Genomic DNA, 55,656 nt, shown 5'->3' with positions numbered 1-55,656 from the left:
GAGTTCGGTGGACGGGGCCTCTACGTGTCTGCGGGCGACCTGGAGGTGCCGTATCCGCATCCGTGTCAGATTGCAGACCGTGGAGCGCAGATAGGCCTCCGCGGCCTCGGCGTCCCTCAGGCGCCGCCACTTCCGGTAGATCTGGTAGTAGGCCTCGGCGACCACGTTCTCCGGGTCGTCGGCGCCGAGCAGCACGGCGAGGCGGAGCATGGAGGCGTAGTGCAGCTCGAAAAGGCGGGCCACACCGGCCTCACGCTCGAGCTCGGCCGGGTCGGCCGCCGCGGGGGCGAGCGGGACGGGTCCGGGGGTGCCGTGTCTCAGATGCTGTCTCACGGGTTGTTCGCTCCCGTCTCTGGGCGCCGCCTGACGGTCAGGCGCGACGGTAGGTCGGTCAGGTCGGCGCCGCGCGGGACGCCGAGCCGTTCGAGGGCCGCGGTGCCGGCCAGGGCGACGGTCAGGTTGAGCAGGAGGGCGACGAGACCGGCGTAGATCTGGAAGGGCCCGCTGCCGAGCGAGGAGAACCCCTCGCGGACGACGAGGAAGGTGCCGGCCAGCATGCCCGCGCCCCACCCGGCGAGCAGCGCCCGCGGATGCAGCCGTCCGGTGAACAGGCCCACGGCGACGGCCGGGAAGATCTGCAGGATCCAGACCCCGCCGAGCAGCTGGAGGTTGACGGCGTCCTGGTCGCGCAGCCCGAACACGAACGCCACCGCGCCCACCTTCGCCGTCAGCGACACCGCCTTGGCGATCCGCACCTGCCGCTTGGGCGTGGCCGTGGGGTGCACGTACTCGACGTACACATTGCGCACGAAGCTGGTGGCTGCCGCGATCGACATGACGGCGGCCGGGACCAGCGCCCCCACGGTGATCGCGCCGAACACCAGTCCGGCCAGCGGCCCCGGCATCAACCGGTCCACCAGCATCGGTACGGCGGTCTCGGCGCCGCCCTCCGGTGCCCGCACCCCGGCCGCGAGCGCCGCGATGCCCAGGAACCCGAAGAGCGCGAGCAGCCCCGTCCAGGCGGGCAGGGCCACGACGACCTTGCGCAGGGTGCGCGGGCCGTCGGCGGCGAAACCCGCGGTCAGGACGTGCGGGTACATCAGCAGGGCGAGCGCGGAGCCGAGGGCGAGGGTGGCGTGGGCGGGCTGCTGCTCGGGGGCCAGGAGCAGGGCCGGTCCGCCCAGGCGCTCGGCGGCCCCGTCGAACACCGCGCCTGGTCCGCCGAGCCGTTCCAGGACCAGCCAGGTGACGGCGGTGAGCGAGACGAAGACGGCGACCGCCTTGAGCGCGGAGATCACGGTCGGCGCCCGCAGCCCGTGCCGGTAGGTGGCCACCGCGAGGCCCGCGAACAGCGCCACCATCACCAGGTCACCGGTCGCGCCCCGCGGATACACACCCCCCGCGGTCAGCACCGCCCGTATCCCGAGCAGTTGCAGCGCCAGGTAGGGCATCGTCGCGAGGATCCCGGTCAGCGCGACCACCAGGGCCAGCGGCGGCGAGCCGTAGCGGCCGCGCACGAAGTCGGCGGCGGTGATGTAGCCGTGCCGGCGGGCCACCTCGCCCAGGCGGCTGAGCAGCACGAAGGCGATCGGGCACACGATCACCGTGTACGGCACCGCGAAGAAGGCGGCCGCGCCGTTGCCGTACGCCAGTCCCGGTACGGCGGTGAAGGTGTACGCGGTGAAGATCGTGCCGCCGAGCAGCAGCCAGGTCCACACCGGCCCGAGACTGCGGTCGGCCAGCGCCCAGCCCTCCAGGGACGGCAGCCGGTCGCTGGGGCGCAGGCGGCGCGCGGTCACGGCGAGCAGCGACGCTCCGCCGATCACGGCGAGGAACGTCGCGGTCATGGCGCTGTCGGCCATGGTCACCGTCCTTGGTGTGTCTGTGCCCTCGCGCATAAGTTGCGCGGGCCGCCGGTTCGGATGACGGACATCGGCGGGAAATCTCCGCGGAATTCGCTGTCAACCGTCCGGGGGAGGTGGGCAACTCTTGCACAGACCCCCAGCGATGAGGAGAGGAGCGCAGGCCATGGCACGGACCGGTCATCACCGGCTACGGCGCGTCGCGATCGCCGTACTGCTTCTCGCACCCACCGCGGGACTGCTGTGGGTTCCGATGTACGCCGGTGCGGAGCCGCGCCTGGCGGGCACGCCGTTCTTCTACTGGTACCAGCTCGCCTGGGTGCCGGGGTGCGGTCTGTGCCTGCTCGCCGCGTACGCGCTGACGGAGCGACATCGCCGCTGAACCCTTCTGATCTTGCGCCGCTTTTGGTGAGGAGCCGCCATGCCCGAAACCGTCCTTCAGCCTGCCCAAGAGGCGCCTGAAAAATCACGTATGTCACCTCGGTCGATCCTGCTGTGGGCCGTCGTCGCGCTGCTCGGCGCGGTCGCCTGGGGCGTGCTCGCGCTGGCCCGGGGCGAGAAGATCTCCGCGGTCTGGCTGGTCGTCGCCGCGCTCGGCTCGTACGCGATCGCCTACCGCTTCTACTCCCGGTTCATCGCCCGCCGCGTCCTGAAACCGGACGACCGTCGCGCCACTCCGGCCGAACGCCTGGAGGACGGCGTCGACTTCCACCCCACCGACAAGCGGGTCCTCCTCGGCCACCACTTCGCGGCCATCGCGGGCGCCGGACCGCTGGTCGGCCCGGTCCTTGCGGCCCAGATGGGTTACCTGCCCGGCACCCTGTGGATCGTCGCCGGAGTGATCTTCGCGGGGGCGGTGCAGGACATGGTGGTCCTCTTCCTGTCCATGCGGCGGGACGGAAAGTCGCTCGGGCAGATGGCCCGGGACGAGATCGGCCGGGCGGGCGGCGCGGCCGCGCTGATCGCGGTCTTCGCCATCATGATCATCCTGCTGGGCGTGCTGGCCCTGGTCGTGGTCAACGCCCTCGCGCACTCCCCGTGGGGCACCTTCTCCGTCGCCATGACCATCCCGATCGCCCTCTTCATGGGCTTCTGGATGCACCGCATCCGCCCCGGCCGGGTCGTGGAGACCAGCTTCATCGGCGTCGCGCTGCTGCTGCTCGCGATCGCCGGCGGCAGCTGGGTCCAGAACTCCTCGCTGGCCTCCGCCTTCACCCTGAGCCCGACGACCCTGGTCTTCTGCCTGGTCGGCTACGGCTTCGTGGCATCCGTCCTCCCGGTCTGGATGCTCCTGGCCCCGCGCGACTACCTCTCCACCTTCATGAAGATCGGCACGATCGCGCTGCTGGCCGTCGGTGTCGTGGTCGCCGCCCCGGTGCTGCGCGCGGACGCGGTGAGCGACTTCGCCACCTCGGGCGCGGGGCCGGTGTTCGCGGGCTCGCTGTTCCCCTTCCTGTTCATCACCATCGCCTGTGGCGCGTTGTCCGGCTTCCACGCGCTGGTGTCCTCCGGTACGACGCCGAAGCTGATCCAGAAGGAGTCGCAGGTCCGTCTCATCGGTTACGGGGCCATGCTGATGGAGTCGTTCGTCGCGATCATGGCGCTGATCGCGGCGGCGACCCTGGAGCCCGGCCTGTACTACGCGATGAACGCCCCGGCGGGGCTGCTGGGCGCGACAGCCCAGTCGGCCTCGCACGCGGTGGCGGGCCTCGGTTTCACCATCACGCCCGACCAGCTGACCCAGGCCGCCAAGGCGGTCGAGGAGCAGTCGCTGATTGCCCGGTCCGGAGGCGCCCCGACCCTCGCGGTCGGCATGTCGGAGATCTTCTCCGGGGTGTTCGGCGGTACCGCCATGAAGGCCTTCTGGTACCACTTCGCGATCATGTTCGAGGCGCTGTTCATCCTGACCACGGTGGACGCGGGCACGCGGGTCGGCCGCTTCATGCTCCAGGACATGCTCGGCAACATGTGGAAGCCGGTCGGCCGGGTCAACTGGAAGCCGGGCATCTGGCTGTGCAGTGCTCTGGTGGTGGCGGCCTGGGGCTACTTCCTCTACACCGGCGCCACCGACCCCCTGGGCGGAATCAACCAGCTCTTCCCGCTCTTCGGCATCGCGAACCAGTTGCTGGCCGCGATCGCGCTGGCCGTGTGCACCACCGTCCTCGTCAAGTCCGGGAAGCTGCGGTGGGCGTGGGTCACCGGGGTCCCGCTGGCCTGGGTGGTCGCGATCACGTTCACCGCGGGCTGGCAGAAGATCTTCTCCGACGACCCGCGGGTCGGGTTCTTCGCCCAGCGGGCCAAGTACGCGGACGGCATCGACGCGGGCCAGGTGCTCGCGCCCGCCAAGACCCTCGACGACATGCACACGGTGGTCACCAACTCCACGGTCGACGGGGTGCTGATCGCCCTGTTCCTGCTGCTGGTCGCGGTCGTGCTCGTCAACGCGGCGGTGGTGTGCGCGCGGGCCGTCCGGGCGCCGGGGGCGTCGCCGACCACCGAGGCGCCGTATGTCGCGTCGCGGATCGATGTGCCCGAGCAGGCCGGTGAGGAGCTCGTGGGAGTGCGCTCGTGACGGTGACGGTGACAGTGACCGTGACGGCGCGGCGGTGGGCGCGGGCCGTCCGGTGGTACCTGCGGGAGCTGACCGGGGAGGCGGAGTACGACCGCTACCGCGAGCGGCATCTGCGCCACCATCCGCTCGCGCCGGTACCGACCCGACGGGAGTACGAGGTGCTGCGCACCCGGCACCGGGAGGCTCATCCGCAGGGGCGGTGCTGCTGACGCCGCCAGGGTCGTGGACCACGGGGCGGGCACATCGCCCGCCCCACTCACCTTTCGGGACTTACTTTTCGGGACCGAGATGTTCGGACGCCGCAGCGCCCTGCAAGTCCATCCCGGTGCCGGCTCACGCCCTGGTCGGCGGTCCCGTTTGCCGGCTGGTGACATCGTGGCGGTGTGGTGGGGACGACCGGGTGCATCGGCCGGGCCGGCGGCACCGTGGCCGGTGCTGTGGGGGTGGGCAGGTGCGTCACGCCGCGGCGGACGCAGGGGTCGGGTCGGAGCGTCACCTGCGGCCGGCGTGCGGACGGGCCGGTGGCGCCGTCATCCGCGGCCGACGTAGGGCCTGGCAGGTCGACCCCACTGCGGCCGGCGTGGGGCCGGGCCGGTGTCACACCGTGGCCGGTTCCGTCTTCGTCGTGCTGTCCTGCTCCGTCTTCTCCCGCCGGTCGCGGAGTTCCCGCCGCACCAGGACCACCCAGCCGATCGGAACGCCGACGGCGAACAGCCACCACTGGATGGCGTAGGCGTAGTTCAGCGCGGCGTCCTCCTTGCCGGGGTTGGCGCCCATCAGTTCCGGGCTGTCGCCCTTCGGCTCGGGCGCCGTCTGGGCGATGTAGCCGCCGAGCACCGTGGCGCCCAGCCGCTCGGCCTCCTGCTCGCTATTGATCAGCATGACCTGTCGGTCGGGCAGTCCTTTGAGGTTCTTGATGCCGCTCGCCGCGGTCGTCTCGTCGGGCATCAGCCGCCCCGTGACGGTGATCTCACCCTTCGGGGGAGCGGGGATCTTCGGGAACGCGGTCTGGGTCGGGCCATCCGAGGGGATCCACCCCCGGTTGACCAGCAGCACCTTGCCGTCGTCCAGGAGGAAGGGGGTCAGGACGTGGTACCCGACCTCGTCGTCGGAGTTGGTGCGGCGCCGGACCACGACCTCGTCGTCGGTGTCGAAGTGACCTTTCGCGGTCACGCTGCGATACCGGTCGTGGGTGGTGACGGTGTGTCCGGGCGAGGTCATCTGTTCCGCGGGCACCGGCTTCGCCGACATCGCGTCGGAGACCAGCTGGTTGCGTGCGGTGCGCTCCTCGTAGCGGTGCATCTGCCAGATGCCCAGCCTGATCATCGTGGGGATGAGGAGCAGGGCGACCAGCGTGAGGATCACCCACTGCCGGGACAACAGGAAGCGGTACACCCCACGACCGTACAACTCGGACCGCGGGGTGTTCGCACAGGGGTGTGGCAGGGTGTGGTCAGACCCGGTCGACGATGCCCACCCTTCCCTCCGCGCGGGCGCAGTGCGCCCCGCAGAACCAGTGGCCCTCGACCTCCACTCCCTGCCCGATGATCTGTACACGACAGTGCTCGCAGATCGGTGCCATCCGGTGGATCGCACAGGAGAAGCAGTCGAAGACATGCACCGCGCCCTGGGCGTGCACCTCGAAGGTCATGCCGTAGTTATTGCCGCAAACTTCGCAAGTCGCCATGCGCCACAGGGTGGGCCGTCGGCGCCGCGCGGGCGAGTCGGCGCGGGGCGAGTCGTACGGCAAATCACCCGTCCGTACGGTCCGCCCCTTCCGTACGGTCATTCCTTCGACGCCGGCTCCACATCCCTGAGCAGCTGCCCGAAGGCCGCCTCGTCGACGACCGGTGTGCCGAACTGTCTGGCCTTGACCACCTTGGACGTGCCCGAGTCCGGGTCGTTCGTGACGAGCAGACTGGTGAGCCGGGAGATGCTGGTGGCGACATGCAGCCCGGCCTCGACCGCCCGGTCCTCCAGGAGATCGCGCTCGATCGAGGTGTCCCCGGAGAACGCGATCCGCATGCCCTGCTTGAGCGGCTTGCCGTCCTCGTAGCGCCCCGGGTTGGGATAGGGGCACGCGGGCCGCTTGCGCGCGGGACGCCAACTCGTCGGCCGGTAACTGCCGTAGCCCGTCGACTGCCTGGGCACCGCCCGGTCCGTCCACTCGGTCAGCGGCCGGCACTCGTGCAGGGGCAGCCGCACGCTTCGTGCGGCCGCCGCCCGCAGACTCGGCCGGAACGCCTCCGCGAGCACGCGCGCGTCGTCGAGGGCATGGTGCGCCCGCTGCTGTACGACACCGAAGTGCGCCGCCAGTGACTCCAGCTTGTGGTTGGGCAGCGGCAGCCCCAGCTCCTTGGACAGGACGATGGTGCACAGCCGCTGACTCACCGGCGGCACCCGTCCCGCGCGCGCGTACTCGCGGGCGATCATCTGCCAGTCGAAGACGGCGTTGTGCGCGACGAGCACGCGACCGTCGAGACGGGCCGAGAACTCGTCGGCGATGTCCTGGAAGAGAGGCGCGCCTTCGAGTGCCTCGCTCGTCAGCCCGTGGATCCACACCGGGCCGGGATCTCGCTCCGGATTGACCAGCGTGTACCAGTGGTCCTCGACCTCGCCGCGCGCGTCCAGCCGGTAGACGGCGGCGGAGATTATCCGGTCGTCCCGGGCCAGGCCGGTGGTCTCCACGTCGACGACCGCGTATCCCTGCGGATACACGGCCGGCCACGTTGTGGGGGAGGACGCTGCGGTCGTCTGGTCTTCGAGCATGGTCCATGAGGATACGGGCCGCGACTGACAGTCCCTCACGGCGGCGTCGGTGCCCGGTTCGCGACGACCGGGGTGCCATCCTCCGGAGATGACCGAACCGACGCACGACGAGGCCCACGGCGGCGCGCTCGGCGCCCGTCTCAACTGGCTGCGCGCGGCCGTGCTCGGCGCCAACGACGGCATCGTCTCCACGGCGGGACTGGTGGTCGGCGTGGCCGGCGCGACGAGCGACCGCGCGGCGTTGCTGACGGCGGGTCTGGCGGGCCTGCTGGCCGGCTCGATGTCCATGGCGGCAGGGGAGTACGTGTCCGTGTCGACCCAGCGCGACTCCGAGATGGCCGCGCTGGCTGTCGAGAAACGGGAGTTGAGGGAACAGCCGGAGGCGGAGCTGGAGGAGTTGACGGACCTTCTTCAGGAACGGGGGCTGTCGCGCGACGTGGCCCGTGAGGCGGCGGAACAACTGACGGAACGTGACGCACTGCGGGCTCACGCGCGCGTGGAGCTCGGCATCGACCCGGACGACCTGACGAACCCCTGGCATGCGGCCTGGGCGAGCTTCCTGGCGTTCACGGCGGGGGCGTTGCTGCCCCTGCTCGCCATCGTGCTGCCACCGTCGGGATGGCGGGTACCGGTGACGGTGATGTCGGTGGTGGCGGCGCTGGTACTGACCGGTTGGAGCAGCGCACGGTTGGGGGCGGCGGCTCCTGGGCGGGCGGTGGTGCGAAACGTGGGGGGTGGGGCGTTGGCGATGGGGGTTACTTACACGGTGGGGGTCTTGTTGGGGGCGGCGGGGGTTTAGTCGATGATCAGCCGTTCCGGGGGGAAGAGGTCCGCGCCGACGGCCTCGTCGCAGTCGTAGAGGCGGAGCCTGATGTGAGCCAGGGAGGCCAGCGGAGTCAGGTCGACCGGACCGCAGCGCGAGAGCTCCAGGAGAGTCAGATCGGGCAGCTCGCCAAGAGCTCCGATGTTGTCCACATGCCGGGCGTTGGCGAGAAAGATCGTGGCCAGGTCCTGGTGGGGCAGCGCGTCGGCGAGGTCCACGCGTGGAACGTCCAAGATCTGGAGCCACAGCAACGGGGAGAACACCCCGGCTGCGAGAAAATCTCGCCACTGCTGCTCCGCGTTGACGGTGAGCCACTGGAGAGAGGTCAGGGCCTCCAGCCCGGTCAGCCTCGTGGTGCCCCCCTGCTGGAGGAAGGCGAGACCGGTGAGCCGAGGGGCGAAGGACAGCTCGTCCAGGCGCGTTTCCAGGGCTTCGCAACCGAGAGTCAGATGCTGGAGTGCGGGCAGGTCGGCCAAGGGCGCCAGCGAGAGCCGGGTGGCGGCCTGGTACAGGTAGACGTTGGTCAGCGGGAGTCCGGCGAGAGTGCCGAGGCCGGTGACGGACCGACAGCGGCTGAGCGTCAGGTCGCGCAGGTTCGGCAGCTCTCGCAGGGGCGAGAGGTCGCTGACCGCGTCGTTGTCGTAGAGCCCCAGGAACTCCAGATTGGTGTGCGCGAGGACGGCAGGAGGAATTCCGTGGTCGCCGTTGAGGCTCAGACGGGTCAGCTGGGGGACGCGCGGTAGGAGTGCCAGCTTCTCGGCATCGTCCATGGCGAGTACCTGCCCGGCCTCGACGGTGCCTTCAAGAACTGCCTCGAAGTACTCGAGGGTGTCGAACGACGGCCAGGCGCTGTTGAGTTCGGAGCGAACGGAGATTCGCTGATCGGCACGGAACCGTGTGATGTAGCCCAGAGCCGCATCGCCCCCGATCAACCGCGCTGTCCGTACCGCCGCCGCAGCCTCACGTTCCGTCACCTCATCCGGTCCCGGCAACAGCTCGAGCACCAACTCCCCGGCCTTCGCCAAGGGCTCCACCTCCTTGAACCCCCGCGGCGGCAACAACTCCGCAGTCCGCTCCTCGACCTCCCCCCGCACCCCCGGATCCAACTCGGGCGCATGCTCCAGACTCGCCGCCGCCAACAAAACCAACCGCTCCCGGTACCGCCGGACTTTGTCGGCCCGCCGCAGCAACTGCCGTAGCAACCGCGTACGTTCCTCCACCCTCGCGTGCCCCACAGCCATCCGCACCACGTCGTCCCACTGGTCGTCGTGGGCGTTGCGCACCAGCACCCCGAAGTCCCGCGCCTCGACGGCCGCCTTCGCGCCCAGGTAGTCCTGGAATGTGCGGTGGATGAAGTCCACATACCCCGGCACCGGTTCGCGCAGCAGCCCGCTGCGGATCAGCAGGTGGGAGAAGACCTGCTCGGCGTCCCCCTGCTCCCGCACCTGCGGCATCGCCGCCAGCCAGTCGTCGAGCATGGCGACGACCTCGTCCCGGGCCGCCTCCACCTGCCCGTTGCGGATCATCCAGTAGGCGAGCCGTTGCAGCAGAGCCGTCTGCTCGTCGCGCGAAAGAGACACCCCCTCGACCGAGGCGATCTCGCGCTCCGTGTCCCGCCGCACCAGCAGCATGTCCAGCGCGGCATCGTACAGCTCCTTCCTGGCACGCGGGAGATGCATACGCCGGTCCCGGTTCAGGGCGCACAGCAGGGCACACATCAGCGGGTTCGTCGCCAGCCGCCCCAGATCCCGGCGCGTGGTCAGCGCCTCGACCAGGCCCGCTTCGTAGCGGTCCAGCAAAGCCCGCTCAGCCGACGGCGTGCACTCCTGGCGGGCCGCGTCGTGCCAGTGCCGTACGAAAGCCCTGATGTCCTCGCGCTCCATCGGCAGCAGGGTGTGCGCCATGAACCCCTGGGCCGACAGCCAGTCCTCCGGGACCGCGGAGGGGCGGGTCGTGACGACGTACCGCGCGCGTGGGAACGCGGTGAGCAGCGACTTCAACCAGTTCTCGGTCCGCTCGCGCAGCCGCGCCGGTACCTCGTCGACGCCGTCGACCAGCACCAAAGCCCGCCCGCTCGTGAGGAGTTCCTCGACCCAGCCGTCCGGGGCGCGCAGCGGCACCCCTGACGCCGACAGGAAGTCCGCGGGCATCGGCAGCCCGTCCGGCGTATGGAAGGACCGCAGACGCAGTACGAACGGCACACACCGGTTCCAGTCCGCCAGCCGCGGCCCGAAGCTCTGCCGGGCCGCGTTGAGCGCCAGCCACTGCAACAGCGTCGACTTGCCCGACCCGGCCGGCCCCCGCAGCAGCAGCCGGTGACCCGCCGAGGCGAGCGCCTGCTCCACCTTCACCGGCGTCGGCGCCTCCTCAGGCATGCCCTCGCGCTGCCGCTCATACCGCCGCTCACCGCTGACCGCCAGACTCAGATACGCCGTGTCCAGCGCCCACTCGGCCCGCCGCCTCCCGCCCAGCGTCACCCCGAACAACTCCAGCCGGGAGTGCGTCCCGGCGACGAACCGCGCGTAACGCCCCTCGAAGTCGGAGGCGGTGGGCTTCTCCCCGCCCCGCCCCCTGAGCAGCTCACCCGTCCGCCGTGTGTGCTCCACCGCCGCCCGCGCCGCGAACGACGGATGCGCCGTGAGCTGCTCGACCAGGTGCTCGCAGCACAGCCCGAGCAGCTCCCGGTACAGGTCCTGGGCGGACGAGGCCAAGTCGTCGACCGGCCGCTGAAGTTCATCCGCCAGCCGCCCAGGGTCCAGGTCCATCGCGAACAACCGCCCGGCGTCCAGGACACCCGCAGCCGCGAACGCGTCCTGCACAGCCGCCACCGCGGCCAGCCGTTCGTTCTCCGGCAGCGACGCGTACGCTCCCGCGATCCGCCCGCTCAGCACCCGCGCCAGCCGCTCCGGCCCCGCCGGCTTCGGCAGTGGTCGTAACGGATCCGGCACCAGACCCGCGCCCGGCCGCGGCGCGAGAACGGACTTGGCGACCGTCTGGGCCACCGTCGACGCCAGCCGCACCAGTACGAGCTCGACCCCCTGCATCCCCCGACCTCCCCCTCCACTGCTTCCGCATCGTAGGACCCCGCACTGACACCCCTTGGTGGAGATCGCCAACAAGCAAGCGCGTACCACCGGTAATACTTGTGGGTAACAACGTCTAGCCGCGCCCGACCGGCGGTTCTACGGTGCACGCATGCCGAACCTCCCCGACGTCGTGGTCTGGTCCATACCCGCCTTCGTCCTGCTCACCGTCATCGAAATGATCAGCGTCCGCGTCCATCCCGACGAGGACGCGGCCGGCTACGACACGAAGGACGCCGCCACCAGCATCGGCATGGGACTGGGCAGCCTCTTCTTCGACTTCCTGTGGAAGATCCCGATCGTGGCCCTCTACACGGCCCTGTACGAGCTCACCCCGCTCCGCGTCCCCGTCCTGTGGTGGACGGTCCCCCTGATGCTGCTCGGGCAGGACTTCTTCTACTACTGGTCCCACCGCGGCCACCACGTCATCCGCATCCTGTGGGCCTGCCACGTCGTCCACCACTCCAGCCGGAAGTTCAACCTCACCACCGCGCTGCGCCAGCCCTGGACCACCCTGACCGTCTGGCCGTTCTACGTCCCCCTCGTCGCCGCCGGCGTCCACCCGGCCGCGCTCGCCTTCTGCTCCTCCGCGAACCTCGTCTACCAGTTCTGGATCCACACCGAACGCATCGACAAGATGCCCCGCTGGTTCGAGTTCGTCTTCAACACCCCGTCCCACCACCGCGTCCACCACGCCTCCCAGGGCGGTTACCTGGACCGCAACTTCGGCGGGATCCTCATCGTCTGGGACCGGCTCTTCGGCTCGTTCGTCGCCGAGACCGAACGGCCCGTCTACGGGTTGACCAAGAACATCAACACGTTCAACCCGATCAAGGTGGCCACCCATGAGTACGTAGCGATCATCAAGGACGTCAAGAAAGCACAGAGTTGGCGCGAGCGGGCGGGACGGGTCTTCAGGGGGCCGGGCTGGGCACCGGCACCGGTAGCGGAGACGGCCGAGGAGACCGTGCCCGCGTGAGAACCCCGAGCGGCCCCGGAACCCACCGCACCCGCCGCGCACTCCTCGCGGTCTTCGCCCTCGCCGCCACCGTCGACCTCACCTCCCTGGCCGCCGGCTTCGCTCCCGGGCACGCCGTCGCCAAGCCCCTTCTGATGCCCCTCCTGGCCGCGTACTCCGTCGCGTCCGCGGCGCCCCGGCTCCTGGTCGCCGCCCTTCTGTGCGGCTGGGGCGGCGACGTCCTGCTGCTGTCCGACGCCGACCCCGCCTTCCTCGCCGGCATGGCCTCCTTCGCGGCGGGCCACGTCTGCTACCTCGCGCTCTTCCAGGCGTACGGCAGCCCACGCGCGCGTGTCGGCCTGCTCGCGCCCGCCTACGCCACCGCGCTCGTCGTCACCCTCGTGGCCCTGTGGCCGGACCTGCCCGCCGGACTGCGCGTGCCCGTCGCCGGCTACAGCGTCCTGCTCACGACCATGGCGTGCGCGTCGGCCGTGCGGTTCGGGGCGCTCACCGGATGCGGCGGAGCGCTCTTCCTCCTCTCGGACACCCTCATCGCGACCGGCGTCGCCGACTGGCCCCAGCTCCCACGGCCCGAGTTCTGGATCATGCTCACCTACAGTGCCGCGCAGTTCCTGCTGGCCGGCGGCACGCTGCGAGCCCTCGAAGCGCGCCCAGGACCGATGGCGACGTACGGTGAGATGCGCTCGACCACCCCCTGAGCGCCGCCACGACCTCGCACGAGAAGGACCCTCGCCATGCGCGCCACCACCATCCACGGCCCCTACGACATGCGCGTGGAGGACGTGCCCGAGCCGGTGGTGCAGCTGCCCACCGACGCCGTGCTCCGGGTGCTGCGCGCGTGCATCTGCGGCAGCGACCTGTGGGCCTACCGCGGCGAGGCGGCCCGGAAGCCGGGGCAGCGGATCGGTCACGAGTTCCTCGGCATCGTGGAGGAGACCGGCTCCGAGGTCGGCACCCTCAAGCGGGGTGACCTCGTCGTCGCGCCCTTCATGTGGTCCGACGGCGTCTGCGACTACTGCCGCGAGGGCCTGACCACCTCCTGCGAGCACGGCGGATTCTGGGGTTCCGTCGGCTACGACGGCGGCCAGGGCGAGGCCGTGCGCGTCCCCTTCGCCGACGGCACCCTCGTACGGCTGCCCAAGGAGGCGGCTTCCGACGACCGCCTGCTGTCCGCCCTGCTGACCCTCTCCGACGTCCTGGGCACCGGTCACCACGCGGCCCTCGGCGCCGGAGCCCGCCCGGGCGCCACGGTCGCCGTCGTCGGCGACGGGGCCGTCGGACTGTGCGCGGTCCTCGCGGCCAAGCGGCTCGGCGCCGAACGGATCATCGCCCTGGGCCGTCACCAGGTCCGCACCGACATCGCGCGCCGCTTCGGTGCCACCGACGTCGTCGCCGAGCGCGGGGACGCGGCCCTCGAGGCCGTCCGCGCACTCACCCGCGGGCAGGGCGCGCACGCCGTAGTCGAAGCCGTCGGCACCGAACAGTCCATGCGTACGGCTGTCGGCATCACCCGCGACGGCGGCGCCATCGGTTTCGTCGGTGTGCCGCACGGCAGCGGTACCGGTGTCGACCTGGGTGTCCTGTTCGACCGGAACATCGCCCTGCGCGGCGGGGTCGCGCCGGTCCGTGCCTACATCCCCGAGCTGCTCCCCGACGTCCTGGACGGCACCGTCGACGCCTCACCCGTCTTCGACATGACCGTCGACGTGGAGGGCGTCCCCGCCGGCTACAAGGCGATGGACGAGCGCACCGCCCTCAAGGTCCTCGTCACCAACTAGCGCTCACCCAGCGGCTTTCACCGGCGGCTTTCATCGGCGGCTTTCACCAGCGGATCGGCAGCGGCAGCGCCGTCAGCAGCCCCGACACCACGACCACGAGCCCCAGGGCGACGACCTCCGCACGTGCGGGTGCGCAGGCGGTCAGCGAGGCGGGGGCGCGGTGCAGCCGGATCCCGGCCCACAGGGCGAGAGCGGCGACGACCGCCACGAGGAGCACCTTGGCGAGCAGCGTGCGCCCGTAGGCCGTGTCCGTCAGCTGCTCCAGAATCGTGCCGGGCGGCATCCGGCGCAGCGAACTCCACACGCCGGTCGCGGTGATGGCGGCGAGCAGAACGGCCGCCACGCGCGCGTAGAGCCCGAGCAGCGCCGCGCCCGGCTCCGCGGGGCCCCAGCGTCGCAGCGTCCGCAGCACCCGCAGCAGTCCGCCCGCCCACAGCGCCGCGCACGTCAGATGAACCAGCGTCAGCCCGGAGCCCGTCAGCGGACTCTGTTGGGTCGGGGGATGCGCGCGCAGGGCCTCCGCGACCACCACGGCCGCCAGGGGCCACACCTGGGTGGTCGGGCGGGCCGAACGGGCGCAGAGTCCGGCCACCAGGAAGGCGTTGACCTCCAAGAGCGCCAACTTGCCGTCCCGCGACGCGTACAGACCGCCGACATTGATCTCGGAAAGGCTGTGCGGCACCAGATTGCCGGTCGCCACGACCGACGCGAGACCCAGCGCGGCGAGGAAACCGGCGGCGGCCGCATGGGGAGCCCAGGAGCGTGGCACGTTCGGCGGGGCATCGGGTACGGAGCGGGCCAGCAGGCCCACGAACAGCTCACCCAGCGGCACACACAGCGCCGCGAAAAGTATCGCCCGCAGCAGGGCCACCCCGCCGGCCCCGGGCGCGGCGGCTTCCCCGGTGCCGTGCAGGGCGGCGGACGGCCCGAACAGGGGTATCGCTGCGGCCAGTACCGCCAGGACGAGGACGGCGACCGCCCGGCCGGTGCCGGGACGCCGGGTGGGGCCGCCCGCGTCGGTCGCCTCAGTGGGTCTTGTCAAGGTCACCCCACGATCTTGACCACAACGGACAGAACCGGGCAACTGCAGTGAAACAAGTGGTGGTGAGGCATTCCACCCATAGGTACGTTTCCGGTGCCGCGGTCGGTTCAGGCCCGCTCAGCGCAGGCGCGCGGCATCCGTGCCCCACGGCACCGGCGGTCGCGCCCAGTCCGCCGGACCGTCCTCGAAGGAGACCGGCGAGAGGGCGTACCGCAGCCGCCCGAGCGCGCTGTCCGTCTCCGCCAACCAGGGCTCAGGACCGTCGTACGGCTCGCTCACGGCGTCGCCCGCCGCGGTGCCGTCCAGACCGTCGGTCAGCCACTGGGCCGTCCGCGCCAGCGCCAGCCGCACGAAACGGCTCCCGCCCTCGTACGACTGCTCGGTCAGCGCCCGCAGCACCGCTGCCGCCAGCAGATAGCCCGTCCCGTGGTCGAGGGCCTGCGCGGGCAGCGCGCCCGGCCGATCCGGTGAACCCTCCAGCACCGCGATCCCGGTGGCCGCCTGCACGAGGCTGTCGAAGCCCCGCCGCTCACGCCATGGCCCGTACCCGCCCCACGCCGACAACTGCGCCACGACCACCCCGGGCCGCCGCTCCGCCAGCGCTTCGGGTGACAGCCCGAACCGGTCCAGCGCGCCCGGCCGGTACCCGGTGACGACCACGTCCGCCGCCGCGAGCAGTTCCTCGAACGTCTGCCGGTCGGCGGCCAGGTCGAGCGTCGCCGACCGCTTACCGAAACCCGTGTCGGCGTGCTGGTCCGGCAGTTCGGGCAACTGGGGCGCGTCCAGGCGCAGGACGTCCGCGCCGAGCAGGGCGAGGGTGCGGGTGGCGACCGGTCCCGCGAGAACCCGCGTCAGGTCCAGGACGCGCAGGTCGGCGGCGGGCAGCAGGGGGGAGGTGTCGACGAGCGCCAACGCACGCGCGGGTGCCGTGTCCAGCCGCCCCCGCTCGACCAGCGGCCGTTTCGCCACCTCGGCCGCCTGCGGGTGCACGGCCCACTCCTCGGGAGAGCGCAGGGCGACGGCGAGACCCCCGGCCGCGTACACGGCGTCCTCGACGTCCAGGGCGGACCGCTCGGCCAGCGCCGCCTCCACGGCCACCGGGTCCTCCGGTACCCCCAGTGCCTGGAGCAGCCGCGCGCGGTGGTGCGGATAGTTCGCGTGCGTGCGGACCCACCCGTCCGCCGTCCGCCAGAACCGGGACAGCGGCGCGAAGTTGACCGGCGCGCGACCATTGATCAACAGATGACGTTCGCTCAGGAAAGCGGTGGCGACCGCCCCGTCGTCCACCCGCACCGTCGGCACCTCGGCGAGCCCCGCCCGCCGCGCCCCCAGTTCGGCGGCGGCCAGCGCGCACTCGCCCACACAGGTCCGCGCCAGCTGCTGTACGGGAAGGCGCCCCTGAAGAGCGCCCTCCCGCACCACAAACTTGATTTCCGTCATGACTGCACTATGCAGTATTGACGGAATCAATATATGGAGGGACCTTGATCGTCCTTCACTGCTACTTCGTCACCGCGTCCAGTGCGTCCACCGTGCCCCAGCCGTAGAAGCCGTTGCGGTTCTTGGACCCCTCGCACACCGCGTCGACCTTGCCGTCGCCGTTGATGTCATAGGGATCCGTGCACGGCGTGGCGTCGGCCTCGGCGTACAGCAGCGCCTTCACCAGGGCCGGCGGGGCGTACGGGTGCGTCGACTTGATCAGGGCGGCCACGGCCGCGGCGTGCGGCGAGGCCATCGACGTACCGGCCATGTAACCCCACTTGCCGCCGGGCAGCGTGCCCAGGATCAGACCGCTGGTCGCGGGCGGCGCGGGCGTCTGGTAGGCCGTCGAGTCACCGCCGGGCGCGGCGACGTCGATGACACCCAGGCCGTGGTTGGAGAAGGACGACTTGATGCCCTTGGCGCCGGTCGCCGCGACCGTCACGACACCCGGCAGCTGGGTCGGTATGTCGAAGCACTTCGACGGGTCGATCACCCGGTCCGAGGGCGTGCCGTCGTTCGGCGAGACCGGGTCGGTGATCTCGTCGGCCGCGAGGTCGTAGTTCTCGTTGCCGGCCGCGGCGACGTTGACCACGCCCTTCTTCTCCGCGTACCGCGAGGCCCGGGTGATGGCGTCGACGAGGGCCTTCTGGTCCGGGTCGTCGGTGCAGTTGAAGTACCAAGGGTCGGTGTAATAGCTGTTGTTGGTGACGTCGACCCCATGTGTGGCCGCCCACACGAAGCCGCACACCACGGCCTCCGTGTAGAAGTAACCGGCCGTGGTCGACACCTTGATGCCCGCCACCTTCACGCCGGGCGCGACCCCCGTCATACCGACGCCGTTCTTGGCGGCCGCGATCTCACCTGCCACGTGCGTGCCGTGCGGGCTCTCCGCGGCGCTCGGCCGCCACGCCCCGTCGGTGGTGTCCGGCTTGCCCGTCACGCAGTTGACCGACGCGGCCCGGTCGAAGTTCGGCGCGAGGTCCGGGTGGGTGTCGTCCACGCCGGTGTCGATCACGGCGACGGTCACCTTGCTGCTGCCGAGCGACTTCTCGTGCGCCTTGTCCGCCTTGATGGCGGGCAGGTCCCACTGCAACGACTCCAGCGGGTCCTGGCCGGCGTCGGCGGCGGCCTGCGCGGCGGCCAGCTGCGCAGAGTTGAGCGCCTTCGGCGTCCCCTCGTCGGTCGTCGACTGCGCGGGCAGCGGCGCGTTGCGTGTGTTGCCGGCCGACTCGACCCCGCGGACCTTGCGGATCGTCTTGGCGAAGTCCGGGTTCGACGAGTGGACGACGATCACGCCGATCTGGTCGTACGACGTCACGATCGTGCCGCCGGCCGCGGCGATGGCCTGCTTCACCTGGGCGGAAGGGCCGTGCCCGGGACGGACGTTGACGACGTAGCTGAGCGCCGTCCCGTCCGTGTCGGCGGCGGCGAGGACACCGCTGACGGCACCGGTGACACCGTCCGTGGAGCCGGGCAGGCCGGACGCGGACGCAGTGGCGCCCGGCAGGAACGCCATGGCCGTCGCCATGGCCATACCGAGCGGGAGCGCGAGCGCGCGCCGATGGCGCGAGTGGGGCCCTGTCATGATGAGAGTCTCTCCAGTTCGTATGCGGGACAGGCGGTGCGGGGAGGTCACTTGACCGCGCGCAGCGCGTTGACGATGCCGAAGCCGTAGAACCCGTTGGCCCGGATGCCGCCCTCGCACACCGCGTCCTGCGTGCCGTCGCCGTCCTGGTCGTAGGAGGCCGGGCAGCCCGGGTTGTCCGCCTGCGCCTTGAGCAGCGCCTGCAGTTGGGCCGGGCTCGCCTTGGGATGCGTCGACTTCAGCAGCGCGGCGACGCCGGCGGCGTGCGGCGAGGCCATCGACGTGCCCTGCAGGAAGCCGTACTGGCCGTTCGGCAGGGTGGACAGGATGCGGCCGTTCTGTGACGGCGTGTCCGGGATCTGGTAGAGCCGGTCGCCACCGGGTGCCGCGACGTCGATGACGCCCTTGCCGTACGAGGAGTAGTACGACTTGAGGTTCTTGACGCCCGTCGCGCTGACCGTGACGACACCGGGCAGCTGCGTCGGCACGTCGAAGCACTCGTGCGGGTCGACGGTGCGCTCCACCGCGGTGGAGTCGTCGGGGCTGGAGTCGTCGACGATCGCGTCGGAGTCCAGGTCGTCGTTGGAGTTGCCCGCCGACGCCAGGCTGAGCGTGCCCTTGTGTTGCGCGTACAGCTGCGCCCTGTTGACCGAATCAACAATGGCCCGCTGATCGGGGTCGTCCATGCAGTTGTACAGCCAGGGATCAACGTAGTAGCTGTTGTTCGTGATCTCGACGCCATGGTCGGCGGCGAACACGAACGCGCACACGACGCTCTCCGGGTAGAAGAGGCCGTTGCTCCGGTCGGTCACATTGATGGCCGAGACCTTCACGCCGGGCGCGACCCCGGCCACGCCGACACCGTTGCGGGCCGCGGCGATCTCACCGGCCACGTGCGTGCCGTGGTAGTCGTCCGCGGTGTACGGCCGCCAGGCGCCCGCGGTGGTGTCCGGGACACCACCGTCGCAGTTGGCCGACTGCGCGGCGGAGAAGTTCGGCGCGATGTCGGGGTGGGTGTCGTCGACGCCGGTGTCGATCACGGCGACCGTCACCTTGCGGCTGCCCGGGTTGATCTTGGCGGCCTTGTCGGCGCCTATCGCGCGCAGGTCCCACTGATCGGCCTCGAGGGGCTCGCTGTCCGGCGTGGCGGCCGAGGTCTTCGCGACCTTCGCGGCCTGCGCGTCCGACAGCACCTGGACCGCGCCCTCGTCCGTGGTGCCCGCCGGGGTCAGCGGTGAAGTGCGGGTGGCGCCGGCCGACTGCACCCCGCGCGCCTTGCGGATCTTCTGGGCGAAGTCCGGCGCGGACGAGTGGACGACGATCACGCCGATCTTCTCGTACGCGATCACGACGGTGCCGCCGGCCGCCGATATCGCCTTCTTCACCGACGCGATCGTGCGGTGGTCCACCTTGGTGTTCACGACGTACGACAGGTTCGTCGCGTCCGCCGCCTGTGCCACGGACTCCGCGGCAGGGGCGGCCGAGGCCGCCGAGGGCAGGAAGCCGAACGAGGCCGTGAGGGACAGGACGACGGGCACGGCGAGCGCGAGACGGTCTCTCGAACGTATGGAACGTCTCGAACGTCTGGAACGCGGCTGGGACATGGGGTCTCCACATCATCCGGAAACGAAACCGGCCCGAGACACAGGTGTCGCTCGGGCAGGTACATGACGGGTGGTGCAGGCCGAAGCTATCTCCCGAAGTCGCTGGCCAGCAATGACTTCCCCAAGGTGAGTTCGGAAAGAAGCAAAGCGAGTTGAACCGGTCCGAGCGTGCCGCCGTGACCTTGGGCAGGGAACGCGAGGACACTCGCCCCCGATCCCCGTCACAACCGCATCCGCAACGCGAGGAGACTCCGTGGCCACCGACGCACCGCCACCCTCGAAAGAGACCCATAAACTCCCCACCACCGAGGAGTTCACCGAGGTGCAGGAGAGCGCGGAGTTCGGTGAACTGCGCCGCTCCTACCGCTCCTTCGCCTTTCCGCTGACCGTCGGCTTCATCGCCTGGTACCTGCTGTACGTCCTGCTGTCCAACTACGCGGGCGACTTCATGGGCACCAAGGTCGTCGGCAACATCAACATCGCCCTGGTCCTGGGCCTCGCCCAGTTCCTCACCACGTTCCTCATCGCCTGGTGGTACGCGCGCACCGCTGCCGCCCGCTTCGACCCCAAGGCCGAGGCGATCAAGTCCCGGATGGAGGGCGGCGCATGAGCCCCGCGATCACCCTGGCGGCCGGCGAGGCCAGCGAGCACCGAGGGCTGATCATCAGCCTGTTCGCGGTCTTCGTCGTCGCGACCCTCGTCATCACGGTCTGGGCCGGACGCCAGACCAAGGACGCCTCCGACTTCTACGCGGGCGGCCGCCAGTTCACCGGTTTCCAGAACGGGCTCGCCGTCTCCGGCGACTACATGTCCGCCGCGTCCTTCCTCGGCATCGCGGGCGCCATCGCCCTCTTCGGCTACGACGGCTTCCTGTACTCCGTCGGCTTCCTGGTCGCCTGGCTCGTCGCCCTGCTCCTGGTCGCCGAACCGCTGCGCAACTCCGGCCGGTACACGATGGGTGACGTCCTCGCGTACCGGATGCGCCAGCGCCCGGTCCGTACGGCGGCCGGCACCTCCACCATCGTCGTCTCGATCTTCTACCTGCTGGCCCAGATGGCGGGCGCGGGCGTCCTGGTCTCCCTGCTGCTCGGCATCACCAGCGACGCCGGCAAGATCGGAGTGGTCGCCCTCGTCGGCGTCCTGATGATCGTGTACGTCACCATCGGCGGCATGAAGGGCACCACCTGGGTCCAGATGGTCAAGGCCGTCCTGCTGATCGCGGGCGCCCTGCTGCTGACCTTCCTGGTGCTGCTGAAGTTCGACTTCAACGTCTCCGACCTGCTGGGCTCCGCCGCCGACAACAGCGGCAAGGGTGCGGCCTTCCTGGAGCCCGGCCTGAAGTACGGCGCCACCGGCACCACCAAGCTGGACTTCATCTCGCTCGGCATCGCCCTGGTCCTCGGCACCGCAGGACTGCCGCACATCCTGATCCGCTTCTACACGGTGCCCACCGCCAAGGCCGCCCGTAAGTCGGTCATCTGGGCCATCGGCCTCATCGGCGCCTTCTACCTGATGACCCTCGCCCTCGGCTTCGGCGCCGCGGCCCTCATCAAGCCGGACGAGATCATCGCCTCCAACAAGGCGGGCAACACGGCGGCGCCACTGCTGGCACTGCATCTGGGCGGCGTCGACTCCAACTGGGGCGCGATCCTGCTGGCCACCATCTCGGCGGTCGCCTTCGCCACCATCCTCGCGGTCGTCGCCGGCCTCACCCTGGCCTCGTCGTCGTCCTTCGCGCACGACATCTACGCGAACGTCATCAAGCGCGGCCAGGCCACCGAGAAGCAGGAGATGAGCGCGGCCCGCTGGGCCACCGTCGGCATCGGCGCGGTCTCCATCCTGCTGGGCGCCCTCGCCCGCGACCTCAACGTCGCGGGCCTCGTCGCGCTCGCCTTCGCGGTCGCCGCCTCGGCAAACCTGCCCACGATCATCTACAGCCTCTTCTGGAAGCGGTTCACCACCTCCGGGGCCCTGTGGTCGATCTACGGCGGCCTCGTCACGGCGGTCGGCCTGGTGCTGTTCTCGCCGGTCGTCTCAGGCAAGCCCACCTCGATGTTCCCGGACGTCGACTTCCACTGGTTCCCGCTGGAGAACCCGGGCCTCATCTCGATCCCGGTCGGCTTCCTGCTCGGCATCATCGGCACCTACCTCTCCAAGGAGGAGCCCGACAAGGGCAAGTACGCGGAGCTGGAGGTCCGGTCCCTGACCGGTACCGGCGCCCACTGACACGCCCCCTGGAGCGGCCGTGTCGTAGATCCCTACGACACGGCCGCTTCGTACGTCGTGGGATCGGGCACTGTCGTTGTCAGTGACGTCACGTAGGCTCGCAAGTGACGGAAACCGATGGAGTCCGTACTGATCCGCGACGAGGGAGGGGGCCCACGTGCTCATCGACACCTATGGCCGGCAGGCCACCGACCTGAGGGTCTCGCTGACCGATCGCTGCAATCTGCGGTGCACGTACTGCATGCCGGAAGAGGGCCTGCAGTGGCTGGCCAAGCCCGATCTGCTCACCGACGACGAGATCGTCCGCCTGATCGACATCGCCGTCACCTCCCTGGGTATCGAGGAGGTCCGCTTCACCGGCGGTGAGCCCCTGCTGCGCCCCGGCCTGGTCGGCATAGTGGAGCGTGTCGCAGCCCTGGAGCCCCGCCCCCAGATGTCGCTGACGACCAATGGCATCGGCCTCAAGCGCACGGCGAAAGCCCTGAAGGCCGCCGGCCTGGACCGGGTCAACGTCTCCCTCGACACCCTGCGCCCTGACGTCTTCAAGACCCTCACCCGCCGCAACCGCCACCAGGACGTCCTGGACGGCCTGGACGCGGCCCGCGAGGCGGGTCTGACCCCGGTCAAGGTGAACTCCGTGCTGATGCCCGGCCTCAACGACGACGAGGCCCCCGACCTGCTGGCCTGGGCGGTGGAGCACGACTACGAACTGCGCTTCATCGAGCAGATGCCCCTGGACGCCCAGCACGGCTGGAAGCGCGACGGGATGATCACAGCCGGGGACATCCTGACCTCCCTGCGCACCCGCTTCGACCTCACCGAGGAGGGTGCGGACAAGCGCGGATCGGCCCCCGCTGAGCGCTGGATCGTCGACGGCGGACCCCATGTGGTCGGCGTCATCGCCTCGGTCACCCGCCCGTTCTGCGCGGCCTGCGACCGCACCCGCCTCACGGCCGACGGCCAGATACGCAACTGCCTCTTCGCCCGCGAGGAGACAGACCTGCGAGCCGCACTGCGCTCCGACGCCGGAGACGAGGAGATCGCCCGCATCTGGCGCGAGGCGATGTGGGGCAAGAAGGCGGGAGCGGGCCTGGACGACCCGACCTTCGTCCAACCGGACCGGCCGATGTCCGCGATCGGCGGCTAGGGCCTGTCCGGCGGATCAGGCCGACTTCAAGCAACGGTGCCTGATCAGTGCAGGTGAGCGGAGTCTGGTGCGTGCAGCTGCAAGGCGGAGGAGGGAGTCGACGCGGAGCGTCGGCGAGTGACGACAACGCGGCAGATGTGCGTGCCAGACCCCGCGACGTCGGCATGATCCGCCGGCCAGGCCCTAGGCCCCTTCGGGCGCCTGCCAGTCCTCGAACTTCACGACATCCTTGAGGAAGCCCCGCACCCCGAGGAACTGCGACAGGTGCTCCCGGTGCTCCTCACAGGCCAGCCAGGTCTTGCGCCGCTCCGGCGTGTGAATCTTCGGGTTGTTCCACGCGAGTACCCACACGGCGTCGGCGCGGCAGCCCTTCGCGGAGCAGATCGGGGTCTCGTCACTCACGGATTTCGTCTCACAGGCGGGGAAAACGAGCGGGGCAGGAAGCGGGGGAAAAGGCGACGCCGAGCAGCCACGGGGGGAGCTGCCCGGCGTCGGTCTGTCGCTCCGACGGGGGATGCGGAGCGCGTACGAAGTATGTCACGGGTAACCCGTCGTACGGCACTGGAACAACATGATTGATCTGAGCTTTCCTTGAGCTTGGTGCTTCAGGTCCGCTCGCGCGGTTCGCCCCCCGCACCCGACGCCGCCCCGCCCGCACCGCCTTCCGGCACGGGTTCCGCGAAGTCGTCGTCGGCTCGCGGCGGCAAGATCATCGGCCGGGTGGGGACGGTCACGAAGGTCGACGGCAGTGAGGGCGCGTTCTCCCGCCCCGCGTTGGCGATGACGACGGCGATATAGGGCAGAACCGCCCCGAGCACCAGCGCGACGATCGCCACGTGCCGCTCGACGTTCCAGAGCGTGGCCGCGAGCACCACGGAAATCGTACGGACCGTCATCGAGATGACGTACCGGCGCTGACGTCCGCGCACGTCCTCCTGGAGGCTCGTCCTGGCTCCGGTGATCCGGAACACCTGGGCGCTGCCGCCGCCATGCTGCTTCCGCATCACATTCCACCATCCGCCCGCATCGGACTCTCCCCGTTCCCCGCATCCGCTCCGTACCCGGTGGAGGTACCGGGCCCGGACAGCTCCCACGTTACGCCGCGTCTGCGCCGCCTACGAGACCGGGGCACCTCCCGCCTGGGCGAACGGGCTCGCTCCCGGCACGTACGGCCTCACCCGGCATGCGGCGTAGCCCGAACGGACCGACACTGACCGTAATGCTCACGTCGAGCCGTACGAGGAGGCAGCCATGGGCTGGTTGTGGGCGATCATCGTGGGATTCGTACTGGGTCTCATCGCGAAGGCGATCATCCCCGGGAAACAGCACAGCCCCCTCTGGCTGACCACCATCTTCGGCATGCTCGGCGCCGTCGCCGGCAACGCCATGGCACGCGGGTTCGGCGTGGACGAGACCCCCGGCATCGACTGGAGCCGCCACGTCTTCCAGCTCATCGCCGCGATCATCATCGTCGGCTTCGGCGACATGCTCTACATGGCGACGCTGGGCAAGAGAAAACAGCGGCGGACCTGAGAGCCGTACGACGAAGGGGGCGCCCTCCACCGGGAGAGGCGCCCCCTTCTGCCGTGCCCGTGCTCGGCACCTAGGCGGAGGTGACCTCCACCGCGGCCAGGTTCTTCTTGCCCCGGCGCAGCACCAGCCAGCGACCGTGCAGCAGGTCCTCCTTGGCGGCCACCGCGTCCTCGGCCGAGACCTTGACGTTGTTCACGTAGGCCCCGCCCTCCTTCACCGTCCGCCGCGCGGCCGACTTGCTGGCCACGAGTCCCACCTCGGCGAACAGATCCACGACGGCACCGAGCTCGGCGACCCGGATGTGCGGGACCTCCGAGAGCGCCGCGGTCAGCGTCTTCTCGTCAAGCTCCGCCAGCTCGCCCTGCCCGAAGAGGGCACGGCTCGCGGCGATCACGGCGGCCGTCTGGTCGGCGCCGTGCACCAGCGTCGTCAGCTCCTCCGCCAGCGCCCGCTGCGCGGCCCGGGCCTGCGGCCGCTCCTCGGTCTGCTTCTCCAGTTCTTCGAGCTCCTCGCGGGACCTGAAGGACAGGATGCGCAGGTACGTCGAGATGTCCCGGTCGTCCACGTTCAGCCAGAACTGGTAGAACGCGTACGGCGTCGTCATCTCCGGGTCGAGCCAGACGGCGCCGCCCTCGGTCTTGCCGAACTTGGTGCCGTCCGCCTTGACCATCAGCGGCGTCGCCAGACAGTGCGCCTCGGCCTCGGGCTCCAGCTTGTGGATCAGGTCGAGCCCCGCCGTGAGGTTGCCCCACTGGTCGCTGCCGCCCTGCTGCAGGGTGCAGCCGTACCGCCGGTACAGCTCGAGGAAGTCCATGCCCTGGAGCAGCTGGTAGCTGAACTCCGTGTAGCTGATGCCCTCCTGGGACTCCAGCCGGCGCGCGACCGAGTCCTTGGTGAGCATCTTGTTGACACGGAAGTGCTTGCCGATGTCCCGCAGGAACTCGATGGCCGACAGCCCGGCCGTCCAGTCCAGGTTGTTCACCATCACCGCGGCGTTCTCGCCCTCGAAGGACAGGAACGGCTCGATCTGCGCGCGCAGCCGGGACACCCAGTTCGCGACCGTCTCCGGGTCGTTCAGCGTGCGCTCCGCCGTGGGACGCGGGTCGCCGATCTGGCCGGTCGCCCCGCCCACCAGCGCCAGCGGGCGCAGACCCGCCTGCTGGAGCCGGCGCATGGTGAGGACCTGCACCAGGTGACCGACGTGCAGGCTGGCCGCCGTGGGGTCGAAACCGCAATAGAACGTGACGGGACCGTCCGCGAGCGCCTTGCGCAAAGCGTCCTCGTCAGTGGACAGGGCCCACAGGCCCCGCCACTTCAGCTCGTCGACGATGTCCGTCACGGTTCTCGTATCTCCTCGAAAGGTCCTCGGGCAGTCGAGTGACTACCGGCTACGAGGTTATACGCCCTGACTGACAGAACTCATATTGAAATCCGGCACCCGCAGCGCCGGCATCGCGGCCCTGGTGAAGTAGTCGCTCCACTCCCTCGGCAACGTCCTCTCCGTCCGCCCCGCCTCCGTCGCCCGCCCCAGCAGGCCGACCGGCGACTCGTTGAACCGGAAGTTGTTGACCTCGCCGGTCACCTCGCCGTTCTCGACGAGGTACACGCCGTCCCGGGTCAGCCCGGTGAGCAGCAGGGTGGCCGGGTCGACCTCGCGGATGTACCAGAGGCAGGTCAGCAGCAGCCCGCGCGAGGTGTTCGCGACCATCTCCTCCAGCGAGACGTCCGAGCCTCCGTCGAGGACGAGGCTGCCGGCCGCCGGGGCGACGGGCAGCCCGGTCAGGCCCGCGCTGTGCCGGGTCGTCATCAGATGCGCCAGCTCGCCCTCCCGGATCCAGTCGGTGGCGGCGACCGGCAGACCGTTGTCGAACACCGACTGATCGCCCCCGGAGGAGTGCGCGATCACGAAGGGCGCGGATTCCAGGCCCGGCTCGTTCGGGTCGCTGCGCAGGGTCAGCGGCAGCTCGGTCAGCCGCTCGCCGACCCGGGTGCCGCCGCCCGGCTTGGAGAACACCGTCCGCCCCTCGGCCGCGTCCCGGCCCGACGCCGACCACAGCTGGTAGATCAGCAGGTCGGCGACCGCGGTCGGCGGCAGCAGCGTCTCGTACCGCCCGGCGGGCAGCTGGTGGCGCCGCTCGGCCCATCCCAGGCGTACGGCGAGCTCGGCGTCCAGCGCCGCCGGGTCGACGTCCTTGAAGTCCCGGGTGGAGCGTCCGGCCCAGGCCGAGCGGGTCCGGTCCGGCGACTTGGCATTGAGTTCCAGCGTGCCGTTGGGCTGGTCGTGGCGCAGCCGCAGCCCTGTGGACGTGCCCACGTAGGTCGACACGAGTTCGTGGTTGGCGAAGCCGTACAGCTCGCGGCCGCCCGCACGCGCGCGTGCGAAGGACTCGCCGAGCGCCGGCGCGAAGTCGGCGAAGACGGCCGAGGAGGTCTCGGCGGGCGCGTCGGTGAAGTCGGGCGACTCCGGTACGCCGGTCACCAGCGGCTGGGCGTCCTCGGCGGGCGCGGCACCGCGCGCGGCGGCCTCCGCGGCCCGCACCAGCGGCTCCAGTTCGTCCGCGGTCACCGCGGACCGGGAGACCACGCCGGAGGCGGTGCCCTCCTTGCCGTCGACGGTCGCGATGACCGTGAGCGTGCGCCCGCGCGTGACGCCGTTCGTGGTGAGCGCGTTGCCCGCCCAGCGCAGGTTGGCGGTCGACTGCTCGTCGGCGATCACGACACAGCCGTCGGCCCGGGACAGCGCGAGGGCCCGCTCGACGATTTCGTGCGGCTTGCTGGTGCGGGCGCTCATCGACCGGCCTCCTGCGTGGTGTTCAGAATGTTGACGCCCTTGAAGAGGGCCGACGGGCAGCCGTGCGAGACGGAGGCGACCTGGCCGGGCTGGGCCTTGCCGCAGTTGAAGGCGCCGCCGAGGACATAGGTCTGCGGGCCGCCCACCGCGGCCATCGAGCCCCAGAAGTCGGTGGTGGTCGCCTGGTAGGCGACGTCCCGCAGCTGCCCGGTGATCCGCCCGTTCTCGATCCTGAAGAACCGCTGGCCGGTGAACTGGAAGTTGTAGCGCTGCATGTCGATCGACCAGGACCGGTCGCCGACGACGTAGATCCCGCGGTCCACGCTCCCGATCAGGTCCTCTGTCGACATCCCGGCCGGGTCGGGCCGGAGCGACACGTTGGCCATGCGCTGCACGGGCACATGCCCGGGGGAGTCGGCGTAGGCGCACCCGTTGGAGCGCTCGAACCCGGTCAGCTTCGCGATCCGCCGGTCCAGCTGGTAGCCGACGAGGGTGCCGTCCTTCACCAGGTCCCAGGACTGGCCCTCGACGCCCTCGTCGTCGTAGCCGATGGTCGCGAGGCCGTGCTCGGCGGTGCGGTCACCGGTGACGTTCATCAGCTCGGAGCCGTACCTGAGCTTGCCGAGCTGGTCGAAGGTGGCGAAGGAGGTGCCTGCGTAGGCCGCCTCGTAGCCGAGCGCGCGGTCCAGCTCGGTGGCGTGGCCGATGGACTCGTGGATGGTCAGCCACAGGTTGGACGGGTCGACGACGAGGTCGTACAGGCCCGCCTCGACACTGGGCGCCCGCATCTTCTCGGCGAGCAGCTCCGGGATCTGCTCCAGCTCGCTCTCCCAGTCCCAGCCGGTGCCCGTGAGGTACTCCCAGCCGCGGCCGACCGGCGGAGCGATCGTCCGCATCGAGTCGAACTCGCCACTGGACTCGTCGACCGACACCGCGGTCAGCTGCGGGTGCAGCCGGACCCGCTGCTGCGTGGTCACCGTGCCGGCGGTGTCGGCGTAGAACTTGTTCTCGTGCACGGTGAGCAGCGAGGCGTCGACATGGTTGACCCCGTCCGCCGCCAGCAGCCGCGCGCTCCAGTCCGCGAGCAGCGCCGCCTTCTCCTCGTCGGGCACGGAGAACGGATCGATCTCGTACGACGAGATCCACGTACGGTCGGCGTGCACGGGCTCACCGGCGAGCTCCACCCGCTCGTCGGACCCGGCCGCGCGGATCACCTGGGCGGAGAGCTTCGCCATGGCCACGGCCTGCGAGGCGACCTTGGCGGCGGCGTCCAGCGTCAGGTCCACGCCGGACGCGAAGCCCCAGGTGCCGCCGTGGACGACCCGCACCGCGTACCCGAGGTCGGTGGTGTCCGAGGACCCGGAGGGCTTGGCGTCCCTGAGGCGCCAGGACGCGCTGCGCACCCGCTCGAACCGGAAGTCCGCGTGCTCGGCGCCGAGCGCACGCGCGCGTGCCAGCGCGGCGTCGGCGAGGGCACGTAGGGGAAGCGCTGTGAAGGCTTCGTCGATGGTATGAGGCACCTGGATCTCTTCCTGTCGGCATGAGGGTGGGCGACGGTTGCCACGATCATGTCGCGTGTGCGGGGTGCTGGACCACACGTTTCCGACTGCGTTCCACAGGCCGCCCGGTACCGGTAGGACGTACATCGCTCTCGCTCTCGCCAAGGAGCGGTCGGCCGGTCGGCGCAACCCCTCGCGCGGGTGATCGTGCAGAGTTCCGCGGCGGCGTCGATTCCGGCCGCCCTACGGTGAGTTCATGGCCAGCAAGCGCCGCACGTCCGGCAGGAACAAGCCCCGATACACCCGGCACCTCTCCACTCCCGCCCAGACCGCGGCGGAGTACGAGGGGTTGGCCGAGGAGTACCCCGAGGACCGGGAGGAGCTGCTCCGCGAGGCCGCCGACGCCTGGCGGAGCGCGGGGGAACCCGACCGTGCCCTCGCCATCTACGAGCGGCTGCTCGACCCGGAGTCGGGCGGTTGCCAGGAACCGGACGTGGTCGACGCATGGCGCATCGACACGCTGTGGGAGGCGGGGCGCCAGGAGGAGGCACGGACGGCGGCCGCCTCGTTCCGCTCGCGGCACCCCAGGGACGCCACCGCCTGGAGCCTCGTCGCCGGGACCTTCGAGCACGTGGGCGAGACGGCAACAGCCGCCGAGTGGTACACGACGGGCGTCATCCACGCCCTCGGTGCCGGTGCCGCGGTGACGGCGGACGTCGTCGAGGACTTCCCGGACTCGTTCGGCCTGCAGGAGCTTCTCATCGGCCGCCACCGCGTGCGGCGCGGGCTCGGCGAAGCCCATGACGACTGGGACGACGTGGCCGACGAACTGCACGCGCGGCGTGCGTCGCCCGTGCTCGGCCGGGTGCGTCCGCTGGACGAACTGCACGACCCGCTCCGCCTGAAGCGGATGGCCGAGGCAGGGCCAGACGCGCTGTGGGCCGAGAAGGAGGAACTCGCTGCCGCGGTGGACGAGGAGGAAAGGGCGCCCCGGGGAGCGCTGAGGACCTGTGTCCTGTTCTGGCCGCCGGAGGAGTTCGCGCAGCTCCTGGAACGTTGGCCGACGGTCGGGGACGCGTACGGCGATGACCACACCGGTCACCTGCGGCAGGTCGAGCACACCTTGCGCGAGCTGTCGGACCAGGGTGCCACCCACCTCGCGGTCGCGCGGGCCACGGTGGGCGGCCTGGTGGCGCACGTGGAGGAGAAGGGAGGCGCGCCCGACATGCCGTCCGCCCGGTCCGGGTATGCCGCTGAACTCGCTCGGAAGGGAGAGGCCCTCGACTGGCCCCCTGCCCGTAACGGACCCTGCTGGTGCGGTTCGGCACGCAAGTACAAGAAGTGCTGCGGAAATCCAGCGATCGGGTGAACCGGCCGGAAGCGTGAGCCGCCCGGGGGGCCCATGGAGCGGTACGCGCACCTGGTGGCGCAGGGGAGTGACTGATCCGACGGCTCGACTGTAGAAACCCGACAGCGAGTCCCGTAAGCCACTGTCGGTGCCCGAATGTCCCAGACAGCGACCGGCCCGATAGGTTTTCGGGGAAGCCGCCTGTCATCCAGGTGTTGGGCGGGTGTGTCAGACCCCTATGGAAAGGGTGATCCGTTGAGCCGCTCGGTTCTCGTCACCGGAGGCAACCGGGGCATCGGCCTCGCCATCGCCCGCGCATTCGCCGACGCCGGCGACAAGGTCGCGATCACATACCGCTCGGGTGAGCCGCCGGCCGGCTTCCTCGCGGTCAAGTGCGACATCACCGACACCGAGCAGGTGGAGCAGGCCTACAAGGAGATCGAGGCCGAGCACGGCCCGGTCGAGGTTCTGATCGCCAACGCCGGCATCACCAAGGACCAGCTCCTGATGCGCATGTCCGAGGAGGACTTCACCTCGGTCGTCGACACCAACCTCACCGGCACCTTCCGCGTGGTCAAGCGCGCCAACCGCGGCATGCTGCGCGCCAAGAAGGGCCGGGTCGTCCTGATCTCCTCGGTCGTGGGTCTCTACGGCGGTCCCGGCCAGGCCAACTACGCCGCCTCCAAGGCCGCCCTGGTCGGCTTCGCGCGCTCCCTCGCCCGTGAGCTGGGCTCGCGCAACATCACCTTCAACGTCGTCGCGCCCGGCTTCGTCGACACCGACATGACCAAGGTGCTCACCGACGAGCAGCGCGAGGGCATCGTGAAGCAGGTGCCGCTCGGTCGTTACGCGCAGCCCGAGGAGGTCGCCGCGACGGTGCGGTTCCTGGCCTCGGACGACGCCTCGTACATCACTGGAGCCGTCATCCCCGTTGACGGCGGACTGGGAATGGGTCACTGAACACCATGAGCGGAATTCTCGAGGGCAAGCGCGTCCTGATCACCGGTGTGCTGATGGAGTCCTCCATCGCCTTCCACGCCGCCAAGCTGGCCCAGGAGCAGGGCGCCGAGATCATCCTGACCGCATTCCCGCGGCCCACGCTGACCGAGCGCATCGCCAAGAAGCTCCCCAAGCCCACCAAGGTCATCGAGCTCGACGTGACCAACGACGAGCACCTCGGCCGGCTGGCCGACATCGTCGGCGAGGAGCTCGGCGGCCTCGACGGCGTCGTGCACTCCATCGGCTTCGCCCCGCAGGACGCGCTCGGCGGCAACTTCCTGAACACGCCGTTCGAGTCCGTGGCCACGGCCATGCACGTCTCGGCGTACTCCCTGAAGTCGCTCACCATGGCCTGCCTGCCGCTGATGCAGAACGGCGGCTCGGTCGTCGGCCTCACCTTCGACGCGCAGTACGCCTGGCCGCAGTACGACTGGATGGGCCCGGCCAAGGCCGCCCTGGAGGCCACCAGCCGCTACGTCGCGCGCGACCTGGGCAAGCAGAACATCCGCTGCAACCTCATCTCCGCGGGCCCGCTCGCCTCGATGGCCGCCAAGTCGATCCCGGGCTTCAGCGACCTGGCCGCCGTGTGGGACAACCGTTCCCCGCTGGAGTGGGACCTCAAGGACCCGGAGCCGGCCGGCAAGGGCATCGTCGCCCTGCTGAGCGACTGGTTCCCGAAGACCACCGGCGAGATCATCCACGTGGACGGCGGCCTGCACGCCATCGGAGCCTGATCTCTCCTACGTCGTCGACGCCCCGTTCCCCCAGGGAGCGGGGCGTCCCCCGTTCGGCCTACCAGGCCGGGCGCGCACGGCCTGCAACTGGGCACCCTGGATTACGCGTTCACCTCGCGATTCCCTCCCCAGCACGGCCGAGGAGGTCCCCTTGTGCGCCTGTCCCGCAGTCTGGCCTCAGTGACCGCAGCCGTCTGTCTCGTGATCTCCTTGTCGTACGAAGCGAGGCCGCACGCGCGCGTGGAAGCGCCCGGAGCCGCGGCTTCGGAGCTGTTCGGCGCCTCCTGCCGCAGCAGGGTCACCGGCTCCCGTGTGACCACCTACTGCCACAACCCCTATCCGCGCACCGACGGCGTCCGCCTGCACATCGAGTGCGACCGTTGGTGGGACCTCGACAGCGACGGCGCCGAGGTCGAGGTGGGGCCCGCGCAGACCGTGCGGCTGACCGGCCGGTGCTGGAAAGAGGTCCGTTCGGTGTGGGTCAGCCACCGGAAGCTGGCGCGCTGAACCGTCCCGGACGGCACAGGAAGGGGTAACCGGCCGCCTCCCCGGCGGCCGCCGCCGCGTCGCCCGCGCGGATCGCGTCGACGAGGCGGGCGTGGTCCATGTACGTCTCCGGCGTCAGCTCCGCGCCGACATCTTCACGGAGCCAGTCCCGCAGCACCTCGCCGAGGTCCGCGTACATCTCGGTCATCACGTCGTTGTGGGAGGCGGCCACCACAGCCAGGTGGAAGGTGGCGTCCGCGGTCACGAAGGCCTCCGTGTCGCCCGACTCCCAGGCCTGATCGCGCCGGACGAGAAGCGCGTCGAGCTGCTTGAGATCCTTCTCGGTGCGCCGCTCGGCGGCCAGCCGCGCCGCGGACGACTCCAGCGTGGAACGCAGCTCGGCGATGTGCCGGGGGTCCGCGTCGGCGAACCGGCGGTGCATCACGCCGGCCAGTTCACTGGTCGCCACGACGTACGTCCCCGAGCCCTGACGGATGTCCAGCAGGCCGTTGTGCGCGAGCGCGCGGACCGCCTCGCGGACGGTGTTGCGGGCGACCCCCAGCTGCTCGACCAGTTCGGGCTCGGTCGGGATCCGGGAGCCGACCGGCCACTCGCCCGAGGTGATCTGGTTGCGCAGCGCGGCGATGACCTGCTCGGACAGCGCCGAGCGGCGGGGATGGCTCAGGGGCATGGCACACCTTCGCACGGGTGGGACGAACGAGGACGCCCCGGGGATGGACAACCAATCATCCCATGATTCTATGATGGTGAGCATGGCAAGCGAGGAAACCCGGACACTGAAGTCCACGACCGCACGCAGTTCTGCGCCCCCGCCCGACGGGGAACCCCTGGTGCCCGCCACGCGCGCGTGGGCCGTGCGGCTGGTCGTCGTCGGCATCGTGCTGTCCGCCCTCAACCTCCGCCCCGCCATCACCAGTCTCGGCGCCCTCCTCGAAGAGGTGCGCGACGGACTCGGCATGAGTGGCAGCGTGGCCGGCCTGCTCACCTCGGTGCCCCCGCTGTGCTTCGCCGTCTTCGGGGTCATGGCCCCCCGGCTGGCCCGCCGTTTCGGCGCGGGCGCGGTGGTGTGCGCGGCCATGGTCGCCATCACGGCAGGCCTGCTCATACGGCCGTACACGGGCTCCACGGCGGGCTTCCTGGCCGCCAGCGCCCTCGCCCTCATGGGCATCGCCGTCAGCAACGTCCTGATGCCGGTCATCGTCAAGCGCTGGTTCCCCGACCGGGTCGGCTCCATGACCGGCCTGTACTCGATGGCCCTCGCCCTCGGCACGGCGGCCGCGGCGGCCGTGACCGTGCCGGTGACCGAGGCGCTGGGCGGGAGCTGGCAGTCCGGGCTCACGGTGTGGGCGGCCCTGGCCGCGGCGGCCGTACTGCCGTGGATCCCGCTCGTACGGGACCGGGGAGCCGCGCCGGCGGAGCGGGAGGCCGCGCAAGGTGTATCCGGACATGTCCACGCGCGCGTGGACGGGGCGGGGCCGGTCCGGCAGGTGCACGCGCGCGTGGAGTCGCCCACGCTGCGGATCACCCGGAGCCGGACCGCCTGGGCGCTCGCCGTGTTCTTCGGGCTCCAGGCCACCGCCGCCTACATCACCATGGGCTGGATGGCGCAGATCTTCCGGGACGCGGGCGTCTCCGCCGGCACGGCAGGGCTGCTGCTGGCGGTCACGATGGTGATGGGCGTCCCGCTGGCCTTCGTCATCCCGCGCGTGGCCACGCGGCTGCCGCACCAGGGCCCGATCGTGATCGCGCTCGGCGCCTGCGGTCTCGCCGGATACGCGGGCCTGTACCTCGCCCCGGCCGCCGGCGCCTGGGCCTGGGCCGTCCTGCTCGGCGTCTCCAACTGCGCCTTCCCGCTGGCCCTCACCATGGTCGGGATGCGGGCGAGGACCGGCGCGGGCGTGGCCCAGCTGTCCGCTTTCGCACAGAGCACCGGCTATCTGATCTCCATCCCCGGACCGCTCCTGGTGGGCGTGCTGTACCAGCACAGCGGCGGCTGGGGCCTGCCGATCGCGCTCATGGTCGGTCTGATGGTCCCGCAGATGGCGGTCGGCGTGCTCGCGGGCCGCGACCGCACGGTGGAGGACGAGGCGGCCCGCTGAGGTCACCCGGCAGCCCTGGTAGAGGCCACCCCGGCAGCCTTGGTAAGAGACCGGGGTGCGAGACTGGCCGTATGCCAGTGCTCGATCCGAATCCCCAAAACGGCCAGAAGAAGATGCTGCTGGTCTTCGGCTCGTTCTTCGCCATCTTCGTCGTCATCGCGATCATCGCGACAATCGCCTCGCCCTGATCCGGGCGCCCGCTCCCCGGTCCGACGGTGGGGTTAACCCCCCTGTCCCCTAGGGGGTGAGTGTCAGGGTCAACTGGGTGGATCTCCGGATGGGTTGAGGGCCCCCGGTTCCGTACCTTCGAGAGGTGACCGCGCCACACGGTCACCGCCCACCGGCCACTCGAAGACAGCGGAGGCACTCATGTCGGCCCCTACGCACACCCCGCCCCACCCGGCGTCCCGGGGCGGCGTCGACATCCGGCTGCCCTGGTGGGCCCTCGCCCTGCCGACGCTCGCCTTCGTGGTGCTCCTGGCCCTCATCCTCAATCCCGCCGACGCGCACGCGGCCTCCGGTGACCCGGCCGTCACCCAGTTCCTGGAGCGCGTACAGCAGCTGATAGCGCGCTGAGCACCCACAAAGCCGCCCGTCAACTACCCGCGCCCCATGGCCTGTTTCATGCGAAGCTGGATCCCATGAGCGTCGCAGAACCCCGCAGGATTGTCCTTTTCCGGCATGCGAAAGCCGACTGGCCGCAGGTGACCGATCATGAGCGGCCGCTCGCCGAGCGTGGCCGCAAAGAATCAGCGGAGGCCGGACGACGACTGGTCGACTCCGGCATCCCCTTCGACCTGGCCCTCTGCTCCACCGCGACCCGGACCCGTGAGACCTGGAAGCTCGCCGTGCAGGAGTTCCCGCACCGGCCGAAAACGGTCTACGAGGAGCGGATCTACGAGGCCTCTCCCGGCGAACTGATCGCCGTGCTGAACGAAACCCCGGACGACGTGCAGAACGTCGTCCTGATCGGCCACAACCCGGGTGTGCAGGGTCTCGCCGACGTCCTCGCCGGCGCCGCCGAGGGTGACGCCCGTCAGCGGATGAGCGCGCGCGGCTTCCCGGCCGCCGCCTTCGCCGTGCTGTCGTTCAGCGGCCCCTGGAAGACCCTGGAGCCGGGCGTGGCCACCCTCACCGAGTACTGGGAACCGTCCGACTGACGGCGACCCCCACCGGCGCGTGACACGGCAGGGGCCCGGCACCGTGATGGTGCCGGGCCCCTGCCGATGTGTCGGTCAGTCCTCCTCGTGCGCGTCCGCCGCCTCGACCTCTTCGCGGGTGACGCCCAGCAGGTACAGCACCGTGTCCAGGAAGGGCACGTTCACCGCGGTGTGCGCGGCCTCCCGCACCACCGGCTTGGCGTTGAAGGCGACCCCGAGTCCGGCGGCGTTGAGCATGTCCAGGTCGTTGGCGCCGTCGCCGATCGCCACCGTCTGGGACAGCGGGACTCCCGCCTCGGCGGCGAACCGGCGCAGCAGCCGCGCCTTGCCCGCGCGGTCCACGATCTCCCCGGTGACCTTGCCCGTCAGCTTCCCGTCGACGATCTCCAGCGTGTTGGCCTGGGCGAAGTCCAGCCCCAGCCGGTCCTTCAGATCATCGGTGACCTGGGTGAATCCGCCCGAGACGACACCGACTTGGAAGCCGAGCCGCTTCAGCGTACGGATGAGGGTGCGGGCGCCCGGCGTCAGCCGTACCTCGGAGCGCACCTTGTCGATGACCGAGGCGTCCAACCCCTCCAACAGCGCCACGCGCGCGTGCAGCGACTGCTCGAAGTCCAGCTCGCCGCGCATCGCGGCCGCGGTCACCTCGGCGACCTCGTCCTCGCAGCCGGCGTGCGCGGCGAAGAGCTCGATCACCTCGTCCTGGATGAGCGTGGAGTCCACGTCCATGACGACGAGCCGCTGGGCCCGGCGGTGCAGACCGGCGGCGACGACGGCCACGTCGACGCCCAGCTTGGCGGCGTCCGTGACGAGCGCGGTGCGCAGCGCCTCGGTCGCCACGCCGGACACCGCGAACTCGACGGCGGTGACCGGGTACTTGGCCAGCCGGAAGATACGGTCGATGTTGCCGCCCGCCTTGGCGATCTTGGCGGCGATCGCGGCGGTGGCCTCCGCGGTGAGCGGGTGACCGAGCACGGTGACCAGGGAACGCCCCAGCCCTCGCGGCCGGTTGTCGCCGAGACCCGAGATGATCTCCGCCTGCATCTTGATCGACTCGGCCCAGCTGTGGACGGTCGCCCGCAGGTCGCCCTCCAGCGCGCGGGGCGGTGCGGTCACGAGCGCGCACAGCACCATGCGGCCACGCGTGACGACCTGCTCGATGTCGACCACGTCGACCGAGTACGCGGCGAGGGTATCGAAGAGGCCGGCCGTGATGCCCGGCCTGTCCTTCCCGAAGATCTTGACGAGAAGGGTGGGGACGTCGGAGGACGAGGTCTGCGAAGCGCTCATGGTGCTCCCACCGTATCCGGCACCCAGTGCCTTCTGCTTCCGCGGTCCGTCTGACGGACACGGAACACTCGGTGTCGGGCGGGTGGCGAGATCCTTACGTACGGGCCACGGCTTCGCTGCGGCGGGCTTGAGGGACGGGGGTCGGGTTGCCGTGGGAGGCGGTCGTCGGGGAAGGGGGCCGGGTCGGTGGTCGGCAGCATTCCCCTCGGAGCCGACCACGCCTTCCCACCCTTGTGAGGCGTTCAGCCTTCAGGGCGGAAGCGGCCTTGACCGCGCAGGCTTGGAACGACCTCACCGCGCGGCGGGAACGCCCGGCCGGTGACCACGCCGTTCAGCGCCGCCCCTTGGGCTTCCCCGGTGGTGGCGGTGGTGGCGGTGGGGGAGGAGGCGGTGGCGGCGACTGACGGCCCTCGTCTCCGGAGGACGACCGTCGGCCACCCGGCCGCTGCCTGGGAGGTCGTTGCGGCGAACGAGGGGGCTGGTCCATCGGGCGCGCCATCGTGGGGGCGCCGTAGACGTTGTCGGGCGGTGGTGATCCGTCGGGCCGACGCGGTTCCTCCGACGGCCGAGAGTTCTCCTCGGGAGGCTGCCCTTCATCCTGCGGCCGAGGACTGCCGCCGGGGCGCCCATCCTCGGGCCCCTGCAACTCATCCGGCACCCGCAGATACGGGTTCGTCGCGGGGTTCGGAGGCCGATGAGGCGCACCCGGCACGTAGGGCCCTGGCTCGCTACCGTAGGGCCCTGGGCCATCGCCGTAGGACCCTGGCTCACCGTTGTAGGGTCCCGGTCCACCCTCGTAGGGCCCTGGTCCACCGTTGTAGGGTCCCGGTCCACTGTCGTAGGGACCCGGCTCTCGGCCGTGGGGTCCCGGCTCCCGGCCATGAGGCCCCGCCGCATCGTCGTGGGACCCCGCCGCACCGCCGTACCGTTCCGCCCCTCCGCCATACGACCCCGGCTTGCCCTCATACGCCTCGGACCCACCGTCGTCGTACGACGACCCCACCCCGCCCTCGTACGACCTCGACGCGCTGTCGTACGCCCCGGACCCGCCCCCCTCGTACTCCCTGCCCCCACTCCCACCGCGACGCGACCCGGGCTCACTGCCAAGGGCCGCACCCCCACTCCCATACGGCCCGGGCTCACTCCCATAAGGCGCACCCCCGCTGCCGCGAGGCGCGGTCTCGCTTCCGTAAGGCGCGCTTCTGCTCCCATACGGTCCGGTGTCACTTCCGTAAGGCGGACCCCCGCTGCCGCGAGGCGCGGTCTCGCTCCCATAAGGCGGACCCCCGCTCCCACCCGCCCCGGCCTCACTCCCGCCCGGCCCACCCCCACCCCCACTCCCATACGGCCCGTCCGTCCGCTGATACGCCCCACCCGCACCGCGATGCCGCGAACCCCCGGAAGGCCCAGCCGCCTGCGCCCCCGCATCCGCAGCCGCCTGCGCGCCCACAGCCCCTGCCCCCGCAGCGCCCCCTGCCAAGTCACCCAGTGCCGGCCCCGCCGCCCGGGACCCCGCCGCCCCCGTCGCCCGGGCCAGCAACGCCCCCGCGGCGCCCGCTCCCGCGCCCCACAGCGCCCCGAGCAGCAGCGCCATGCCGAGCTGCCCCCGCAGCCGGACGCCGGCGCCGAACGCGTCGAACCCCAGCACCGACAGCGAGGCGTCCACCGACACCTCCGTCAGCCAGGCGAGCAACGGCAGCGCCAACGCGGTGACGATCCCCAGCCGCACCGCACACCTCCACGCGAAACCAAGGGCCCCCGGATCCCGTACGACCTCAGAGCCCGTCCCCGCAGGCCCGGAGCCCCACCCCCGCCCGGCACCCGCCCCACCCACCGCACTCGGGCCAGCAGCGCCGCCCCCGACCGCCGCCGTCCCCGCAGGCCCGGAGCCCCACCCCCGCCCGGCATCCCCACCACCGACCGCCCCCGTCACCGGACCCACCCCGGCCCCCCGAACGCCCACCGGCGTCCGCACAGCGGTGAGCACCCCCGCCAGCAGCATCATCAGTGCCGCCGCCACCCCCAGCAGCCACACCCGCCCGTCCAGCTCCGCCAGGCGCGCCAGGGACACCGACTGGTCGGAGTCGGAGTCGAGGAGCCGGTCCAGGGGGTCCGGGAGGAAATTCGTCAGCACCCCGGTCGCCCGGCCGTCGAAGGGGACGAACAGGCCGATGGGGATGCCCAGCCACACCCCGTTCGGTGCCCCGAGCAGCGCCGCTCCCGCGATCCGCTTGGGGTGGTCGTCGCCGATCGCCGCGTACGCCGCCGCCGAGAGCCCCGCGGCCACCGCGACCAGCAGTACCGTCACGAGGGCGGACACGGCCGGCCGTACCACGCGGTGCACGGCCTCCCAGCCGCGCGGCAGCGGCGTACGGCGGGACGCCAGCAGGGCGACCAGCAGGATCCCGGCCGACCAGCCGAGCCCGCCGAGCAGCGTCGGCGCGGTGTCCACCGTGAAGCCGACCGCGGCCTTCGCGTCGATGAGGTCGCCGATCTGGTCCGGCAGCAGCCCGCCGATGTCCCCGACGTCCCCAAGGCCGGGGATGTCGAGGCCGCCGCTCCCGCCCGCGCCGGGCAGCTTGTCGAGCCCCAGCGCGCCCCCGTCGATCGTGATGACGTCGTGCCCCGCCCAGGCCAGCCCGCCCATCATCGCCGTGAACAGCGCGACCACCGAGCCCGCGCGCGCGAGGAGTTCCGAGGGCGCGATCACCGCTCCGGCGCCCCGCAGGGACCGCAGGAAGAACCAGGACAAAAGCACCGCGCCGACCAGGCTGACGCCCAATGGCGTGATCTCGATGGCGGTGGCCGCCTCCGCCCCCGTCAGCCCGAACGCGGACACGTCACCGGAGGGTGTCACCGAACCACCCGCCGCAAGGGCCACAACCGCTGCGGTCATCGGCCCCAGCGAGGCCGCGGAATCGGCCTCCAGCAGATGCAGACCGAGCGCGGCCGCACCCGCCATCCCGATCAACGCCCAGCTCACGGCGGCTATGGCGGACAGCAGGATGTCACCCCACGGCAGCCTCACGCCGTGCTTCGTCGTCTCGGCGCTCATGGACGCACTCATGGCAGACCCCCCGATCCGCGGCGCGGACAAGACCGCGCTTGTCCCCCTCGCGTGGATTACCCACTCTCCGGGTCGGTTTCAACCCCGTCAACGGAACCGGCCGAAGCGCGCGAACGTGGTGTTCTCGGGGCTCAACTTTCGGTCAGGAGGGGGATCCTGAAATAGTTCCCGACGATGTTCGACATCCCTACACTCCCTGTGACGGGGGCAAGTCGGGGGACTACTCAGTGGGGCTTGGAGTGCCGGAACTCGTACTGGAAGCGAACGGACGTACCTGGACGCTCGATCCGTCCAGGCCGTACAGCCTTGGACGCGATCCGCAGGGGGACATCGTGTTCGACGACGCCAGGGTGTCCTGGCGTCACGCCACGATCAGCTGGAGCGGGCGCGGTTGGGTCATCGAGGACCACAGCAGCACCAACGGCACGTTCGTGCAGGGCCAGCGGATCCACCAGACGGAGATCGGCCCGGGCGCGGCGGTCCACCTCGGCAACGCGAGCGACGGCCCGCTGCTGAGCCTGTCCGGCACCGCGGCCCCGGTCGCCGAGCCCCAGCCCCGGCAGCAGCCGTACGTCGCGCAGAGCGCGAACCCCGGCTGGGCCCAGCAGACGCCACAGCAGACGCCACAGCAGGCACCACAGCAGACACCGCACCAGCACCCGCAGCAGGCCTCGCAGTCCGGCTGGCCACAGCCACAGCCCCAGCAGCAGCCGCAGCCGTACTCGCACCAGCCGCACAAGATCCCGCAGCAGCAGGGCCCCGGCCCCGGCGCGGGCGCGGGCGCGCCGCCGGTCTACGGCGACCGCAGCCCGACCACGTTCCACCAGTTCACCATCGGCCGCATCATGCGCATCGGCCGTGCCCTGGAGAACGACCTGGTCGTCTCCGACCTGCAGGTCTCCCGCCATCACGCCGAGTTCCACTCGACGCCCGACGGCCGCATGGAGATCCGCGACCTCGGCTCTCACAACGGTACGTACGTCAACGGCCAGCCGATCCCCAAGGGCGGCTCGACGATGCTCGGCCCGAGCGACATCGTCGGCGTCGGCCACTCCACGTTCCGGATCGTCGGCGACCGCCTCGAGGAGTTCGTCGACACCGGTGAGGTGACGTTCTCCGCCCGCCACCTGACCGTCACCGTCGACGGCGGCAAGCAGATCCTCAAGGACGTCTCCTTCGGCGTCCCGGAGAAGTCCCTGATCGCGGTCATCGGACCGTCAGGTTCCGGCAAGTCGACGCTGCTCAAGGCACTCACCGGCTACCGGCCCGCCAACCAGGGCGACGTCCTCTACGACAACCGCAACCTCTACAAGCAGTTCGCCGAGCTGCGCCAGCGCATCGGTCTGGTCCCGCAGGACGACATCCTGCACAAGGAGCTGACCGTCAGGAAGGCCCTCAAGTACGCGGCCAAACTCCGCTTCCCGGCCGACACCACCGGCGCCGAGCGCGAGGCGCGCATAGACGAGGTGCTGCGCGAGCTGAAGCTCGACGTCCACAAGGAGAAGAAGGTCACCTCCCTCTCCGGCGGCCAGCGCAAGCGCGTCTCCGTGGCCCTGGAGCTGCTCACCAAGCCGTCCCTGATCTTCCTGGACGAGCCGACCTCCGGTCTCGACCCGGGCATGGACCGCGATGTCATGCAATTGCTGCGCGGCCTCGCCGACGACGGCCGTACGGTCCTCGTCGTCACCCACTCCGTCGCCGAACTCGCGCTGTGCGACAAGCTCCTGGTGATGGCCCCGGGCGGCGCGGTCGCCTACTTCGGCCCGCCGGAGGAGGCACTGAACTTCTTCGGCTACGACACCTGGGCCGACGTCTTCTCCGCCTTCGAGAACTACCGCGACTACGACTGGGCCGGACGCTGGAAGGGCTCGCAGCACTACCAGATGTACGCCGCGGACATAGACGCCGTTGCGCCGCAGTCCGTACAGACGCCTCCGATGCAGGGCATGAAGCCGCCGAAGCCACAGGGCTGGATGGGCCAGTTCGGGACACTCGTGCGCCGCTATGTCTCGGTCATAGCGTCCGACAAGGGCTTCCTGGCCCTGACGGTGATCCTGCCGCTCGTCCTCGGCGCGGTGAGCCTGCTCATCGACTTCGGCGACCCGCTGTTGCCCAAGCCGATCGACCCCAGGACCAAACTTCCCGAACCCAACAGCACGGCCACCACCGTCCTGCTGATCCTGGCGGTCGGCGCCTGCTTCGCCGGCGCCGCCAACTCCGTCCGTGAACTGATCAAGGAACGGGTCATCTACGAACGGGAGCGCGCCACCGGCCTGTCCCGCTCGGCGTACCTGATGTCCAAGGTGTTCGTGCTCGGCGTGATCACCATCCTGCAAGGACTGCTGGTCGGCGTCATCGGCTTCGCCAGCCGTGGCCTCCCGAAGGAGGGCCTGGTCCTCGGCAGCGCCACCCTCGCGGAGCTGTGTCTGCCGATCATGGGCCTCGGGTTCACCTCGATGATGTTCGGCCTGATCATCTCCGCGCTCGTGAAGACGTCGGAGAAGACCATGCCGCTGCTGGTCATGTTCGCGATCATCCAGGTCGTCTTCACCGGCTGTCTGTTCACCCTGCACGGCACGATCGGCGTCAACGAGCTCTCGTACCTCATGCCGTCCCGCTGGGCGGTCGCCGCCGCGGGTGCCACCCTGGACTTCAACAAGGTCAACCCGCCCGTCAAGCCGGGTGACTCGACCGACCCGCTGTGGGACCACACCGTCGGCGTCTGGGGCCTCGACATGATCGCCCTCATCGCCATCGGCGTGGTCTGCGGCTTCTTCGTGGCCCGCTTCCTGCGCCGCCACGAGCCCGAGGTCATGCGCAAGTGATCACTGTCGTACGACGGTCAAGGGCGGCACCCCGACAGGGTGCCGCCCTTGTGCGTAGGAGAGGCCCGCGCGGCCTCAGTACGCGCTGTTCACGTTGTCCATCGAGCCGTACCTGTCGGCCGCGTAGTTCGCGGCGGCGGTGATGTTGGCGACCGGGTCGTAGATGTTCCAGGACGTGCCCGGGACGTGGTACGCCCGGAACGTCGGCGGGATGACCTGGAGCAGCCCCTTCGACGGGATGCCGTTGATGGCGTTGATGTCCCAGTTGTTGATCGCGTTCGGGTTGCCCGAGGACTCCCGGATGATGTTGCGGTGCAGGCCGTTGTAGGAGCCCGGGATGCCCTTGGCCTTCATGATGTCCAGGGACTCCTTGATCCAGCCGTCAAGGTTGTTGGCGTAGCTCTTGTGCACGGCGGCCCTGAGCTTGGCGCGATGCGCGGCCCGGCTCGCGGCCTTGGCCTTGCGCGCCTGCGCGGCCTTCTTGGCGGCGGCGGCGTGCGCGGCCTTCTTCTTCGCGGCGGCAGCTGCCTTGGCCTTGGCCTTCGCCGCGGCGTGCGCCTTCGCCGCCTTCGCCTCGGCGGCGGCCTTGCTCTGCAGGGCCTTGGCGGCGAGCTGCTCGCTGACGTCGGCCTGGCGGATCTTGAGCTGCTCGGAGGAGTACTTCACCGGGGCCGAGGAGACGGCGGCCTCGGACGTGGTGGTCTCCGCGTTGCCCGGAACCGCGCTGAACACGACGGCGGCGGCACCGAGCGTGGCGACGCCGGCGACGGCGATCTTGTGGCGCTTGCTCAGCTCGCGACGATGACCACGGGTGAAAGGGTTCTTGGGCATGCGGGATGGACCTCTTCGAATGGCGCGGGAGGTCGCTCGCTGTCCTGGAGGACACGGGTGCTTCCGGCACAAACGCCGCGGTCGGAACCGCGGCGCTGAGCGACGTTGGCCATTCTTAGCTGGCGCAAAACGCCCGGGCAAAGGTGTGACGTACGACCCCGGATAGTGGACCGGGGGAGGACAAAAACGGACAGACTGGAAGGTCTTTCCCGTTCACGTGGGAAGTCTTTGTCTCCTATGTCGCTTCGTACGTGATCTGCGCCCTATGTGCGGGCTCACATGGCCCGCACGGTGGTCTCACCGACAGTTGCTTGAGCAATGCTCTGCGTGAGAACCCTCCTGCGGCAGGAGGAGATGCACGTCCCCGAACTCGTGCCACAGATAGCGCCGGCGCAGCGCCTCCTCGTAGCCGCGGTCGATCGCCGCCCGCCCCGCGACCGCCTCCAGCATCAGCAGATGCGAGGCCTCCGGCTCGTGCAGCCCGGTCAGCAGCCCGTCCACCACCCGCACCCCGCGCTCCGGGGTCACGACGAGATCCGTCCATCCCTCACGCGCGCGTACGACCCCGTCGGCCCCGGCGGCCGACTCCACGGCTCGCACAGCGGTCGTTCCGACGGCAATCACCCTGCCGTCCCCGGCCCGCACCGCGCTGATCAGCCGCGCGGAGGCCTCCGGCACCGAGAACCGCTCCGGATACGGCGGCTCGTGCGCCTCCGCCGAGGCCACCCCCGTGTGCAGCGTGACCGGCGCGAACTGCACGCCCCGGCTCACCAGCTCCGCCACCAGCCGCGCGGTGAAGGGCCGTGCCGCACTGGGCATCTCCGCACTGCCCGACCCGTCGGGCGACGGCAGCGCGAACACCGTCTGGTAGACGGACAACGGCTGGTCGCGCTCCGTATAGGAGTAACGAATGGGCCGCCCGTGCTCCCGCAGCAGCCCGGGAACCTCCCCGCCGCCCACGCGCGCCCACCACAGACGCTCGCTCACCGCCTCCTCCAGGATCAGCCGTCCGCCCCCGGGCAGCCGCACCTCCGTCCCCGCGGGCCCGCCCGCACGCGCACGCGTGGTGCCCCTCCCGTCGGGATCCCGCAGCTCGACCGCCCACCGGCCGTCGTCCCCGCGCGTGGAGAAGTGCACCACCACACGCGCGTGCCCGATCCGCCCGTCGACGGCCGCGGCCAGCGTGGGGGAGGTGTTCACGACGAGCAGGTCCCCGGCCCGCAGCAGCCTAGGAAGCTCCCCGAACGAGTGGTGCGACACCGTCGTACCCCGCGACACCAGCAGCCGTACGGCGTCCCGGTCGAGCCCCGGCCCGCGCTGCTCGGCGGGCAACCGTGCCGACAGCTCCTCCGGTACCCTCCCCCACTTTCGAACGGGCTCAAGCGGGGGGACCCCCGTCGCGAGTGTCATCGCCCCTCCAGCAGCGAGAGTGCCCCGTACCGGCCACTCGCCGGCCGCTCGTCCAGCAACCGCAGAAAGGCCGGCACCACGCTCGCCGGCTCCGGCCGCGGATCCTTGTCGTCCGGTACGGCCGCCGCGTACAGGTCCGTCGCCATGTCCCCGGGATCGACGGCCCACACTCGCAACCACGGCTCCTCCTCGCCCAGCACGGCCGCGAGGTGGTCCAGGGCGGCCTTCGACGCCCCGTAGCCGCCCCACGTCTCGTACGCCTCGGCGGCGGCGTCCGAACTCACCGTGATCACCGTGCCGGACTCCGACGCCCGCAACAGCGGCAGCGCCTCCTGGACCAACCCCAGCGCGGCCACCACGTTCACCTCCAGCGCGCGGCGCAGCCCGTCCAGGGACAGCCCCTCGAGCCGGGCCAGCGGCTCGGCGCCCAGCGCGCTCGCGTTGTTCACCAGCAGATCCACGCCACCGAGCTTCCAGGCCGCCGCCACCAGCTCCGAGCGGTGCGCCGGATCCGTGACGTCCCCGGGCAGAGCCGTCACCCGGGTGCCGTGCCCGGCGAGCGCGGCCGCCGTCTCCTTCAGGACCTCCGCCGTCCTCGCGTCGAGCACCAGGTCCCAGCCCCGCGCGGCCAGGGCCTCGGCGAGTGCCCGTCCCAGCCCCTTCGAGGCCCCCGTGATGATCGCTACCGGCATGACACACGTCCCCTCGTCCTTCGCGCCTCCTGATCGGCGTGCTCCCAACGTAGGAACGGGGCCGTCCCGGCCGCCTCGGACGCCGGGCGCAAAGCGGCGAGGCCCTTCGCCCTAGGTCGCTCGCCCTAGTCGGAGGCCGTCACAGGTCCGATCCGCGCTGTCACACCCCGCCCGTACTCTGAGGGCATGAGTCAAGGCCCCCGGTCCGGCCTCGCCGCGGTGAGCTCCGCGCTGCTGGCCATGAGCAGACACCTCGAGGTGCGCGACGTCCTCAAGACGATCGTCGCCTCCGCCCGCGAGCTGCTCGACGCGCAGTACGCCGCCCTCGGCGTCCCCGACGACCACGGCGGCTTCGCCCAGTTCGTGGTCGACGGTGTCAGCGACGCCCAGTGGAAGGCCATCGGCCCCCTCCCGCGCCAGCACGGCATCCTCGCCGCGATGCTGCACGAGGCCACCCCCGAGCGCCTCGCCGACGTCCGCAAGGACCCCCGCTTCGAGGGCTGGCCGTCCGCCCACCCCGATATGGTCGACTTCCTCGGCCTGCCGATCCGCGACGGCGACGAGGTCATCGGTGCCCTCTTCCTCGCCAACAAGAACTGTCCCAGGCAGGAAGGCAGCTGCGGCTTCACCGAGGAGGACGAGGAACTCCTGGGGATCCTCGCCCAGCACGCGGCGATCGCCCTCACCAACGCCCGCCTGTACGAACGCAGCCGGGAGCTCACCATCGCCGAGGAGCGCTCCCGCCTCGCCCACGAACTGCACGACGCGGTCAGCCAGAAGCTCTTCTCCCTGCGCCTGACCGCTCAGGCCGCCGCTGCCCTCGTCGACCGCGACCCCACCCGCGCCAAGGACGAGATGCAGCAGGTGGCCACGCTCGCCGCCGAGGCCAGCGACGAACTGCGCGCCGCCGTGGTCGAGTTGCGCCCCGCTGCCTTGGACGAGGACGGCCTGACGGCCACTCTCCGCACCCACGTCCAGGTCCTGGACCGCGCCCACACCGCCCGCGTGACCTTCGCCGCCCGCAGCTTCCGCGCGCTGCCCGCGGCCCAGGAGGAGGCCATGCTCCGCGTGGCCCAGGAGGCCCTGCACAACGCGCTGCGGCACTCGGGCGCAGCCCACGTCGACGTGACCGTGGACCGGCGCGGAGGCGGAGCCGTCCTGCGCGTGACGGACGACGGCAGCGGCTTCGACCCGCAGTCCGTACGCCGCGCCGGACGCCACCTGGGTCTGGTCTCCATGCGGGACCGCACCAGCGGGGTCGGCGGCAAGCTGACCGTGGAGTCGGCGCCCGGCAAGGGCACCACGATCGAGATGGAGGTACCCGGTGGCTGACCCGATCAAGGTCCTGCTCGTCGACGACCACCAGGTCGTCCGCCGGGGCCTGCGCACCTTCCTCGAAGTGCAGGACGACATAGAGGTCGTGGGCGAGGCGGCCGACGGCGCCGAGGGCGTCGAGCGCGCGGAGGAACTCAAGCCCGACATCGTCCTCATGGACGTCAAGATGCCGGGCATGGACGGCATCGACGCCCTGCGCAAGCTCCGCGAACGGAACAACCCCGCGCGCGTGCTGATCGTCACCAGCTTCACCGAACAGCGCACCGTGGTCCCGGCCCTGCGCGCGGGCGCCGCCGGATACGTCTACAAGGACGTCGACCCCGACGCCCTCGCCGGAGCCATCCGCTCCGTTCACGCCGGCCACATCCTGCTCCAACCCGAGGTCGCGGGCGCCCTGTTGGCCCAGGAGGAGAACAACTCCGGCCAGGGCAGAGGCGGTTCGCTCACAGAGCGGGAGCGCGAGGTGCTCGGCCTGATCGCGGACGGCCGCTCCAACCGGGAGATCGCCCGAGCGTTGGTCCTCTCCGAGAAGACCGTCAAGACACACGTCTCGAACATCCTGATGAAACTCGACCTGGCGGACCGGACACAGGCGGCATTGTGGGCGGTTCGTCACGGTATGGCCGGTTGATCCACGCGATACATGGCAACACGGAGGGTTCCGCTCCGGACTGAGATTCATACCGTCGTGGGAATGTCCCCCGAATGGCGCATCCTTCGTGGATCTCCGCCGTTCTCCAGTGCGTGCTGCGGCGACTGCCGCAGCAATCGCTAGGGAGGGCTTAGAAGTGAAGAACCTGAAGAAGGTAGCGGCCGTGACGATGGTGGCCGGCGGACTGGTCGCAGCCGGTGCCGGTATGGCCTCCGCCACCAACGGGGCGCACGCCGACGGCAAGGCCGTGGGCTCGCCCGGCGTCGTCTCGGGCAACCTCGTCCAGGCCCCGGTGCACGTCCCGGTGAACGCGGTCGGCAACAGCGTGAACGTCATCGGCGCGCTGAACCCCGCCTTCGGCAACCTCGGCGTCAACCACTGACGTCCCCCGAGCGGGCAGTGACTTCGGCCTCCCGGGTGCGCCCCGCACCCGGGAGGCCGGTCCGTTTGTCGTGCGAATGATCCGAACGGGCACTCCTGCTCGTGTCTCCGCACCGTCCCTTCTCTCCTCCGCGTTGATCAGCGCACGACCCGCGGCCGGGTCGGACTCGCAAACGCAGGAGGAACACTTCTCATGAACATCGCCAAGAAGGCTGCCGTGGCCCTGACCGTCACCGGTATCGCCACGGGTGCCGCTGCCGGTGCCGCTGTCGCCGACGCGGGTGCCGACGGCGCGGCCGTGAAGTCGCCGGGCGCCGTCTCGGGCAACCTCGTCCAGGTCCCGGTGCACGTCCCGGTGAACGTGGTCGGCAACACCGCCAACTTCATCGCCCTGCTGAACCCGGCCTTCGGCAACGCGGGTGCGAACGACTGACGTCGGGTCTGAACCGGGGGGCCTCACGAGTCGACGTTGACTTGTGGGGCCCTTGGTGTTGCCTGCGGGCCGGTGGGGGCTGGTCGCGCAGTTCCCCGCGCCCCTAGGTGGGTGCAGCTGGGCTCGCGCGACTGCACCCACCTGCTTTTAGGGGCGCGGGGCTGTATCGATATGCGGCTCCGCCGCGTGGGCGCGACCAGCCACGACGCACCCGCACCCGCACGACGGCACAGCGAGGCACATCCTCAGGCGCAGCTCACCGCACCCCGCGCTCCAACTCCTCCACATACGCGTTGTACGCAGCCACCTGCGCCCGCCGCCCCGTCCGTTCCACCGGCCGCAACGCCTCCCCCCGAGCCCGCATCTCGGCGGAGCTGACCGCACCCCCGTGGCCGTTCTCATAGGCCAGCGAGACCAACAACCCCACCCGCTGAGCAAGCTCCAACACCCGTACCGCCCGAGGCGGATACCCGGGCGCCAGAACCTCCCGCCCCCGTTCGGCCCGGGCCCGGTACGCCTCGATCGCCGCCTCCGCCACCGGCCCCGAGCCGGCCAGGTCCAGCCCCGACAACACCTCGGTCGCCTCCCGGAGCGCCTCCGCGAGCTCCCGCTCGGCCTCGCCCAGCGAAGGGACATCCGCCGGCGGAGCCTCCCGCACCGGCAGCACATGCCACACCACCTCGACATGCACATCACCCGACGGCCCGGCCTCGTACACCTCCGGCACCAGCCCCAGCGCGGCGCCGTGACAGACCACCGCCTCCTCGGCCTCCAACGCCCGCGTGTTGAACTCCGGCGGCCCGCTCAGCCCCAGCGGATGCCCGGGCGCGGGCAGCGCGACCCGCAGTCCCGTCACGCCGAGCGACCGCAGCCGCCCCAGCGCCAGCGTCAGACCGACGGCCGCCGTCTCACCCGGCAGCCCTTCGACCCGGTGCACAGCATCGTCACCGACGATCGCCAGCACGGCGTCGTCCGGCGAGACAAGTCCGGCCAAAAGGCCGTTTCCCCAAGCGGCAAGGCGTCCAGAGCGCGGTTCCGAGAGCATGCCCCCAGCCTAAGGACCGGACCGATGGATGGGAGCGGCCGACCGGTGGCGTAGATTTCTTCGAGGGCTGCGCCCAAAAACGCGCACGCGACAGCCGAGACGCCGACACCGGTCACACTGCAAGGGGAGACAACGCGCTCATGAGCGATGTTCTGGAGCTTCAGGACGTATCCGTGGTCCGTGAGGACCGGGCTCTGGTGGACCAGGTCTCCTGGTCGGTCAAGGAGGGCGAGCGCTGGGTCATCCTCGGCCCCAACGGCGCCGGCAAGACCACGCTCCTGAACCTCGCCTCCAGCTACCTCTACCCCAGCAAGGGCACCGCCACCATCCTCGGCGAGACCCTCGGCAAGCCCGGCACCGACGTCTTCGAACTGCGCCCCCGCATCGGCATGGCCGGCATCGCCATGGCCGACAAGCTCCCCAAGCGCCAGACCGTCCTGGAGACCGTGCTGACGGCGGCGTACGGCATGACCGCGGGCTGGCAGGAGGAGTACGAGGACATCGACGAGCAGCGCGCCCGCGCCTTCCTCGACCGCCTCGGCATGACCGACTACCTGGACCGGAAGTTCGGCACCCTCTCCGAGGGCGAGCGCAAGCGCACTCTCATCGCCCGCGCCCTGATGACCGACCCCGAGCTCCTCCTCCTCGACGAGCCCGCCGCCGGCCTCGACCTCGGCGGCCGCGAGGACCTGGTCCGCCGCCTCGGCCGACTCGCCCGCGACCCGATCGCCCCCTCGATGCTCATGGTCACCCACCACGTCGAGGAGATCGCCCCCGGTTTCACCCACGTCCTCATGATCCGCCAGGGCAAGGTACTCGCCGCGGGTCCCCTGGAGCTCGAACTCACCTCCCGCAACCTTTCCCTCTGCTTCGGCCTCCCCCTCGTCGTCGAGCAGGTCGGCGAACGCTGGACCGCGCAGGGCCTGCCTCTGTCGTGATCACGTGAAGTCCCCGCAAAAACACGGGTAAGAAGCCCCTTCCCGCTCCATCGCGCCCTGTCCGCGGCGGCCCCCCGGACCTACCATGACCCATGTGAACGACATCGATGCCTGGGTGTGGTGGCTCGTCGGCGCGGCTGCGCTCGGAATCCCGCTCGTGGTGACCGCGATGCCGGAGTTCGGCATGCTGGCGGCGGGCGCCATGGCCGCCGCGATCGCGGCCGGACTCGGCGGTGACATCGTCGTCCAGGTACTCGTCTTCGCCGTCGTCTCGGTGGCCCTCATCGCCGTCGTACGGCCCATCGCGACCCGGCACCGCTCTCAGCGACCCCAACTCGTCACGGGCGTCGACGCGTTGAAGGGGAAACAGGCCGTCGTCCTGGAACGCGTCGACCACGCGGGCGGCCGGATCAAGCTCGCCGGCGAGGTCTGGTCGGCCCGCTCTCTCGACACCGGCCGGGCCTACGAAGCGGGCCAGGAAGTGGATGTCGTCGACATCGAGGGAGCCACGGCGATCGTCATGTGACCTCGCAGGATGCAACTGAACCGAACGCACCACGAGTTGCACGACGGTCTGTCAGACTCGACCAGCAAGATCTTCAACAACCATAAGATCTTCCGAGAACGCCGAGGCAGAGAAGGGCACGGGGAGCACGATGGAACCGGTCATCATCGTCTTGATCATCCTGGTGGTGTTGGTCTTCATCGCCCTCATCAAGACGATCCAGGTCATCCCGCAGGCGAGTGCCGCGATCGTGGAGCGGTTCGGCCGCTACACGCGGACACTCAACGCGGGCCTCAACATCGTCGTCCCGTTCATAGACACCATCCGCAACCGCATCGACCTGCGCGAACAGGTCGTGCCCTTCCCGCCGCAGCCGGTGATCACCCAGGACAACCTGGTCGTCAACATCGACACGGTCATCTACTACCAGGTGACCGACGCCCGGGCCGCGACCTACGAGGTCGCCAGCTACATCCAGGCCATCGAACAGCTCACCGTCACCACGCTCCGCAACATCATCGGTGGCATGGACCTGGAGCGCACCCTGACCTCCCGCGAGGAGATCAACGCGGCCCTGCGCGGCGTCCTCGACGAGGCCACCGGCAAGTGGGGCATCCGCGTCAACCGCGTGGAACTGAAGGCCATCGAGCCCCCGACCTCCATCCAGGACTCGATGGAGAAGCAGATGCGCGCCGACCGTGACAAGCGCGCCGCGATCCTCACCGCCGAAGGTACGCGACAGGCCGCCATCCTCACCGCCGAAGGTGAGAAGCAGTCCCAGATCCTGCGCGCCGAGGGTGAGGCCAAGGCCGCGGCCCTGCGCGCCGAGGGCGAGGCCCAGGCGGTCCGCACGGTCTTCGAAGCGATCCACGCCGGAGACCCCGACCAGAAGCTCCTGTCGTACCAGTACCTCCAGATGCTCCCCAAGATCGCCGAGGGCGACGCCAACAAGCTCTGGATCGTCCCCAGCGAAATCGGCGACGCCCTCAAGGGCCTGTCCGGAGCCATGGGCAACTTCGGCAACTTCGGCGGCGGTTCGAGCGGAGGCAACGGCGGCTCGGAGCGCCGGGAGACCCCGAAGATCGACTGACGGGGATCTCGTACGACAATGGGGCCCGCTTCCTCAAGGAGGCGGGCCCCGACGTGCTCAGGGGCGCGGGGCTGTATCGACATGCGGCTCCGCCGCGGGGCGCGACCAGCCACAACGAACCCGCAGCCGCAACTCAACCCATCTCGGCAGACGACTAGGCGGCCTCTCCAGCCAGCCAATCAGGCAGCGCAGAGAAGTCCTCGTGGCCCAAGGACAACAGCATCGCGTCCGCCGGAGTCGGCTCGAACGGCTGCCGCAGCAACGGCATCCCCGCCTCCGCCGGAGTCCGGTTCGCCTTGCGGTGGTTGTCCTCCGCGCAGGAGGCCACCGTGTTCAGCCAAGTGTCCTGACCACCCTGGGACCGCGGCACCACGTGGTCCACGGTCGTCGCCCGCCGCCCGCAGTACGCGCACCTGTGCCGGTCACGCACCAGAACACCCCGCCGGGACCAGGGTGCTTGTCTTCGGAACGGCACCCGTACATACCTGCACAGCCTGATCACCCGGGGCGCCGGTATGTCGACCGCGGCTCCACGCATGCGCAGTTCGGGGTGGGACTGCTCGACGACGGCCTTGTCCTGCAGCACCAGAACGACGGCTCGGTTCAACGTCACCGTCGACAGCGGCTCGAAGCTCGCGTTCAGTACCAGCGTGTCCCGCATGTCAGCCCACCTCCCATGTGCACCGTCCCACCCCCTGGCGGGCTTGGGCTTGGATCAACTCTGGCCGGGCACACCGAGATGGACAACGCAATAAAAAGTGCCCGCCTCTGATCAATTCCAAGACCAGAGGCGGGCAAACGCTCAATGAACGTCAGTCTTCGGCGGGCACCTCGTACTCACTGATCAGCTGAGCACGCGCGATCGCGTGGAATCGCAGGTTGAAGCCCACAACAGCGGGAGAGGCATCGGAATCGGGCCCGAGCTTCTCCTGGTCCACGGCGTACACGGTGAAGACGTACCGGTGCGGTCCGTCCCCGGCCGGCGGAGCGGCCCCACCGAAGTCCTTCGACCCGTAGTCGTTCCGCGCCTGTACGGCACCGTCCGGCAGCCCCTCGAACTTGCCGCTGCCCGCACCCGCCGGCAACTCGGTCACCGAGGCCGGGATGTCGAACACGACCCAGTGCCAGAACCCGCTGCCCGTGGGCGCGTCGGGGTCATAGCAGGTCACGGCGAAACTCTTTGTCTCCGGCGGGAAGCCCTCCCAGCGCAGATGCGGAGAGGTGTTGCCGGCCGCGTAGACGTGAGCGTCCTTGAGCGTGCCGCCCTCCTGCACGTCCTCACTCGTCACCGTGAACGACGGCACGGGCGGATGGAAGTCGTGGGGGAGCGGCCGCCGCTTGAGCTCGGTCACCTCGGCACCTCCTGATCGAGTACTGGAGTCAGTGGTTCCGAGCCTAGAACCAGTTGCGCTTGCTGCCGACCTCGGACAGCCACTGGTTGAGGTAGGCGGCCCAGTCGGTGCTCTGGAAGTCGTGCAGACCCACCTGGAAGGACCGGAAGGTGTCACTGCCCTCGCTGAACAGCCCCGGCTTCTTGTCCATCTCCAGCACGACGTCCATCGCGTTGCCGTCCGCGACGAAGCTCAGCTCGACCTGGTTGAGCCCGCGGTACTGCTGCGGCGGGAAGAACTCGATCTCCTGGTAGAAGGGCAGCTGCTGCCGCGTCCCACGGATGTGGCCGCGCTCCAGGTCCGCGTTCTTGAAACGGAAGCCCAGCTGGACGAACGCGTCCAGGATCGCCTTCTGCGCGGGCAGCGGGTGCACGCTGACCGGGTCCAGGTCACCGGAGTCCACGGCACGCGCGATCGCCAGCTCCGTGGTCACACCGACGTTCATGCCGCGCAGCGACTGGCCGTCGATCACCGTGATCGGCGTCTCCCAGGGGATCTCCAGACCGAACGGCACCGCGTGCACCGCGTTGGCCTGAAGCGTGAAGGCACCGCCGAGCGAGACCTTGGTGAACTCGATGTCCTGCTTGTACTCCTGGTCGCCGCTCTCGACCTCGACCTTGGCCTGGAGCCCGACCGACAGCCCCTCGATCTCCTGGTCGACGGACCCACCCTGGATCCGCACCTCGCCCTGGACGACACCACCGGGGACGACGTTGACCTCGGTCAGCACCGTCTCCACCGAAGCCCCGCCTGCCCCCAGGCTCGCGAGCAGCTTCTTGAACGCCATGTCTCTCCTCTTAAGAACGCGCGGATTCCTGATCCCTACAAACGCGATCCGGCCGCAGTCGGTTCCGCGCCTTCACCCTGGCAAGCGGACGGACCCTTGACCACCCTTGGCACACACCCGTCTGGACTACGCTCGTACGCCATGATCACGCCCCCGGACCGTACGCCACTGCCACGAGAGTTCTTCGACCGCCCCGTACTGGACGTCGCCCCCGACCTCCTCGGCCGCATCCTCGTCCGCACGACCCCGGACGGTCCGATCACCGTGCGCCTCACGGAGGTCGAGGCCTACGACGGTCCGAACGACCCGGGCTCCCACGCCTACCGCGGCCGCACGGCCCGCAATGGCGTGATGTTCGGTCCGCCTGGGCATGTGTACGTCTACTTCACTTACGGCATGTGGTTCTGCATGAACCTGGTCTGCGGACCGGAGGGCCGGGCGAGCGCCGTCCTGCTCCGCGCCGGCGAGGTCGTCGAAGGTGCGGATCTGGCCCGCAAACGTCGACTCTCGGCCCGAAATGACAAGGAACTGGCCAAAGGACCGGCCCGCCTGGCCACGGCCCTGGGCGTGGACCGGGCCCTGGACGGCACGGACGCGTGCGCTTCGGGTGAGACCCCTCTGAGGGTGCTCACCGGCACCCCGGTCGCCTCCGACCAGGTACTCAACAGTCCGCGGACCGGAGTGGCCGGCGACGGGGGCGTGCACCCCTGGCGGTTCTGGATCGCCAACGACCCGACGGTGAGCCCCTATCGGGCCCATGTGCCGAGGCGCCGCTCAAGTTGACTCGCTCTTGGAAGATGCGTAACGTGGCACGAGCCGCTTGAACCGGTTACGGCGATCGCCAGCAGCCGAGAGCGGCCAAACCACTACCTACGACATCCCCTCAGCGGGGGTAATTTCGGTGTGCTCGCACGCTGGAATTCGAACCCGCGGACTCGATTATGAGTTGCCGAGGGAATCGGCTAACGTAGTGAATGTCGAAAGGCCCCGCCGACAGGGAATCAGGTCCGAAAGGATCTGATAGAGTCGGAAACGCAAGACCGAAGGGAAAAGCCCGGAGGAAAGCCCGAGAGGGTGAGTACAAAGGAAGCGTCCGTTCCTTGAGAACTCAACAGCGTGCCAAAAATCAACGCCAGATATGTTGATACCCCGTCTCCGGCCGATCGGCTGGGGCGAGGTTCCTTTGAAGAAAACACAGCGAGGACGCTGTGAGCGACCGCCTTATTCCGGTGGTCGCTCCGCTCTCGTGTGTGTCGACCGGATTACCGGTAAACATTCACGGAGAGTTTGATCCTGGCTCAGGACGAACGCTGGCGGCGTGCTTAACACATGCAAGTCGAACGATGAACCACTTCGGTGGGG

At 70.3% G+C, this 55,656-nt stretch carries 52 protein-coding genes, 1 rRNA gene and 1 pseudogene (1 of these 54 only partly in view); 29 read left to right on the top strand and 25 right to left on the bottom strand.

Annotated features, from left to right (window positions below):
• Both ACIBJB_RS30785 and ACIBJB_RS30780 read right to left on the bottom strand, forming a co-directional pair.
• On the bottom strand, window positions 1-333 hold the 5' portion of the coding sequence (locus ACIBJB_RS30785; protein WP_398935266.1) for a sigma-70 family RNA polymerase sigma factor. 228 nt of this gene lie to the left of the window's left edge; only the first 333 of its 561 coding nucleotides appear in the window; it begins with the start codon at window positions 331-333; its stop codon lies off the left edge, out of view.
• Window positions 330-1,862 carry a sodium:solute symporter gene (locus tag ACIBJB_RS30780; protein ID WP_398935264.1) on the bottom strand — a complete coding sequence of 511 codons (1,533 nt, stop codon included), beginning with the start codon at window positions 1,860-1,862 and terminating at the stop codon, window positions 330-332. The genes ACIBJB_RS30785 and ACIBJB_RS30780 overlap by 4 nt, the downstream gene beginning before the upstream one ends.
• Window positions 1,863-2,028: 166 nt before the next feature.
• On the opposite strand from ACIBJB_RS30780, the gene ACIBJB_RS30775 reads away from it, so the two are divergent.
• The 3 genes from ACIBJB_RS30775 to ACIBJB_RS30765 all read left to right on the top strand — a co-directional run bounded on the left by ACIBJB_RS30775 (window position 2,029) and on the right by ACIBJB_RS30765 (window position 4,643).
• Window positions 2,029-2,244 carry a DUF3311 domain-containing protein gene (locus ACIBJB_RS30775; RefSeq protein ID WP_398935262.1) on the top strand — a complete coding sequence of 72 codons (216 nt, stop codon included), beginning with the start codon at window positions 2,029-2,031 and terminating at the stop codon, window positions 2,242-2,244.
• Between the two features lie 90 nt (window positions 2,245-2,334).
• A complete protein-coding gene (locus tag ACIBJB_RS30770) occupies window positions 2,335-4,434 on the top strand; it encodes a carbon starvation CstA family protein (RefSeq protein ID WP_398935260.1) in 2,100 nt (699 codons plus the stop codon).
• Window positions 4,435-4,436: 2 nt separating this feature from the next.
• Complete coding sequence (locus ACIBJB_RS30765; RefSeq protein ID WP_398935258.1) at window positions 4,437-4,643, top strand: YbdD/YjiX family protein; 207 nt, start codon at window positions 4,437-4,439, stop codon at window positions 4,641-4,643.
• Window positions 4,644-5,031: 388 nt separating this feature from the next.
• Here ACIBJB_RS30765 and ACIBJB_RS30760 read toward each other — a convergent pair whose 3' ends face one another.
• The 3 genes from ACIBJB_RS30760 to ACIBJB_RS30750 all read right to left on the bottom strand — a co-directional run bounded on the left by ACIBJB_RS30760 (window position 5,032) and on the right by ACIBJB_RS30750 (window position 7,203).
• The gene (locus ACIBJB_RS30760; RefSeq protein WP_398935257.1) at window positions 5,032-5,829 is read right to left on the bottom strand and encodes an SURF1 family protein; all 798 of its coding nucleotides are present in this window, start codon (window positions 5,827-5,829) and stop codon (window positions 5,032-5,034) included.
• Between the two features lie 58 nt (window positions 5,830-5,887).
• A complete protein-coding gene (locus ACIBJB_RS30755; RefSeq protein ID WP_266524968.1) occupies window positions 5,888-6,121 on the bottom strand; it encodes a hypothetical protein in 234 nt (77 codons plus the stop codon).
• A 98-nt stretch (window positions 6,122-6,219) separates the two neighbouring features.
• Window positions 6,220-7,203 (bottom strand): DEDDh family exonuclease, encoded by a 984-nt coding sequence (locus tag ACIBJB_RS30750; protein ID WP_398935256.1) that lies wholly within the window; start codon window positions 7,201-7,203, stop codon window positions 6,220-6,222.
• A gap of 88 nt (window positions 7,204-7,291) precedes the next feature.
• Between ACIBJB_RS30750 and ACIBJB_RS30745 the strand changes: the two genes are divergently transcribed.
• Entirely contained in the window at window positions 7,292-8,002 is a 711-nt protein-coding gene (locus tag ACIBJB_RS30745) for a VIT family protein (RefSeq protein ID WP_398935254.1), read from the top strand.
• Here the strand turns inward: ACIBJB_RS30745 and ACIBJB_RS30740 are convergent.
• Entirely contained in the window at window positions 7,999-11,070 is a 3,072-nt protein-coding gene (locus ACIBJB_RS30740; protein WP_398935252.1) for an NACHT domain-containing protein, read from the bottom strand. The genes ACIBJB_RS30745 and ACIBJB_RS30740 overlap by 4 nt on opposite strands.
• Window positions 11,071-11,221: 151 nt before the next feature.
• Between ACIBJB_RS30740 and ACIBJB_RS30735 the strand changes: the two genes are divergently transcribed.
• Genes ACIBJB_RS30735 through ACIBJB_RS30725 form a run of 3 tightly spaced genes read left to right on the top strand, consistent with a single transcriptional unit; the run spans window position 11,222 to window position 13,866 of the window.
• Window positions 11,222-12,088 carry a sterol desaturase family protein gene (locus ACIBJB_RS30735; protein ID WP_398935250.1) on the top strand — a complete coding sequence of 289 codons (867 nt, stop codon included), beginning with the start codon at window positions 11,222-11,224 and terminating at the stop codon, window positions 12,086-12,088.
• Window positions 12,085-12,786 carry a lysoplasmalogenase gene (locus tag ACIBJB_RS30730; protein ID WP_398935248.1) on the top strand — a complete coding sequence of 234 codons (702 nt, stop codon included), beginning with the start codon at window positions 12,085-12,087 and terminating at the stop codon, window positions 12,784-12,786. The genes ACIBJB_RS30735 and ACIBJB_RS30730 overlap by 4 nt, the downstream gene beginning before the upstream one ends.
• A 36-nt stretch (window positions 12,787-12,822) precedes the next feature.
• Window positions 12,823-13,866 carry a zinc-dependent alcohol dehydrogenase family protein gene (locus ACIBJB_RS30725; RefSeq protein ID WP_398935246.1) on the top strand — a complete coding sequence of 348 codons (1,044 nt, stop codon included), beginning with the start codon at window positions 12,823-12,825 and terminating at the stop codon, window positions 13,864-13,866.
• Window positions 13,867-13,909: 43 nt separating this feature from the next.
• On the opposite strand, the gene ACIBJB_RS30720 is transcribed toward ACIBJB_RS30725, so the two are convergent.
• From ACIBJB_RS30720 to ACIBJB_RS30705, 4 genes are all read right to left on the bottom strand, one after another.
• Window positions 13,910-14,914, bottom strand: coding sequence for a CopD family protein (locus ACIBJB_RS30720; protein ID WP_398935244.1), 1,005 nt, complete (start codon window positions 14,912-14,914; stop codon window positions 13,910-13,912).
• A gap of 111 nt (window positions 14,915-15,025) precedes the next feature.
• Window positions 15,026-16,348 (bottom strand): CoA transferase, encoded by a 1,323-nt coding sequence (locus ACIBJB_RS30715; protein ID WP_398935242.1) that lies wholly within the window; start codon window positions 16,346-16,348, stop codon window positions 15,026-15,028.
• A 61-nt stretch (window positions 16,349-16,409) separates the two neighbouring features.
• Window positions 16,410-17,975 (bottom strand): S8 family peptidase, encoded by a 1,566-nt coding sequence (locus tag ACIBJB_RS30710; protein WP_398935240.1) that lies wholly within the window; start codon window positions 17,973-17,975, stop codon window positions 16,410-16,412.
• 47 nt (window positions 17,976-18,022) lie between these two features.
• Complete coding sequence (locus ACIBJB_RS30705; RefSeq protein ID WP_398935238.1) at window positions 18,023-19,579, bottom strand: S8 family peptidase; 1,557 nt, start codon at window positions 19,577-19,579, stop codon at window positions 18,023-18,025.
• 253 nt (window positions 19,580-19,832) lie between these two features.
• On the opposite strand from ACIBJB_RS30705, the gene ACIBJB_RS30700 reads away from it, so the two are divergent.
• The 3 genes from ACIBJB_RS30700 (at window position 19,833) to moaA (ending at window position 22,952) form a co-directional block, all read left to right on the top strand.
• Window positions 19,833-20,189 carry a DUF485 domain-containing protein gene (locus tag ACIBJB_RS30700; protein WP_057618197.1) on the top strand — a complete coding sequence of 119 codons (357 nt, stop codon included), beginning with the start codon at window positions 19,833-19,835 and terminating at the stop codon, window positions 20,187-20,189.
• A complete protein-coding gene (locus tag ACIBJB_RS30695; protein WP_398935236.1) occupies window positions 20,186-21,805 on the top strand; it encodes a cation acetate symporter in 1,620 nt (539 codons plus the stop codon). The genes ACIBJB_RS30700 and ACIBJB_RS30695 overlap by 4 nt, the downstream gene beginning before the upstream one ends.
• Window positions 21,806-21,962: 157 nt before the next feature.
• A complete protein-coding gene (moaA, locus tag ACIBJB_RS30690; protein ID WP_398935234.1) occupies window positions 21,963-22,952 on the top strand; it encodes a GTP 3',8-cyclase MoaA in 990 nt (329 codons plus the stop codon).
• 183 nt (window positions 22,953-23,135) lie between these two features.
• Here the strand turns inward: moaA and ACIBJB_RS30685 are convergent, their stop codons facing one another.
• Both ACIBJB_RS30685 and ACIBJB_RS30680 read right to left on the bottom strand, forming a co-directional pair.
• Complete coding sequence (locus ACIBJB_RS30685) at window positions 23,136-23,354, bottom strand: hypothetical protein (protein ID WP_057618194.1); 219 nt, start codon at window positions 23,352-23,354, stop codon at window positions 23,136-23,138.
• Window positions 23,355-23,557: 203 nt separating this feature from the next.
• The gene (locus tag ACIBJB_RS30680) at window positions 23,558-23,956 is read right to left on the bottom strand and encodes a DUF3099 domain-containing protein (protein ID WP_398935232.1); all 399 of its coding nucleotides are present in this window, start codon (window positions 23,954-23,956) and stop codon (window positions 23,558-23,560) included.
• Window positions 23,957-24,203: 247 nt separating this feature from the next.
• On the opposite strand from ACIBJB_RS30680, the gene ACIBJB_RS30675 reads away from it, so the two are divergent.
• Complete coding sequence (locus ACIBJB_RS30675; protein WP_069766424.1) at window positions 24,204-24,485, top strand: GlsB/YeaQ/YmgE family stress response membrane protein; 282 nt, start codon at window positions 24,204-24,206, stop codon at window positions 24,483-24,485.
• 70 nt (window positions 24,486-24,555) lie between these two features.
• On the opposite strand, the gene tyrS is transcribed toward ACIBJB_RS30675, so the two are convergent.
• Genes tyrS through ACIBJB_RS30660 form a run of 3 tightly spaced genes read right to left on the bottom strand, consistent with a single transcriptional unit; the run spans window position 24,556 to window position 28,796 of the window.
• Entirely contained in the window at window positions 24,556-25,824 is a 1,269-nt protein-coding gene (gene tyrS, locus ACIBJB_RS30670; RefSeq protein WP_398935229.1) for a tyrosine--tRNA ligase, read from the bottom strand.
• 57 nt (window positions 25,825-25,881) lie between these two features.
• Complete coding sequence (locus ACIBJB_RS30665; protein ID WP_398935227.1) at window positions 25,882-27,276, bottom strand: metallopeptidase TldD-related protein; 1,395 nt, start codon at window positions 27,274-27,276, stop codon at window positions 25,882-25,884.
• Complete coding sequence (locus tag ACIBJB_RS30660; RefSeq protein ID WP_398935225.1) at window positions 27,273-28,796, bottom strand: TldD/PmbA family protein; 1,524 nt, start codon at window positions 28,794-28,796, stop codon at window positions 27,273-27,275. Before ACIBJB_RS30660 ends, ACIBJB_RS30665 begins: the two co-directional genes overlap by 4 nt.
• 235 nt (window positions 28,797-29,031) lie before the next feature.
• On the opposite strand from ACIBJB_RS30660, the gene ACIBJB_RS30655 reads away from it, so the two are divergent.
• The 4 genes from ACIBJB_RS30655 (at window position 29,032) to ACIBJB_RS30640 (ending at window position 32,363) form a co-directional block, all read left to right on the top strand.
• A complete protein-coding gene (locus ACIBJB_RS30655) occupies window positions 29,032-30,144 on the top strand; it encodes an SEC-C metal-binding domain-containing protein (protein WP_398935223.1) in 1,113 nt (370 codons plus the stop codon).
• 234 nt (window positions 30,145-30,378) lie between these two features.
• A complete protein-coding gene (fabG, locus tag ACIBJB_RS30650; RefSeq protein ID WP_037708022.1) occupies window positions 30,379-31,083 on the top strand; it encodes a 3-oxoacyl-[acyl-carrier-protein] reductase in 705 nt (234 codons plus the stop codon).
• Between the two features lie 5 nt (window positions 31,084-31,088).
• Entirely contained in the window at window positions 31,089-31,856 is a 768-nt protein-coding gene (fabI, locus tag ACIBJB_RS30645) for an enoyl-ACP reductase FabI (RefSeq protein ID WP_059206314.1), read from the top strand.
• Window positions 31,857-32,009: 153 nt separating this feature from the next.
• The gene (locus tag ACIBJB_RS30640; RefSeq protein WP_398935221.1) at window positions 32,010-32,363 is read left to right on the top strand and encodes a hypothetical protein; all 354 of its coding nucleotides are present in this window, start codon (window positions 32,010-32,012) and stop codon (window positions 32,361-32,363) included.
• On the opposite strand, the gene ACIBJB_RS30635 is transcribed toward ACIBJB_RS30640, so the two are convergent.
• Window positions 32,338-33,033 carry a FadR/GntR family transcriptional regulator gene (locus tag ACIBJB_RS30635; protein WP_398935219.1) on the bottom strand — a complete coding sequence of 232 codons (696 nt, stop codon included), beginning with the start codon at window positions 33,031-33,033 and terminating at the stop codon, window positions 32,338-32,340. The two genes, ACIBJB_RS30640 and ACIBJB_RS30635, sit on opposite strands and share 26 nt — an antisense overlap.
• Before the next feature lie 82 nt (window positions 33,034-33,115).
• On the opposite strand from ACIBJB_RS30635, the gene ACIBJB_RS30630 reads away from it, so the two are divergent.
• The 4 genes from ACIBJB_RS30630 to ACIBJB_RS30615 all read left to right on the top strand — a co-directional run bounded on the left by ACIBJB_RS30630 (window position 33,116) and on the right by ACIBJB_RS30615 (window position 35,622).
• Window positions 33,116-34,462, top strand: coding sequence for a CynX/NimT family MFS transporter (locus tag ACIBJB_RS30630; RefSeq protein ID WP_398935217.1), 1,347 nt, complete (start codon window positions 33,116-33,118; stop codon window positions 34,460-34,462).
• Window positions 34,463-34,533: 71 nt separating this feature from the next.
• A complete protein-coding gene (locus ACIBJB_RS30625) occupies window positions 34,534-34,650 on the top strand; it encodes an SGM_5486 family transporter-associated protein (protein ID WP_086724758.1) in 117 nt (38 codons plus the stop codon).
• A 181-nt stretch (window positions 34,651-34,831) separates the two neighbouring features.
• Window positions 34,832-35,038 carry a hypothetical protein gene (locus tag ACIBJB_RS30620; protein ID WP_069766417.1) on the top strand — a complete coding sequence of 69 codons (207 nt, stop codon included), beginning with the start codon at window positions 34,832-34,834 and terminating at the stop codon, window positions 35,036-35,038.
• Between the two features lie 65 nt (window positions 35,039-35,103).
• On the top strand, window positions 35,104-35,622 hold the full coding sequence (locus ACIBJB_RS30615) for a SixA phosphatase family protein (RefSeq protein WP_398935215.1): 519 nt from the start codon (window positions 35,104-35,106) through the stop codon (window positions 35,620-35,622).
• Between the two features lie 75 nt (window positions 35,623-35,697).
• On the opposite strand, the gene serB is transcribed toward ACIBJB_RS30615, so the two are convergent.
• Entirely contained in the window at window positions 35,698-36,912 is a 1,215-nt protein-coding gene (gene serB, locus ACIBJB_RS30610; protein ID WP_398935213.1) for a phosphoserine phosphatase SerB, read from the bottom strand.
• 1,489 nt (window positions 36,913-38,401) lie between these two features.
• Window positions 38,402-39,979, bottom strand: a pseudogene (locus tag ACIBJB_RS30605) (streptophobe family protein); the annotation flags it as partial.
• A gap of 239 nt (window positions 39,980-40,218) precedes the next feature.
• On the opposite strand from ACIBJB_RS30605, the gene ACIBJB_RS30600 reads away from it, so the two are divergent.
• On the top strand, window positions 40,219-42,804 hold the full coding sequence (locus tag ACIBJB_RS30600; protein ID WP_398935211.1) for an FHA domain-containing protein: 2,586 nt from the start codon (window positions 40,219-40,221) through the stop codon (window positions 42,802-42,804).
• Between the two features lie 75 nt (window positions 42,805-42,879).
• Here ACIBJB_RS30600 and ACIBJB_RS30595 read toward each other — a convergent pair whose 3' ends face one another.
• From ACIBJB_RS30595 to ACIBJB_RS30585, 3 genes are all read right to left on the bottom strand, one after another.
• Window positions 42,880-43,635, bottom strand: a complete 756-nt coding sequence (locus tag ACIBJB_RS30595) for a transglycosylase SLT domain-containing protein (RefSeq protein WP_398935209.1) — start codon at window positions 43,633-43,635, stop codon at window positions 42,880-42,882.
• 297 nt (window positions 43,636-43,932) lie between these two features.
• Window positions 43,933-45,045: an S-adenosylmethionine:tRNA ribosyltransferase-isomerase gene (locus ACIBJB_RS30590; RefSeq protein WP_398935206.1), complete on the bottom strand. Its 1,113-nt coding sequence runs from the start codon at window positions 45,043-45,045 to the stop codon at window positions 43,933-43,935.
• On the bottom strand, window positions 45,042-45,737 hold the full coding sequence (locus tag ACIBJB_RS30585; RefSeq protein WP_398935205.1) for an SDR family NAD(P)-dependent oxidoreductase: 696 nt from the start codon (window positions 45,735-45,737) through the stop codon (window positions 45,042-45,044). Before ACIBJB_RS30585 ends, ACIBJB_RS30590 begins: the two co-directional genes overlap by 4 nt.
• 186 nt (window positions 45,738-45,923) lie before the next feature.
• On the opposite strand from ACIBJB_RS30585, the gene ACIBJB_RS30580 reads away from it, so the two are divergent.
• The 4 genes from ACIBJB_RS30580 to ACIBJB_RS30565 all read left to right on the top strand — a co-directional run bounded on the left by ACIBJB_RS30580 (window position 45,924) and on the right by ACIBJB_RS30565 (window position 48,538).
• A complete protein-coding gene (locus ACIBJB_RS30580) occupies window positions 45,924-47,069 on the top strand; it encodes a GAF domain-containing sensor histidine kinase (RefSeq protein WP_398935203.1) in 1,146 nt (381 codons plus the stop codon).
• Entirely contained in the window at window positions 47,062-47,703 is a 642-nt protein-coding gene (locus ACIBJB_RS30575; RefSeq protein WP_398935201.1) for a response regulator, read from the top strand. The genes ACIBJB_RS30580 and ACIBJB_RS30575 overlap by 8 nt, the downstream gene beginning before the upstream one ends.
• Window positions 47,704-47,860: 157 nt before the next feature.
• Window positions 47,861-48,106 (top strand): chaplin ChpE, encoded by a 246-nt coding sequence (gene chpE, locus ACIBJB_RS30570; RefSeq protein WP_398935199.1) that lies wholly within the window; start codon window positions 47,861-47,863, stop codon window positions 48,104-48,106.
• A 192-nt stretch (window positions 48,107-48,298) separates the two neighbouring features.
• A complete protein-coding gene (locus ACIBJB_RS30565) occupies window positions 48,299-48,538 on the top strand; it encodes a chaplin family protein (protein ID WP_398935197.1) in 240 nt (79 codons plus the stop codon).
• 256 nt (window positions 48,539-48,794) lie between these two features.
• Here ACIBJB_RS30565 and ACIBJB_RS30560 read toward each other — a convergent pair whose 3' ends face one another.
• On the bottom strand, window positions 48,795-49,583 hold the full coding sequence (locus tag ACIBJB_RS30560) for a hypothetical protein (RefSeq protein ID WP_398935195.1): 789 nt from the start codon (window positions 49,581-49,583) through the stop codon (window positions 48,795-48,797).
• Between the two features lie 140 nt (window positions 49,584-49,723).
• Here ACIBJB_RS30560 and ACIBJB_RS30555 point away from each other — a divergent pair, with 140 nt between their 5' ends.
• The 3 genes from ACIBJB_RS30555 to ACIBJB_RS30545 all read left to right on the top strand — a co-directional run bounded on the left by ACIBJB_RS30555 (window position 49,724) and on the right by ACIBJB_RS30545 (window position 52,116).
• Complete coding sequence (locus tag ACIBJB_RS30555; protein ID WP_057618172.1) at window positions 49,724-50,521, top strand: ABC transporter ATP-binding protein; 798 nt, start codon at window positions 49,724-49,726, stop codon at window positions 50,519-50,521.
• Between the two features lie 94 nt (window positions 50,522-50,615).
• Window positions 50,616-51,047, top strand: coding sequence for an NfeD family protein (locus tag ACIBJB_RS30550; RefSeq protein ID WP_398935193.1), 432 nt, complete (start codon window positions 50,616-50,618; stop codon window positions 51,045-51,047).
• 130 nt (window positions 51,048-51,177) lie between these two features.
• Window positions 51,178-52,116, top strand: coding sequence for an SPFH domain-containing protein (locus ACIBJB_RS30545; protein ID WP_057618170.1), 939 nt, complete (start codon window positions 51,178-51,180; stop codon window positions 52,114-52,116).
• Between the two features lie 154 nt (window positions 52,117-52,270).
• Here the strand turns inward: ACIBJB_RS30545 and ACIBJB_RS30540 are convergent, their stop codons facing one another.
• The 3 genes from ACIBJB_RS30540 to ACIBJB_RS30530 all read right to left on the bottom strand — a co-directional run bounded on the left by ACIBJB_RS30540 (window position 52,271) and on the right by ACIBJB_RS30530 (window position 54,294).
• Window positions 52,271-52,777 (bottom strand): HNH endonuclease, encoded by a 507-nt coding sequence (locus ACIBJB_RS30540; protein WP_398935191.1) that lies wholly within the window; start codon window positions 52,775-52,777, stop codon window positions 52,271-52,273.
• 151 nt (window positions 52,778-52,928) lie between these two features.
• Window positions 52,929-53,468 carry a YbhB/YbcL family Raf kinase inhibitor-like protein gene (locus ACIBJB_RS30535; RefSeq protein ID WP_398935190.1) on the bottom strand — a complete coding sequence of 180 codons (540 nt, stop codon included), beginning with the start codon at window positions 53,466-53,468 and terminating at the stop codon, window positions 52,929-52,931.
• 43 nt (window positions 53,469-53,511) lie between these two features.
• Window positions 53,512-54,294 (bottom strand): sporulation protein, encoded by a 783-nt coding sequence (locus tag ACIBJB_RS30530; RefSeq protein WP_398935188.1) that lies wholly within the window; start codon window positions 54,292-54,294, stop codon window positions 53,512-53,514.
• Window positions 54,295-54,435: 141 nt separating this feature from the next.
• On the opposite strand from ACIBJB_RS30530, the gene ACIBJB_RS30525 reads away from it, so the two are divergent.
• On the top strand, window positions 54,436-55,077 hold the full coding sequence (locus tag ACIBJB_RS30525) for a DNA-3-methyladenine glycosylase (protein WP_398935186.1): 642 nt from the start codon (window positions 54,436-54,438) through the stop codon (window positions 55,075-55,077).
• Window positions 55,078-55,569: 492 nt separating this feature from the next.
• Window positions 55,570-55,656: ribosomal RNA gene (locus ACIBJB_RS30520) — 16S ribosomal RNA — on the top strand; the annotation flags it as partial.

The sequence above is a fragment of the Streptomyces sp. NPDC050759 genome, assembly GCF_044456945.1.
GTDB lineage: Bacteria > Actinomycetota > Actinomycetes > Streptomycetales > Streptomycetaceae > Streptomyces.
The sequence above is the reverse complement of the archived record's forward strand: the minus strand, read 5'-3'. Positions and strand labels throughout refer to the sequence as shown.

Coding starts and splice junctions, on each gene's coding strand:
- ACIBJB_RS30735 (WP_398935250.1), top strand. CDS start 11,222: ATGCCGAACCTCCCCGACGTCGTGGTCTGGTCCATACCCGCCTTCGTC.
- ACIBJB_RS30540 (WP_398935191.1), bottom strand. CDS start 52,777: ATGCGGGACACGCTGGTACTGAACGCGAGCTTCGAGCCGCTGTCGACG.
- ACIBJB_RS30655 (WP_398935223.1), top strand. CDS start 29,032: ATGGCCAGCAAGCGCCGCACGTCCGGCAGGAACAAGCCCCGATACACC.
- ACIBJB_RS30675 (WP_069766424.1), top strand. CDS start 24,204: ATGGGCTGGTTGTGGGCGATCATCGTGGGATTCGTACTGGGTCTCATC.
- fabI (WP_059206314.1), top strand. CDS start 31,089: ATGAGCGGAATTCTCGAGGGCAAGCGCGTCCTGATCACCGGTGTGCTG.
- ACIBJB_RS30545 (WP_057618170.1), top strand. CDS start 51,178: ATGGAACCGGTCATCATCGTCTTGATCATCCTGGTGGTGTTGGTCTTC.
- ACIBJB_RS30565 (WP_398935197.1), top strand. CDS start 48,299: ATGAACATCGCCAAGAAGGCTGCCGTGGCCCTGACCGTCACCGGTATC.
- ACIBJB_RS30580 (WP_398935203.1), top strand. CDS start 45,924: ATGAGTCAAGGCCCCCGGTCCGGCCTCGCCGCGGTGAGCTCCGCGCTG.
- ACIBJB_RS30680 (WP_398935232.1), bottom strand. CDS start 23,956: ATGCGGAAGCAGCATGGCGGCGGCAGCGCCCAGGTGTTCCGGATCACC.
- ACIBJB_RS30615 (WP_398935215.1), top strand. CDS start 35,104: ATGAGCGTCGCAGAACCCCGCAGGATTGTCCTTTTCCGGCATGCGAAA.
- ACIBJB_RS30745 (WP_398935254.1), top strand. CDS start 7,292: ATGACCGAACCGACGCACGACGAGGCCCACGGCGGCGCGCTCGGCGCC.
- ACIBJB_RS30715 (WP_398935242.1), bottom strand. CDS start 16,348: ATGACGGAAATCAAGTTTGTGGTGCGGGAGGGCGCTCTTCAGGGGCGC.
- ACIBJB_RS30710 (WP_398935240.1), bottom strand. CDS start 17,975: ATGACAGGGCCCCACTCGCGCCATCGGCGCGCGCTCGCGCTCCCGCTC.
- ACIBJB_RS30530 (WP_398935188.1), bottom strand. CDS start 54,294: ATGGCGTTCAAGAAGCTGCTCGCGAGCCTGGGGGCAGGCGGGGCTTCG.
- ACIBJB_RS30725 (WP_398935246.1), top strand. CDS start 12,823: ATGCGCGCCACCACCATCCACGGCCCCTACGACATGCGCGTGGAGGAC.
- ACIBJB_RS30630 (WP_398935217.1), top strand. CDS start 33,116: ATGGCAAGCGAGGAAACCCGGACACTGAAGTCCACGACCGCACGCAGT.
- ACIBJB_RS30775 (WP_398935262.1), top strand. CDS start 2,029: ATGGCACGGACCGGTCATCACCGGCTACGGCGCGTCGCGATCGCCGTA.
- ACIBJB_RS30755 (WP_266524968.1), bottom strand. CDS start 6,121: ATGGCGACTTGCGAAGTTTGCGGCAATAACTACGGCATGACCTTCGAG.
- ACIBJB_RS30770 (WP_398935260.1), top strand. CDS start 2,335: ATGTCACCTCGGTCGATCCTGCTGTGGGCCGTCGTCGCGCTGCTCGGC.
- serB (WP_398935213.1), bottom strand. CDS start 36,912: ATGAGCGCTTCGCAGACCTCGTCCTCCGACGTCCCCACCCTTCTCGTC.
- ACIBJB_RS30665 (WP_398935227.1), bottom strand. CDS start 27,276: ATGAGCGCCCGCACCAGCAAGCCGCACGAAATCGTCGAGCGGGCCCTC.
- ACIBJB_RS30560 (WP_398935195.1), bottom strand. CDS start 49,583: ATGCTCTCGGAACCGCGCTCTGGACGCCTTGCCGCTTGGGGAAACGGC.
- ACIBJB_RS30585 (WP_398935205.1), bottom strand. CDS start 45,737: ATGCCGGTAGCGATCATCACGGGGGCCTCGAAGGGGCTGGGACGGGCA.
- ACIBJB_RS30635 (WP_398935219.1), bottom strand. CDS start 33,033: ATGCCCCTGAGCCATCCCCGCCGCTCGGCGCTGTCCGAGCAGGTCATC.
- ACIBJB_RS30525 (WP_398935186.1), top strand. CDS start 54,436: ATGATCACGCCCCCGGACCGTACGCCACTGCCACGAGAGTTCTTCGAC.
- ACIBJB_RS30695 (WP_398935236.1), top strand. CDS start 20,186: ATGAGCCCCGCGATCACCCTGGCGGCCGGCGAGGCCAGCGAGCACCGA.
- ACIBJB_RS30620 (WP_069766417.1), top strand. CDS start 34,832: ATGTCGGCCCCTACGCACACCCCGCCCCACCCGGCGTCCCGGGGCGGC.
- ACIBJB_RS30625 (WP_086724758.1), top strand. CDS start 34,534: ATGCCAGTGCTCGATCCGAATCCCCAAAACGGCCAGAAGAAGATGCTG.
- ACIBJB_RS30740 (WP_398935252.1), bottom strand. CDS start 11,070: ATGCAGGGGGTCGAGCTCGTACTGGTGCGGCTGGCGTCGACGGTGGCC.
- ACIBJB_RS30750 (WP_398935256.1), bottom strand. CDS start 7,203: ATGCTCGAAGACCAGACGACCGCAGCGTCCTCCCCCACAACGTGGCCG.
- ACIBJB_RS30555 (WP_057618172.1), top strand. CDS start 49,724: ATGAGCGATGTTCTGGAGCTTCAGGACGTATCCGTGGTCCGTGAGGAC.
- ACIBJB_RS30590 (WP_398935206.1), bottom strand. CDS start 45,045: ATGACACTCGCGACGGGGGTCCCCCCGCTTGAGCCCGTTCGAAAGTGG.
- ACIBJB_RS30705 (WP_398935238.1), bottom strand. CDS start 19,579: ATGTCCCAGCCGCGTTCCAGACGTTCGAGACGTTCCATACGTTCGAGA.
- ACIBJB_RS30595 (WP_398935209.1), bottom strand. CDS start 43,635: ATGCCCAAGAACCCTTTCACCCGTGGTCATCGTCGCGAGCTGAGCAAG.
- ACIBJB_RS30780 (WP_398935264.1), bottom strand. CDS start 1,862: ATGGCCGACAGCGCCATGACCGCGACGTTCCTCGCCGTGATCGGCGGA.